The sequence below is a fragment of the Rhodobacter sp. Har01 genome (assembly GCF_020564565.1).
GTDB lineage: Bacteria > Pseudomonadota > Alphaproteobacteria > Rhodobacterales > Rhodobacteraceae > Pseudogemmobacter.
This window is the reverse complement of sequence record NZ_JAJCTD010000001.1, coordinates 1-55,642: the sequence shown is the minus strand read 5'-3', so window position 1 is coordinate 55,642 and position 55,642 is coordinate 1. Positions and strand designations below refer to the sequence as shown.

General features: G+C 69.3%; 53 protein-coding genes (1 of these 53 cut by a window edge). 23 read left to right on the top strand and 30 right to left on the bottom strand.

Features of this window, described 5'->3' with window-relative positions; all coding sequences use genetic code 11:
* The 14 genes from recN to LHP98_RS00200 all read right to left on the bottom strand — a co-directional run.
* Positions 1-578, bottom strand: the 5' portion of a protein-coding gene (gene recN / locus LHP98_RS00265) for a DNA repair protein RecN (RefSeq protein WP_227250499.1). The gene continues 1,066 nt to the left of window position 1, outside the view; 578 of the gene's 1,644 nt are visible here — the first part of the coding sequence; the start codon lies at positions 576-578; its stop codon lies beyond the left edge, outside the window.
* A 99-nt stretch (positions 579-677) separates the two neighbouring features.
* On the bottom strand, positions 678-1,517 hold the full coding sequence (locus LHP98_RS00260; RefSeq protein WP_227250498.1) for an outer membrane protein assembly factor BamD: 840 nt from the start codon (positions 1,515-1,517) through the stop codon (positions 678-680).
* Between the two features lie 148 nt (positions 1,518-1,665).
* Positions 1,666-2,610, bottom strand: coding sequence for a UDP-3-O-acyl-N-acetylglucosamine deacetylase (gene lpxC, locus LHP98_RS00255; RefSeq protein ID WP_227251511.1), 945 nt, complete (start codon positions 2,608-2,610; stop codon positions 1,666-1,668).
* A 196-nt stretch (positions 2,611-2,806) separates the two neighbouring features.
* Entirely contained in the window at positions 2,807-4,486 is a 1,680-nt protein-coding gene (gene ftsZ / locus LHP98_RS00250; RefSeq protein WP_227250497.1) for a cell division protein FtsZ, read from the bottom strand.
* A gap of 219 nt (positions 4,487-4,705) precedes the next feature.
* Positions 4,706-6,040, bottom strand: coding sequence for a cell division protein FtsA (ftsA, locus tag LHP98_RS00245; RefSeq protein WP_227250496.1), 1,335 nt, complete (start codon positions 6,038-6,040; stop codon positions 4,706-4,708).
* Positions 6,037-6,933, bottom strand: a complete 897-nt coding sequence (locus tag LHP98_RS00240; protein WP_227250495.1) for a cell division protein FtsQ/DivIB — start codon at positions 6,931-6,933, stop codon at positions 6,037-6,039. The genes ftsA and LHP98_RS00240 overlap by 4 nt, the downstream gene beginning before the upstream one ends.
* A complete protein-coding gene (locus LHP98_RS00235; protein WP_227250494.1) occupies positions 6,921-7,838 on the bottom strand; it encodes a D-alanine--D-alanine ligase in 918 nt (305 codons plus the stop codon). The genes LHP98_RS00240 and LHP98_RS00235 overlap by 13 nt, the downstream gene beginning before the upstream one ends.
* 30 nt (positions 7,839-7,868) lie before the next feature.
* Positions 7,869-8,792, bottom strand: a complete 924-nt coding sequence (murB, locus tag LHP98_RS00230) for a UDP-N-acetylmuramate dehydrogenase (RefSeq protein WP_227250493.1) — start codon at positions 8,790-8,792, stop codon at positions 7,869-7,871.
* A 94-nt stretch (positions 8,793-8,886) separates the two neighbouring features.
* Positions 8,887-9,993, bottom strand: a complete 1,107-nt coding sequence (locus tag LHP98_RS00225) for a hypothetical protein (protein ID WP_227250492.1) — start codon at positions 9,991-9,993, stop codon at positions 8,887-8,889.
* A 65-nt stretch (positions 9,994-10,058) separates the two neighbouring features.
* Positions 10,059-10,316, bottom strand: coding sequence for a DUF2484 family protein (locus tag LHP98_RS00220; RefSeq protein WP_227250491.1), 258 nt, complete (start codon positions 10,314-10,316; stop codon positions 10,059-10,061).
* Entirely contained in the window at positions 10,313-10,585 is a 273-nt protein-coding gene (locus tag LHP98_RS00215) for a DUF2484 family protein (protein ID WP_227250490.1), read from the bottom strand. The genes LHP98_RS00220 and LHP98_RS00215 overlap by 4 nt, the downstream gene beginning before the upstream one ends.
* 91 nt (positions 10,586-10,676) lie before the next feature.
* Positions 10,677-12,104 carry a UDP-N-acetylmuramate--L-alanine ligase gene (gene murC / locus LHP98_RS00210; protein ID WP_227250489.1) on the bottom strand — a complete coding sequence of 476 codons (1,428 nt, stop codon included), beginning with the start codon at positions 12,102-12,104 and terminating at the stop codon, positions 10,677-10,679.
* Positions 12,101-13,201, bottom strand: a complete 1,101-nt coding sequence (locus tag LHP98_RS00205) for a UDP-N-acetylglucosamine--N-acetylmuramyl-(pentapeptide) pyrophosphoryl-undecaprenol N-acetylglucosamine transferase (protein WP_227250488.1) — start codon at positions 13,199-13,201, stop codon at positions 12,101-12,103. The genes murC and LHP98_RS00205 overlap by 4 nt, the downstream gene beginning before the upstream one ends.
* Positions 13,201-14,364, bottom strand: coding sequence for a putative peptidoglycan glycosyltransferase FtsW (locus tag LHP98_RS00200; protein WP_227250487.1), 1,164 nt, complete (start codon positions 14,362-14,364; stop codon positions 13,201-13,203). Before LHP98_RS00200 ends, LHP98_RS00205 begins: the two co-directional genes overlap by 1 nt.
* A gap of 380 nt (positions 14,365-14,744) precedes the next feature.
* On the opposite strand from LHP98_RS00200, the gene LHP98_RS00195 reads away from it, so the two are divergent.
* Positions 14,745-15,680: an L-lactate dehydrogenase gene (locus LHP98_RS00195; protein WP_227250486.1), complete on the top strand. Its 936-nt coding sequence runs from the start codon at positions 14,745-14,747 to the stop codon at positions 15,678-15,680.
* A 173-nt stretch (positions 15,681-15,853) separates the two neighbouring features.
* Here the strand turns inward: LHP98_RS00195 and murD are convergent, their stop codons facing one another.
* Both murD and LHP98_RS00185 read right to left on the bottom strand, forming a co-directional pair.
* Complete coding sequence (murD, locus tag LHP98_RS00190; protein ID WP_227250485.1) at positions 15,854-17,254, bottom strand: UDP-N-acetylmuramoyl-L-alanine--D-glutamate ligase; 1,401 nt, start codon at positions 17,252-17,254, stop codon at positions 15,854-15,856.
* 371 nt (positions 17,255-17,625) lie between these two features.
* Positions 17,626-18,372: an RNA methyltransferase gene (locus LHP98_RS00185; protein ID WP_227250484.1), complete on the bottom strand. Its 747-nt coding sequence runs from the start codon at positions 18,370-18,372 to the stop codon at positions 17,626-17,628.
* Between the two features lie 68 nt (positions 18,373-18,440).
* Here LHP98_RS00185 and LHP98_RS00180 point away from each other — a divergent pair, with 68 nt between their 5' ends.
* Both LHP98_RS00180 and LHP98_RS00175 read left to right on the top strand, forming a co-directional pair.
* Entirely contained in the window at positions 18,441-18,788 is a 348-nt protein-coding gene (locus LHP98_RS00180) for a TfoX/Sxy family protein (RefSeq protein WP_227250483.1), read from the top strand.
* A gap of 47 nt (positions 18,789-18,835) precedes the next feature.
* Positions 18,836-19,456: a thiamine phosphate synthase gene (locus tag LHP98_RS00175; protein ID WP_227250482.1), complete on the top strand. Its 621-nt coding sequence runs from the start codon at positions 18,836-18,838 to the stop codon at positions 19,454-19,456.
* Positions 19,457-19,734: 278 nt separating this feature from the next.
* Here LHP98_RS00175 and LHP98_RS19585 read toward each other — a convergent pair whose 3' ends face one another.
* On the bottom strand, positions 19,735-21,615 hold the full coding sequence (locus LHP98_RS19585; RefSeq protein ID WP_227250481.1) for a divergent polysaccharide deacetylase family protein: 1,881 nt from the start codon (positions 21,613-21,615) through the stop codon (positions 19,735-19,737).
* A gap of 184 nt (positions 21,616-21,799) precedes the next feature.
* Between LHP98_RS19585 and LHP98_RS00165 the strand changes: the two genes are divergently transcribed.
* The 8 genes from LHP98_RS00165 to lexA all read left to right on the top strand — a co-directional run bounded on the left by LHP98_RS00165 (position 21,800) and on the right by lexA (position 28,223).
* Positions 21,800-22,387 carry an anthranilate synthase component II gene (locus LHP98_RS00165; protein WP_227250480.1) on the top strand — a complete coding sequence of 196 codons (588 nt, stop codon included), beginning with the start codon at positions 21,800-21,802 and terminating at the stop codon, positions 22,385-22,387.
* Positions 22,384-23,397: an anthranilate phosphoribosyltransferase gene (gene trpD, locus LHP98_RS00160; protein ID WP_227250479.1), complete on the top strand. Its 1,014-nt coding sequence runs from the start codon at positions 22,384-22,386 to the stop codon at positions 23,395-23,397. The genes LHP98_RS00165 and trpD overlap by 4 nt, the downstream gene beginning before the upstream one ends.
* Positions 23,398-23,447: 50 nt before the next feature.
* A complete protein-coding gene (locus LHP98_RS00155) occupies positions 23,448-24,068 on the top strand; it encodes a hypothetical protein (protein ID WP_227250478.1) in 621 nt (206 codons plus the stop codon).
* Positions 24,069-24,124: 56 nt separating this feature from the next.
* Positions 24,125-24,775, top strand: a complete 651-nt coding sequence (locus tag LHP98_RS00150) for a uracil-DNA glycosylase (protein WP_227250477.1) — start codon at positions 24,125-24,127, stop codon at positions 24,773-24,775.
* A 126-nt stretch (positions 24,776-24,901) separates the two neighbouring features.
* Positions 24,902-25,717: an indole-3-glycerol phosphate synthase TrpC gene (gene trpC / locus LHP98_RS00145; RefSeq protein WP_227250476.1), complete on the top strand. Its 816-nt coding sequence runs from the start codon at positions 24,902-24,904 to the stop codon at positions 25,715-25,717.
* Positions 25,714-26,193, top strand: coding sequence for a cyclic pyranopterin monophosphate synthase MoaC (moaC, locus tag LHP98_RS00140; RefSeq protein WP_227250475.1), 480 nt, complete (start codon positions 25,714-25,716; stop codon positions 26,191-26,193). Before trpC ends, moaC begins: the two co-directional genes overlap by 4 nt.
* The gene (gene glp, locus LHP98_RS00135; RefSeq protein ID WP_227250474.1) at positions 26,190-27,356 is read left to right on the top strand and encodes a gephyrin-like molybdotransferase Glp; all 1,167 of its coding nucleotides are present in this window, start codon (positions 26,190-26,192) and stop codon (positions 27,354-27,356) included. The genes moaC and glp overlap by 4 nt, the downstream gene beginning before the upstream one ends.
* A gap of 150 nt (positions 27,357-27,506) precedes the next feature.
* Positions 27,507-28,223 carry a transcriptional repressor LexA gene (gene lexA / locus LHP98_RS00130; RefSeq protein WP_227250473.1) on the top strand — a complete coding sequence of 239 codons (717 nt, stop codon included), beginning with the start codon at positions 27,507-27,509 and terminating at the stop codon, positions 28,221-28,223.
* Between the two features lie 7 nt (positions 28,224-28,230).
* Here lexA and LHP98_RS00125 read toward each other — a convergent pair whose 3' ends face one another.
* Positions 28,231-30,360 (bottom strand): ComEC/Rec2 family competence protein, encoded by a 2,130-nt coding sequence (locus LHP98_RS00125; protein ID WP_227250472.1) that lies wholly within the window; start codon positions 30,358-30,360, stop codon positions 28,231-28,233.
* 94 nt (positions 30,361-30,454) lie between these two features.
* Here LHP98_RS00125 and gltX point away from each other — a divergent pair, with 94 nt between their 5' ends.
* The 4 genes from gltX (at position 30,455) to LHP98_RS00105 (ending at position 34,809) form a co-directional block, all read left to right on the top strand.
* Positions 30,455-31,855, top strand: coding sequence for a glutamate--tRNA ligase (gltX, locus tag LHP98_RS00120; protein ID WP_227250471.1), 1,401 nt, complete (start codon positions 30,455-30,457; stop codon positions 31,853-31,855).
* 105 nt (positions 31,856-31,960) lie between these two features.
* The gene (gene gltA / locus LHP98_RS00115; protein WP_227250470.1) at positions 31,961-33,262 is read left to right on the top strand and encodes a citrate synthase; all 1,302 of its coding nucleotides are present in this window, start codon (positions 31,961-31,963) and stop codon (positions 33,260-33,262) included.
* A gap of 117 nt (positions 33,263-33,379) precedes the next feature.
* Positions 33,380-34,099, top strand: a complete 720-nt coding sequence (locus tag LHP98_RS00110; RefSeq protein ID WP_227250469.1) for a heparan-alpha-glucosaminide N-acetyltransferase — start codon at positions 33,380-33,382, stop codon at positions 34,097-34,099.
* 80 nt (positions 34,100-34,179) lie between these two features.
* Positions 34,180-34,809, top strand: coding sequence for an alternative oxidase (locus LHP98_RS00105; RefSeq protein WP_227250468.1), 630 nt, complete (start codon positions 34,180-34,182; stop codon positions 34,807-34,809).
* Between the two features lie 6 nt (positions 34,810-34,815).
* On the opposite strand, the gene aguB is transcribed toward LHP98_RS00105, so the two are convergent.
* The 3 genes from aguB to LHP98_RS00090 form a co-directional block, all read right to left on the bottom strand.
* A complete protein-coding gene (aguB, locus tag LHP98_RS00100) occupies positions 34,816-35,688 on the bottom strand; it encodes an N-carbamoylputrescine amidase (protein ID WP_227250467.1) in 873 nt (290 codons plus the stop codon).
* An 84-nt stretch (positions 35,689-35,772) separates the two neighbouring features.
* A complete protein-coding gene (locus tag LHP98_RS00095) occupies positions 35,773-36,804 on the bottom strand; it encodes a DUF2235 domain-containing protein (RefSeq protein WP_227250466.1) in 1,032 nt (343 codons plus the stop codon).
* A gap of 327 nt (positions 36,805-37,131) precedes the next feature.
* Complete coding sequence (locus LHP98_RS00090; RefSeq protein WP_227250465.1) at positions 37,132-38,277, bottom strand: type III PLP-dependent enzyme; 1,146 nt, start codon at positions 38,275-38,277, stop codon at positions 37,132-37,134.
* A 219-nt stretch (positions 38,278-38,496) separates the two neighbouring features.
* On the opposite strand from LHP98_RS00090, the gene LHP98_RS00085 reads away from it, so the two are divergent.
* Entirely contained in the window at positions 38,497-38,928 is a 432-nt protein-coding gene (locus LHP98_RS00085) for an Lrp/AsnC family transcriptional regulator (RefSeq protein WP_227250464.1), read from the top strand.
* Between the two features lie 35 nt (positions 38,929-38,963).
* Here the strand turns inward: LHP98_RS00085 and LHP98_RS00080 are convergent, their stop codons facing one another.
* Entirely contained in the window at positions 38,964-39,617 is a 654-nt protein-coding gene (locus LHP98_RS00080; RefSeq protein WP_227250463.1) for a winged helix-turn-helix transcriptional regulator, read from the bottom strand.
* Between the two features lie 74 nt (positions 39,618-39,691).
* Between LHP98_RS00080 and LHP98_RS00075 the strand changes: the two genes are divergently transcribed.
* From LHP98_RS00075 to LHP98_RS00055, 5 genes are all read left to right on the top strand, one after another.
* Positions 39,692-40,039, top strand: a complete 348-nt coding sequence (locus LHP98_RS00075) for a DUF1428 domain-containing protein (protein ID WP_227250462.1) — start codon at positions 39,692-39,694, stop codon at positions 40,037-40,039.
* Position 40,040: 1 nt separating this feature from the next.
* A complete protein-coding gene (locus LHP98_RS00070) occupies positions 40,041-40,793 on the top strand; it encodes a VOC family protein (RefSeq protein ID WP_227250461.1) in 753 nt (250 codons plus the stop codon).
* A 104-nt stretch (positions 40,794-40,897) separates the two neighbouring features.
* On the top strand, positions 40,898-44,062 hold the full coding sequence (locus LHP98_RS00065; protein ID WP_227250460.1) for a valine--tRNA ligase: 3,165 nt from the start codon (positions 40,898-40,900) through the stop codon (positions 44,060-44,062).
* Positions 44,063-44,184: 122 nt separating this feature from the next.
* Complete coding sequence (locus tag LHP98_RS00060; protein WP_227250459.1) at positions 44,185-44,514, top strand: DUF1992 domain-containing protein; 330 nt, start codon at positions 44,185-44,187, stop codon at positions 44,512-44,514.
* Positions 44,515-44,623: 109 nt separating this feature from the next.
* Positions 44,624-45,727, top strand: a complete 1,104-nt coding sequence (locus LHP98_RS00055) for a pyridoxal phosphate-dependent aminotransferase (RefSeq protein WP_227250458.1) — start codon at positions 44,624-44,626, stop codon at positions 45,725-45,727.
* On the opposite strand, the gene LHP98_RS00050 is transcribed toward LHP98_RS00055, so the two are convergent.
* From LHP98_RS00050 to LHP98_RS00040, 3 genes are all read right to left on the bottom strand, one after another.
* Positions 45,728-46,126: a DUF4177 domain-containing protein gene (locus LHP98_RS00050; protein WP_227250457.1), complete on the bottom strand. Its 399-nt coding sequence runs from the start codon at positions 46,124-46,126 to the stop codon at positions 45,728-45,730.
* 94 nt (positions 46,127-46,220) lie between these two features.
* Positions 46,221-47,732 (bottom strand): Asp-tRNA(Asn)/Glu-tRNA(Gln) amidotransferase subunit GatB, encoded by a 1,512-nt coding sequence (gene gatB / locus LHP98_RS00045; protein ID WP_227250456.1) that lies wholly within the window; start codon positions 47,730-47,732, stop codon positions 46,221-46,223.
* A gap of 158 nt (positions 47,733-47,890) precedes the next feature.
* A complete protein-coding gene (locus tag LHP98_RS00040) occupies positions 47,891-49,108 on the bottom strand; it encodes a hypothetical protein (protein ID WP_227250455.1) in 1,218 nt (405 codons plus the stop codon).
* Positions 49,109-49,308: 200 nt separating this feature from the next.
* On the opposite strand from LHP98_RS00040, the gene LHP98_RS00035 reads away from it, so the two are divergent.
* Positions 49,309-49,803: a transglycosylase SLT domain-containing protein gene (locus LHP98_RS00035; RefSeq protein WP_413687464.1), complete on the top strand. Its 495-nt coding sequence runs from the start codon at positions 49,309-49,311 to the stop codon at positions 49,801-49,803.
* On the opposite strand, the gene pepN is transcribed toward LHP98_RS00035, so the two are convergent.
* Positions 49,800-52,370 carry an aminopeptidase N gene (pepN, locus tag LHP98_RS00030; protein ID WP_227250453.1) on the bottom strand — a complete coding sequence of 857 codons (2,571 nt, stop codon included), beginning with the start codon at positions 52,368-52,370 and terminating at the stop codon, positions 49,800-49,802. The genes LHP98_RS00035 and pepN overlap by 4 nt on opposite strands.
* Positions 52,371-52,513: 143 nt before the next feature.
* Here pepN and purS point away from each other — a divergent pair, with 143 nt between their 5' ends.
* On the top strand, positions 52,514-52,753 hold the full coding sequence (gene purS / locus LHP98_RS00025) for a phosphoribosylformylglycinamidine synthase subunit PurS (RefSeq protein WP_227250452.1): 240 nt from the start codon (positions 52,514-52,516) through the stop codon (positions 52,751-52,753).
* A 161-nt stretch (positions 52,754-52,914) separates the two neighbouring features.
* Here purS and LHP98_RS00020 read toward each other — a convergent pair whose 3' ends face one another.
* The 4 genes from LHP98_RS00020 to LHP98_RS00005 form a co-directional block, all read right to left on the bottom strand.
* On the bottom strand, positions 52,915-53,808 hold the full coding sequence (locus tag LHP98_RS00020) for a transglutaminase family protein (RefSeq protein WP_227250451.1): 894 nt from the start codon (positions 53,806-53,808) through the stop codon (positions 52,915-52,917).
* A gap of 49 nt (positions 53,809-53,857) precedes the next feature.
* Positions 53,858-54,052, bottom strand: coding sequence for a hypothetical protein (locus LHP98_RS00015; RefSeq protein WP_227250450.1), 195 nt, complete (start codon positions 54,050-54,052; stop codon positions 53,858-53,860).
* Positions 54,053-54,194: 142 nt separating this feature from the next.
* Entirely contained in the window at positions 54,195-54,494 is a 300-nt protein-coding gene (locus tag LHP98_RS00010) for a hypothetical protein (protein WP_227250449.1), read from the bottom strand.
* Between the two features lie 970 nt (positions 54,495-55,464).
* Positions 55,465-55,642, bottom strand: a 178-nt coding sequence (locus LHP98_RS00005; protein ID WP_227251510.1) for a helix-turn-helix domain-containing protein, incomplete at its 5' end; no start/stop codon positions are given.

The window sequence follows — 55,642 nt, the reverse complement described above, 5'->3', positions numbered from 1 at the left end:
GCCACGGCGTGGCGCAGGTAGTCCTCTTCGGTGCGGGCGCGGGCGATCTGCGCCTCGGCCTGGAACAGCGCGTCGCGGGCCTGCCGCTGGGCGGCCCAGAGGGCGCGCAGGGGGGCAAGGTCCAGCCCGGCGAAGCTGTCCAGCAAGGCACGGTGGCCGCGCGGGTTGAGAAGGCCGCGGTCATCATGCTGGCCATGCAGTTCGACCAGGGTTTCCGACAGGTCGCGCAGGACCTCGCCACTGACCCGGCGATCGTTGGCGAAGGCCTGGCGGCGGCCATCGGCATGGGCGACGCGGCGCAGGATCAACTCGCCCGTGGCCTCGATGCCGGCTTCGGCCAGGATCGGTTCGGCCGGATGGCCCGGCGGCAGGTCGAAGGCGGCGGTGACCTCGGCCCGCTCGGCCCCGGCGCGGACCACATCGGCCCGGCCCTTCCAGCCCAGCACCATGCCCAGCGCATCCAGCAGGATCGACTTGCCGGCGCCGGTTTCGCCGGTCAGCACGTTGAGGCCCGGGCCAAGCTCGATGCCCAGCCGGTCGATGATCAGCACATCGCGGATGTCCAGGGCGCGGAGCATCGGTTCAAGCGATCGGGTGCGTGCCTGCACGCACCCAAGCAGCGAGGTGCGTGCAAGCACGCACCCAGGCAGTGAGGTGCGTGCAAGCACGCACGGGGGTCACAACCATTCGCCACGGATCATCTGGCGATAGATCTTGGTCAGCCAGTTGTCGCCCTTGGCTTCGGGCGCCAGGCCCCTGCCCTTGAGGAGGTTGAAGCTGTCCTGGTAGAACGGCGAGGACTGGTAGTTGTAGCCCAGGATCGCCGCGGCGGTCTGCGCCTCGTCCTCGAACCCAAGCGCGAGGTAGCATTCCACCAGCCGGTGCAGCGCCTCGGCCGTGTGGGCGGTGGTCTGGAAATCCTGCACCACGGTGCGGAACCGGTTCAGCGCCGCGGAATAGTGCCGGCGCTTGAGGTAGTAGCGCCCGATCTCCATTTCCTTCGCGGCGAGATGGTCGAAGGCAAGGTCGAACTTCAGGATCGCCGAGGCGGCATATTCGCTGTCGGGGTATTTCTCGATCAGTTCGCGCATCGACTGCAAGGCCTGGAAGGTCAGGCCCTGGTCGCGGCCGACATCGTCGATCTGGTCGTAATAGGACAGCGCCATCAGGTATTGCGCATAGGCCGCGTCTTCGTCATCGGGGTAGAAGTCGAGAAAGCGTTGCGCGGCACCGCGGGCCTCTTCGTATTTCTTCGACTTGTGCAGGACGAAGGCCTGCATGATGAGCGCGCGCTTGGAATATTCGGTATAGGGATAGAGCCGCTCGATTTCCTGGAAGTAGCGCAGCGATTCCTCGGGGCGTCTGCCGGTTTCCAGCGCCAGTTCGCCCTGGCCGTACAGTTCTTCGGCCGAGTAGCTGTCAAGCGAAACGTCCTCGGAGCGCGATCCGCAGGCCGACAGCGCCGCCGCAAGCGCCAGCGCCGCCGCAAGCTGCCACCCCGAAGTCTTGCCCGCCATCTGTTGCCTATCCAAACCTGTCGTCCTTGTCCGGCGCCCCGGGAAGGACCCCGCCCCGAGTGATTTGCCCCGGCTTTTGCGCTGTCCTAGCATAGAAAAATCCGGGGCGCAAAACGCCTTTCACGGCTTCGAGAGGGGGACGCCGGGTTCAGGCCGCCGCGGCGGCGGCGCGGCGGCGGGCCGAGGGCAGATCGCCGCGGTGGACGCCCACGCCGGGCAGCTTGGCGCCGACCCAGGCGGCGCAGCCTTCCATGCGGAAGGCGTCCGGATCGGCGAACAGCGCGCGCAGCAGGCGGTTGGTCAGCGCGTGGCCGGCCCGGTGGCCGGTGTAGCGCGCCAGAAGCGGCGCACCCGCCAGCGCCAGATCGCCCAGCGCGTCCAGCATCTTGTGGCGTACCGGCTCGTCGGAATGGCGCAGGCCGCCGGGCGACAGCACCCGGTCGCCGTCGAAGACCACGGCGTTGTCGAGCGTGCCGCCCAGGGCAAGGCCCTTTTCGCGCATCGCGTCCACGTCGGCCTGGCGGCAGAAGGTGCGGCTGTCGGAAAGTTCGCGCACGAAGGCGCCGTTGGCCATGCTCAGCTTGCGGGTCTGCACGCCGATGGCTGCGTCCTCGAAGTCGATGTGGAAATCGATCTCAAGCATGTCGGCAGGGTCGAGCCGGGCCACCGCCTCGCCGTCGCGCACCTCGATCGGTTTCAGCACGCGGATGGCGCGGACCTCGGCGTCCTGGGTCTGCAGGCCACGGGCCAGGAAGGCCGCGACGAAGGGTTCGGCCGAGCCGTCCAGGATGGGAACTTCGGGGCCGTCGATCTCGATCAGCACGTTGTGCAGGGCGCAGCCGGCCAGCGCGGCCATCAGGTGTTCGATGGTGGCGACCGAAACGCCGGCGGGGTTCTCGACCACGGTGCACAGCCGCGAGGGGGTGACGGCGGACCAGACCGCAGGCACCATCGCGTCGCGGGCGGGCACGTCGGTGCGGCGGAACCAGATGCCCTGGTTGGCGGCGGCCGGGCGGACGGTCATGCGGACCGGCGCGCCGGTATGCAGGCCCACACCGGTGAAGGTGACCGCGGATTTGAGCGTGTTCTGCACGAGCCTATCGACCTCATCTGTCGCGCGGACCATGCCGCCCGATCTTTCGTATTGTAGGTAATCAAGCCGACCCGCGATCTCAATTCACCTTTTGCAACCGTTTGTGACATCCGGCACATCGAGAGCAAGCCATTGTTTCGTAAAGAAAAAGGCCCGGTTTCCCGGGCCCCTCGAAGGCATGCGCCGAAGGCCTGTTTCAGTTCGCCTGGCGGCGCAGGAAGGCCGGAATTTCGATCCGGTCGTGATCCGAGCCATGCTCGGGCTCGTCGTCGTAGGCGGTCACCGGCGGCGTCTGGCGGGCCGGTGTGGCGCTGGCCGGGCGGTCGGTGGCGGTTTCCAGGTGGCCGGCCATGCGGTTGATCAGCGTGCCGATGCCGAACCGCGGCTTGGCGGCGGCCGGGGTCGGGGTCGGGGAAGGCGCGGGCTGCGGCGCGGCGGCCGGACGCTGCGCGGTCAGGCCCGGGTTGCGCGCAACGGCGCTGCGCAACCGTTCCAGCGCCTCGGGCGAGGGCTGACCGGGCGCGCGCGGGCGCGGCGCGACGAAGCTGCCGGCATCGGCGTCGATCGCCGAAGGCATCGGACGGCCGGCGACCGGCGCCGCCATGGCGGCGGCAGCCTGCGGACGATAGGCCGGCGGCGGCAGGTCGCTGTCAAGGATGTCTTCCGGCTCGGGGATCGCCTCGAATTCATGCGCGAACTCGGCCACGATCTCTTCGGCGGTCTCGAACAGGTCGGCCTCGACCGAGGCCGCAGCGGCGGCCGCAACCGCAACAGGCGCAGCCTGGGCCGGCGCATAGGCCGGCGCCGCAGCGGGCGCCGGACGGGCGGCGGACGGCGCCGGATGCAGGGTCAGCGGCGCCGACATCGGCCGGCGCGCCACCGGCGTTTCCGGCTTGGACTGGGCCGAGGCGTCGATGCCGGTCGCCACGACCGACACGCGCATGCGGCCTTCCATCGTCGGATCGAGGGTCGAGCCGACGATGATGTTGGCGTCGGCATCGACCTTTTCGCGGATGATGTTCGCCGCCTCGTCCAACTCGAACAGGGTCAGGTCGTAGCCGCCGGTGATGTTGATCAGCACGCCCTTGGCGCCATGCAGGCTGATCTCGTCCAGCAGCGGGTTGGCGATGGCCTTCTCGGCGGCCTGGACGGCGCGATCTTCGCCATCGGATTCGCCAGTGCCCATCATCGCCTTGCCCATCTCGTCCATCACCGCGCGGACGTCGGCGAAATCGAGGTTGATCAGGCCCGGCCGCACCATCAGGTCGGTCACACCCTTGACGCCCTGATACAGCACGTCATCGGCCAGCGCGAAGGCCTCGGTGAAGGTGGTGCGTTCGTTGGCCAGCCGGAACAGGTTCTGGTTGGGAATGATGATGAGGGTATCGACCACCTTCTGCAGCGCCTCGATCCCGTCTTCGGCCTGCTTCATCCGCTTGCCGCCTTCGAACTGGAACGGCTTGGTCACCACGCCGACGGTCAGCACGCCCAGTTCCCGCGCCGCCTGGGCGATGATCGGGGCAGCCCCAGTGCCGGTGCCGCCGCCCATGCCGGCGGTGATGAAGCACATGTGTGCGCCGGCCAGGTGGTCGACGATTTCCTCGATGGTTTCCTCGGCCGCGGCGGCGCCGACCGAGGGGCGGGCCCCTGCCCCGAGGCCCTCGGTCACCTTCACGCCCATCTGGATGCGGGAATGCGCCTTGGACTGCTGCAGCGCCTGGGCATCGGTGTTCGCGACCACGAACTCGACGCCTTCAAGCTGTTTGTCGATCATGTTGTTGACCGCGTTGCCGCCCGCACCGCCCACACCGAAGACGGTGATGCGCGGCTTCAGCTCTTCGCGCTGGTTTGAAGCCATCGTCAGATTGAGTGCCATGGTGTTCCGCCTGTCCGTTTCTTATGCGCCGCTAATTCGCCGCTGGTCCCGCTATTGTCTTGGGGGCCAGACCTGTCCCGCGCCCTGAATCCCCAGTTATCGTCGATTCTATCCACAAATGCCCCTGCAGGTCACGAGAAAAACGCAAAAACCCACAAAATATGGGCGATTGTGCCCGCGGATCGGCGGGATCTCGCGTGGCGCCACAGGATGTGGGGGTTACCAGTTGTCCTTGAACCATCGGATGGCCCTGCGCAGCGACCGGGCCGGATAGCGTTCGGCCGGAATCTCGAAATCCCACCATTCGTCTTGCGGGTGGGCGGCGAACAGGCACAGGCCCACGGCGCTGGCAAAGGCAGGGCCGGTGGCGGCCTGCGGCAGGCCCTGCACGCGCAGCGGCCGGCCCAGCCGAACGCGCTGGCCCAGGATGCGGGCGGCCAACCCGTCCAGGCCGGGAATCTGGCTGGCGCCGCCGGTCAGCACGATCTGCTGGCTGGGCAGGCTGTCGAAGCCCGCGGCATCCAGCCGGGCACGGGTTTCCTCAAGAATCTCCTCGACCCGCGGGCGCATGATGCCGATCAGCTCGGTCCGGCTGATGCGGCGGCGGTCCTTTTCCCAGTCGCCGCTGTCCCCGCCGATCTCGATCATCTCGCGGTCATCCATGCCGGTGGCGATCAGGCCGCCGTGGCGGGACTTGATCCGTTCGGCCGTGGTCAGCGGAATCTGCAGGCCCTTGGAGATGTCGGAGGTGACGTGGTCGCCGCCCATGCGCACCGAATCGGCAAAGATCATGTGCTTTTTCATGAAGATCGACACGCCGGTCGAGCCGCCGCCCATGTCGATGCAGGCGGCGCCGAGTTCCTGTTCGTCCTCGACCAGCGAGGAGATCGCCGAGACATAGGCCGACGAGGCGATGCCGGCGAGTTCCAGGTCGCAGCGGCGGATGGCGTAGAGCAGGTTCTGGATCACCGAGCCGTCAACCGAGACCAGGTGCATGTCGCAGGCCAGCCGATTGCCGATCTGGCCGCGCGGGTCGCCCAGGCCGGTGCGGTGGTCCAGCGCGAAGTTGACCGGCTGGGCGTGCAGCACCTCGCGGTCGTGGCCCAGGTCGGGCACGTCGCAGGCGGCCAGCACGCGGGCGACGTCCTGTTCCGTCACCACGCTGTCGGCAAGGTCAATGTCGCCGGCCAGGCCGTAGCTGCGGGGTTCGGCCCCCGAAAAGCTGGCGATGACGTGATCGACGCGGACATTGGCCATCTTCTGCGCCGCCTGCACGGCGGTTCGGATGGCGCGTTCGGTTTCGTTCATCTGGGTGATTTCGCCGAAGCGAACCCCGCGCGACCGGGTGGTGGCGGCGCCGATGATGCGGAACTGGCTTTGCCCCGCCATCGGGCCGACGCCGTCGGTCTCGCGCAGCCTGGCCTCGCCGTCAAAGCGCAGGATCAGGCAGGCGATCTTGGAGGTGCCCACGTCGAGGATGGCGATGACGCCCCGCTGCATCGCGGCCCGGCGCATGTTCCGCATGGCGCGTTGGGTCTGGTAGAGGTCGGTCACAGGTCGGTCTCCACGGTGTCGATGCCCTTGGCGCGGCGCAGTTCGGTCAGCGCGAAGGGGGTGAGGCGAAGGGTCGGACGGGCGTCGAGGCGCAGATCGACGGTCAGGAGGTCGCGCTGCAGGATGCTTTGGGCATGGTCCAGCGCCAGCAGGCGTTCCAGCGCCCGGATCGGGTTGGAGGCGGGCAGCAGGATGCGCTGGTCGCGGTCCAGCACGATGTCCCAGCGGCGTTCGCCGATGCGGACCAGGCCGCGGATGCGCGGCGCCAGCGGGCCGGCGGCGGCCAGGATGTCCAGCGCCTCGGCAGTGGCCGCGTCGGCGCCGGGGCCGGCGATCAGCGGCAGGTCGGGGCGGTCGGAGCGGGTGTGCAGACCGGCGACACGGTGACCGGTGTCATCGACCAGGGTCAGGCCGTCGTCGGTGCGCCAGACGGCGACGGGATCGCGTTCGGTCACCAGCACCTGCAGCACGCCGCCCGAGCGGACCCGCAGTTCGGCCGACTTCACCGCGTCCAGTTCCTCGACCCGGGCCCGGACGGCATCAAGGTCCAGATCGAACGAGGATTGCGGCAGGGTCACGCCGAGGCGGGCGCGGACGGCCTCGGCCAGGTCCTTCGAGCAGCCCTCGACCGAGGCGAGGGTCACCATGAATTCGGGGCGCTGTTCGAATTTCTGGCGCAGGTCGGTGAAGACCTGGACCAGCGCGCCACGGCGGGCGTCGTCGGCAAGATACAGCAGGGCCGCCGCGAACAGGGCAAAGGTCGGCAGGCCGACCCGCAGCGCCGCGCGCAGGTGCGGGGTCAGCATGAAGCGCTGCAGCCGGTAGGCCCAGCGGCTGGGCGCGGGGTCGCGGCGAGGAACGGCGGCGCGGCGCGGCGCAATCAGCGGTCGCATGAGGCGTCCCTTACCATCCAGTCGCAAAGCTGCGGGAACCGGATGCCGCAGAAGGCGGCCTGTTCGGGCGCCAGCGAGGTGGGCGTCATGCCGGGCTGGGTGTTGGTCTCCAGCAGGATCAGCCCGTCCAGGCCGCGGCTTTCGTCCCAGCGGATGTCGGTGCGGCTGAGGCCGCGGCAGCCCAGCGCCCGGTGCGCGCGCAGCGCATGGTCGAGGCAGGCCGCGGTGATCTCGGCGGGCATCGCCGCGGGAAGTACGTGGCGGCTGCCGCCCGGCTTGTATTTCGCGTCGTAGTCATACCAGCCCTCGGTAAGAATGTCGGTGACCGCCAGCGCGCGGTCGCCCATCACCGAGACGCTCAACTCGCGGCCCGGAGCGTAGGTCTCCACCATCACCCGCGCCGGCATGCTGTCGGCCAGCCGCGGCGCGTTCGAGCCGGGGTGAACGATATAGACGCCGACCGACGAGCCTTCGTTGTTCGGCTTGACCACATAGGGCGGCGGCAGGACATGGCCCTTTTCCACGTCCTCACGCGCCACGATCACGCTGTCGACGATCGGCAGGCCCGCCGCGCGATAGGCCTCCTTGGCACGGGCCTTGTCCATCGCCAGCGCCGAGGCCAGCACGCCCGAGTTGGTGTAGGGCAGCCGCAGCCATTCCAGGATGCCCTGCACGCAGCCATCCTCTCCCCACCGGCCATGCAGCGCGTTGAAGACGACATCGGGTTTGATTTCAGACAGTTGCACGACCAGATCGGGGCCGGCATCGACCTCGACCACCTGATACCCCGCCTCGCGCAGCGCCTTGGCACATTCACGCCCGGAAACGAGAGAGACCTCCCGTTCGGCAGACATGCCGCCCATCAGAACCGCCACGCGAGGGAATCTGCCCGATCCCGCCGCCATTCACTGCCTCACAGGGCGTTTCGCCCCTTGTTATTCCGCGCGTTCTCCGACGCGCATGATTTCCCACTCTAACGTGATGCCGCTGTCTTGGAAAACCTTTTTTCGCACTTCCTCGCCCAGATCTTCCAGATCGGCGGCGGTGGCGGTGCCGGTGTTGATCAGGAAATTGGCATGCTGCGGCGACATCTGCGCGCCGCCCAGGGTCGCGCCGCGCATCCCGGCCTGGTCGATCACCTTCCAGGCCTTGAGATCATGCGTGTCGTCGGCCCGCCCGGTCGAGGATTGCCCCGAGGGATTGCGGAAGGTGCTGCCGGCCGAGCGGTCCTTGGTCGGCTGGCTGGCGTCGCGCTTGGCGATCTGCGCCTGCATCCTTGCGGCCAGTTCTGCCGGTTCGCCCGGCGGCGCGCGGAAGCTGGCGGCGACGATCACCGCGCCTTGCGGCAGGTCGGACTGGCGGTAGCGCAAGGCCAGCGCCGCCGCCGACAGGGTTTCCACCCTGCCCTGCCGGGTGACGATGCGGACCTCTTGCAGCACGTCGGCCACATACTGCCCGTAGCAGCCTGCGTTCATCCGCACCGCCCCGCCGATGCTGCCGGGGATGGTGCGCAGGAATGTCAGGTCCAGCCCCGCCTCGGCCGCCTTGCGCGCGACGTGGCTGTCCAGCGCGGCGGCCCCGGCGGTGACCGTCGTGCCGTCGATTTCGATGCCGTTGAAGCCGCGCCCGAGCCGGACCACCACCGCCCGGATGCCGCCGTCGCGGACGATCAGGTTCGAGCCCACGCCCATCGGGAAAACCGCGATGGCCGGGTCGAGGTCGGCCAGGAACTCTGCCAGGTCGGCCTCGTCCGCCGGCTGGAACAGCCAGTCCGCCGGCCCGCCGACGCGCAGCCAGGTGAGATCGGCGAGCGACCGGTGCGGGGTCAGCGTGCCGCGGGGGGTGGGGAGGTCTGTCATGCAAGGGGTGGTAGCCGGGAAGACGCCGGAGGTGCAAGGGCTTCGCCCGGCGGAGCCGACACGGCAAGCCGCCTGCGGTTCAGGCAAGGGCCTGTCAGACGCCGAGCAGGCGCGCCGCGAAGGCGATCAGCGCCTTGCCCAGGTCCTTCAAAGGTTCAAGATGGGAGACGATGGACAGCCCGCCGATCCCGATTGCCACCTTCGCGCCGGTGCTGCCGATCTCTTCCGCCGCCTTCTGCAGCATCGTGTCCGCGAGACCACCGCAATAGCGAAGGGCGGTCAGGGTGGCGTCCACGATCAGCGCGCCGATCCGCCGCAAGGCACCGGGTTCCGGAGCCGGCTTCGCCAGTTCCGCCTCGGCTTCGTTCAAGGCAGCGACGAGGGTATTGACCTGCACCACGATAGGCGCGGGAGCGTCGATCAGGTCTGGCGGGTGGTTGTGCGCCCGATGCGCCGCGCTGGCCTGCCGGGCGAGCGCGGCCTGCAAGCCGGCAAGCTCCGCCTTCATGGTCGAGACTTGCTGCAAGAGATCGAGACGGTCTTCGATCAGCCGGATCGCCTCGGCCACGGCGGCGGGGCCTTGTTGCCAGACGGCATCGGGGATCAGGGCGACCTGTTTCTGGAGCTCCGCGTCGAGGGTATGGCCGGACAGCACCCCGTCCCACCAGCGGGCCCAGAACAACCAGACCTCGGGCTGCTCGGCCCAGAGGGCGCGGGCACGGGTGTCGCGCGTGGCGAACCAGTCGGGCACCGCGTCGGGCCAAAGCGGCAGTGCCGCCGAGTCTGTGCCAGTCTCCAATGCGGCGGCGTCTGCCCGGATGCTGGCCCAGAAGGCGGCGGCGGCGTCGGCGGCGGCGAAGGCGACGCGGGCGACGCGGGCGGCGATGGTGGCGGCGTCGGCGAAGGTGGCGGCGTCGGCGGCGAAGGTGGCGGCGGCGGCAGAGGCGGCGTCGGCGGCCTTGACCTCGGGGGTTGGATAGATGCGCGCAACCCCCAAGGTCAGAGTGACGCGGAGAATCGGCAGGGCTGTCAAATCAGCTATCCGTGCCCAGGCCCCGCCCATGGCACCCGACCACAGCGGGAAGACCCGCAGGGCGCCGCGCTGGGCGATGACTACTGTGTCGGACGGGCGCGTGGCTTCGGGGCGGGACTTCAGCCAGACGCGCAGGGAGTTTTCGTCGCGGATGTCGGACGGTTTCATGGCGCAACCATCGGGGGCGGGCCGTTGATTTGCAGGGGGAAGCCGGGGCGAAGGCCGGGGCCGCCCTACTCGGCCGGGCCCTCGCCCCGTCGCCTTGCCCAGCGCCAGAGGTAGACCAGCGGCCAGCGCAGGAGGCTGGCGCCGGCGGCGAGGAACAAAAGGGCCCAGAGCGGTCCGGCTTTCCAGGTCAGCCAGCCGAGCAGCGGGATGCCCAGCGCGATCAGCACATAGGCGGCGCGCCAGTGGTGGTCGCGCGAGGGCAGCATGGCGATGCCGTTGGCGGCGATCAGCCAGAGGCAGGCAAGGGCCAGCGGGGCCGTCACTTGGGGCGGTCCTCCGGGTTGGCCGGCGGGCCGGCGGGGCGGCCGCTCAGGCGGGCGAGAAGATGGCCGAAGGGGCGGCGGAACATCGAGACCAGGGCCAGCAGGGCGGGAAGCGTCCAGAGCCAGCCGTGCACGGCACCGATCCAGAGCAGCAGCGCCGGGGCGGACAGAAGCAGCGCCAGGCCGGGGACGAGTTGCCGCCGCATCGGCAGAAAGGCGGTGGCGGTGGCGCCCAGAACCCAAAGCACGGCGGCAAGCGCGGGGGTCATCCTGCGGGGTGCTCCGACCGGGCCGGGGCACGGAATTCGGCTTCGAATTCCGTGCACGATTTCCGGCTTCGGAAATCGCCTGGCCGGCGCATCAGGCGGCCTGCCCGATCAGCTTGGCGGGCAGCGCATTGGCCCAGGCGCTGATGGTGCCGGCACCGAGGCAGACGAAGATGTCGCCCGGCCTGGCCTGTTCGCGGAAAAGGCGCGCGAGGTCGGCCTCGTCGAGGCAGGCCCGCGCGTGGCGGTGGCCGTGGGCGATCAGGCCGGCGACCAGATCGTCGCGGCTGGCGCCGGGGATGGGGTCTTCGCCGGCGGCGTAAACCTCGGCGATGGCCACCACGTCGGCTTCGTTGAAGCAGGTGCAGAAGTCGTCGAACAGGCTGGAGAGGCGACTGTAGCGGTGCGGCTGGTGCACCGCGATCACCCGCGCAGCCGGCGTGCCCGAGACGGCTTGTCGGGCGGCCTTCAGCACGGCGGCGATCTCGACCGGGTGGTGGCCGTAGTCGTCGATGATGGTGACGCCGTTTACCTCGGCCACCTTGGTGAAGCGCCGGTTGACCCCGGCAAAGCCGGCCAGGGCCTCGCGGATCTCGTCCTTCTTCATGCCCAGGTGGCGCGCCACCGCCACCGCGGCCAGCGCGTTCGAGATGTTGTGGTTGCCTGGCATCGGCAGGCTGCAGCCCTCGATCCGCACGTCCGGCCCTTCGTTCTGCAACAGGATGTCGAACTTCGAGGTGCTGCCGTCATAGGTCAGGTTCACCGCCCGCACGTCGGCCTGGGCGTTGAAGCCGAAGGTCACCACCCGGCGGTCGGTGATGCGGCCGACGAGGGCCTGCACCTCGGGGTGGTCGGTGCAGCAGACGGCAAGGCCGTAGAACGGGATGTTCGAGACGAAGTCGAAGAAGCCCTTGCGGAGATTCTCGATGGTGCCCCAGTGCTCCATGTGCTCGGGGTCGATGTTGGTGACGATGGCGATGGTGGCGGGCAGGCGGTTGAAGCTGCCGTCGCTTTCGTCGGCCTCGACCACCATCCATTCGCCGGCGCCGGCGCGGGCGTTGCTGCCATAGGCATGGATCACGCCGCCGTTGATCACGGTCGGATCAAACCCGCCCTTGTCCAGCAGCGTCGCCACCATGGTCGTGGTGGTGGTCTTGCCATGGGTGCCGGCCACGGCGATGTTCGAGCGCAGCCGCATCAGTTCGGCCAGCATCTCGGCCCGGCGCACCACCGGCAGCTTCTTGCGGCGGGCTTCCTCAAGCTCGGGGTTGCCCTTCTTGATCGCGGACGAGATCACCACCACCGCCGCCTCGCCGATGTTCTCGGCCCTTTGCCCTTCGAAGAAGGTGGCGCCCAGGCGCACCAGCCGGTCGGTGATCTTCGAGGCTTTCGCGTCCGAGCCCTGCACCCGGTAGCCAAGGGTGATCAGCACCTCGGCGATGCCCGACATGCCGATGCCGCCGATGCCGACGAAGTGGATGGGGCCCAGTTCCAGGGGCAGCTTGGTGGCGGCGGCATTCATCGGGTTTCTCCGGCCAACTCTTCAACAAGGGCGACGAGGCGCTCGGTGGCGTCCGGGCGGCTTTGCGCAAGCGCGTTCTGTGCCATGGTCTCGGCCGCCTCGGGGTGTTCCAGGACGGTGGCGATTTGGCGTGCCAGCGTCGGGGCGTCAAGCGCGTTTTCGGGGATCAGGATCGCGGCGCCGGCCTGCACCAGGCCGCGGGCGTTGGCGGTCTGGTGGTCGCCGGTGGCGGCGGCATAGGGCACCAGGATGGACGGGCGGCCGATCACCGAAATGTCGGCCACCGACGAGGCGCCCGAGCGCGAGACCACCAGCTGCGCTTCGGACAGGCGGCGGGGAATGTCGCCGAAGAAGGGCGCGATCTCGGCCCGGATGCCGGCGGCATCATAGGCAGCGGCGGCACGTTCGGCGTCTTCGTCGCGGGCCTGGTGCGCCACGCGCAGGTTGTCGCGCAAGGCTTCGGGCAGCAGGGCAAAGGCGGCGGGCACAATCTCCGACAGGATGCGCGCGCCCTGGCTGCCGCCGATCACCACCACCGACATCGGATAGTCGCCCGGCGGGATGTAGGGGGCCGCGGCCCGTTCGCGCACGGCGGCGCGGACCGGGTTGCCGGTGGGGATGCCCTGGACCCCGTCCGGCAGGGCGGTCGGCCAGGTACCGCAGGCGATGCGGTCGACCCGCCGCGCGAAGACCTGGTTGACCCGGCCGAGAATGCCGTTCTGTTCATGGATCATCCGCGGCCGCCGCAGCAGGGTGGCCGCCGAGAGCGCCGGAATGGTCGGATAGCCGCCAAAGCCCACCACAACGGCGGGCCGGTCGCGCAGCATGGCCAGCGCTGCCCCGATGACACCGCCCGCGATGCGGAACGGCACCGCGAGTTTCGCCGCCACCCCGCCGCGGGCGAAGGTGGCCGAGGCCGCGGTCTCGATCTGCACCGCCGGCGGGAAGCCGCCGGCGTAGCGTGCGCCGCGGTCGTCCGTCGAGAGCTTCACCCGCCAGCCGCGGGCCAGCATCGCCTCGGCCAAGGCCTGGGCCGGGAACATGTGCCCACCGGTGCCGCCGGCGGCGATCAGCAGGAGCGGGCCGGGGCCGGGCATCACCGGCGCTTTCCGAACAGGTCCGCCATGCGGTCGCGTGGACGGGTGCGGGTCAGCGCCAGCAGCATGCCGACGGTCAGCCCCGCCGCGATCAGCGACGAGCCGCCGTAGGAGACGAAGGGCAGCGTCATGCCCTTGGCTGGCAGCAAGCGCACCGCGACGCCCATGTTGATCATCGCCTGCACGCCGAAGATGCAGGCCAGACCGGCCCCGGCCAGACGGGCGAAGGGGTCGCGTTCCTCGCGCAGGCGGATCAGCGAGCGCACGACGATGACGCCGAAGAGGCCAAGGATGAGCAGGACGAGGATCAGCCCGTATTCCTCGGCCGCCACCGCGATGATGAAGTCGGTATGGGCATCGGGCAGCGACCATTTCACCTGGCCCTCGCCGACGCCGACGCCGAAGAAGCCGCCTTCCTGGATGGCATTGGTGGCATAGCCAAGCTGGGTGCGGGGGTCGACGTCGGGGGACAGGAAGCCGTCGATCCGGCGGGCGAAGTGGTCCGAGGCGCCATAGGCCAGGACCCCCGCGGCCCCGACCAGGCCGGCGATGCCGGCAATGAGCAGGATCGAGGCGCCGCCGACGAAATAGATCACGCCCCAGGCGAAGACCACCAGGGCGGACTGGCCGAAGTCGGGCTGCAGCGCGAGGAAGCCGACGACCGCCGCCAGCAGGCCGAACGAGATCAGCCGCCCGGGCGGTCCGTTCAGGTCTTGCGCGGCGGCGATCAGCCAGGCGGTGACGATGACGAAGCCGGGTTTCAGGAATTCCGAGGGTTGCAGCGAGAAGCCGCCCAGCGACAGCCAGCGCACGGCGCCCTTGCCGTGGTCCTGGCCGATCAGTGGCAGCAGCGCGACCAGCACGAAGGCGCCGATGAAGCCGAGGATGCCGAGGCGGCGGACATGGGCGGGCGAGAGCATCGATACGGCCAGCATTGCGGCCAGGCCGAGGCCGCCGAAGATCGCCTGTTTCTGGACATAGAAGAACGGCTCCAGCCCGTTGCGGCTGGCCAGCGGAACCGAGGCGGCGAGGCCGAGGAGAAGGCCGATGCCGAACAGCACGAAGACCGACGTCATCGACCATTTGTCGATGGTGCGCCACCAGCGCGGCAACACCGGCTCGCGTACCGCGGCCGGAGAAGAGCCATAGACCATCTCAGTCATGGAAAGCACCGCCTCGAATGTCTGCCTCTGGCCCGGATGTGTCCCCCGGGTCCGTGGCGCGAAGTTTAGCGGCATTCGGTCGACGTGGAAAGCGCGAATCCGGGTGGTGATCCGGCGGAGCGGCGCATCGGCGCCGCAGGTCGCTTGTCTCGTCGTCGCCTTTCAGGCTCCAACTCGGACGGGGGGCGCTGCCCCCGTCTTCGCGTGCCGCGAAGACTCCCCCGGGGTATTTGGGCCAAGATGAAGCCCATGCCGTTTCATCTCGGCGCAAATACCCCCCGCGCGGAGCGCCTTGCCCTGGACGGTTGGTCTGTGCCCGGGCCTTTCGCACGGCCCCGGGACATGCGATGTTGCAGATGCAGCATAAAGGGAGACGTGGCATGGCGGCGACGGTCGGGATCGTTGGGGTGGGGCTGGTCGGCTCGGCCGCGGCCTATGCGATTGCGCTTTCGGGCATCGCCGGGCGCATCGTGCTGGTCGATCACCTGCCGGCGTTGGCCCAGGCCCAGGCCGAGGACATCGCCCATGCGGTGCCCTTTGCGGGGGCGACCCAGGTCGAAGCCGGGGACTACGACAAGCTGGCGGGCGCCGAGGTGGTCATCATCGCGGCGGGGGTGGGCCAGAAGCCGGGCGAGACGCGACTGGCGCTGCTGGCCCGCAATGCGGCCGTCTTCGCCGGCGTGGTGGGCGAGGTGCGCCGGGTGGCGCCGCAGGCGGTGTTGCTGGTCGCCACCAACCCGGTGGACGTGATGACCGAGATCACCACCCGGCTGTCCGGCCTGCCGCCGGGGCGGGTGATCGGCTCGGGCACGATCCTGGACACCGCCCGCTTCCGCAGCCTGCTGGGCCGCCATCTGGGGGTGTCGCCGCAATCGGTGCATGCCTATGTGCTGGGCGAGCACGGCGACAGCGAGGTGCTGGCCTGGTCGACCGCGCGGGCCGGGTCGCTGGGCATCCGCGACTTCGCCGCCCAGGTCGGCGCGGCGATCACCGATGCGGTGCGGGCCGAGATCGACGACGGCGTGCGCCGGGCGGCCTATCGCATCATCGCCGGCAAGGGGGCGACGAACTACGGGATCGGCGCGGGGCTGATGCGGATCACCCGCGCGGTGCTGCGCGACGAAGCCGCCGTCCTGTCGGTGTCGATCCGGACCGGGGTGGTGACCGGGGTGCGCGAGGTGGCGCTGTCGATCCCGCGGGTTGTCGGCCGGGCAGGCGTCACGGCCGACCTGATGCCGGAGCTGGATGCCAAGGAGACCGAGGCGCTGAACCGCTCGGCCCGGTTACTGAAGGACACCCAGGACGCCCTGCCGTAAGCCCGGGCGGTGGCCGTCGCCGGGGGCATCCTGCCCCCGAACCCCCGGGGGGGTACTTCCGGGAAAGGCAAGCCGGCAGGCAGGCCCGCCCCCTCGGGCCGGCGGGGTGGGTGGGCGGGAGCCGGGCCGAGGGGGCAGCCCGCGGCACGCGGGCTCTTGCGCTGGCGGCCGGGTCAGCCGATCAGGGCCTTGACGCGGGCGGCGAAGTCCTCGCCGCGTTTCTCGAAGTTCGGATACTGGTCGAAGCTGGCCGCGGCAGGGGCCAGGAGGACCACCTCGCCCGGCTGCGCTTCCTCGGCGGCCCGGACCACGGCGCGCTCCATCGTCTCGCAGATTTCGTGCGGAGTCTCGCCGACTTGCAGCGCGAAGTCTCGGGCGGAGTGGCCGATGAGATAGGCCTTCACCACCGAGACGAGGTGCGGCGCCAGCGCGGCGATGCCGCCGTCCTTGCCCAGGCCGCCGGCGATCCAGCGGATGCGCGGGAAGGCCTGCAGCGCCTTGGCGGCACTGTCGACATTGGTCGCCTTGCTGTCGTTTACGAAGCGCACGCCGCCCCGCTCGGCGACCAGCTGGCTGCGGTGGGGCAGGCCGGCAAAGGACCGCAAGGCCTGCTCGATCAGTTTCGGTGCCAGGCCCAGGGACCGGCAGGCGGCATAGGCCGCGCAGGCGTTCTGGTGGTTGTGGGCACCGGGCAGACCCTTCACCTCGCGCAGGTCGATGCTGGCCGCCTGGCGGCCCTTGCGCCATTCCGAGAGAAACCCCTTGCGGGCGAAGACGGCCCAGCCGAAGCCTTCCAGCTTTTGCCCCGAGGAGATGCGGATCACCCGATCATCGCCCGGCCCCTGCCCCATCTGGTTGGCCAGGAACCGGCCCTCGACCTCGTCCACGCCCACCACGCAGCGGTCCGGCCCGCCCTCGGCGAACAACCTGCGCTTGGCGGCGAAATAGCCGCCCATGCCGGCGTGGCGATCCAGGTGGTCGGGCGAGAGGTTGGTGAAGACGGCGACATCGGGGGTCAGCGCGCGGGCAAGCTCGGTCTGGTAGCTGCTGAGTTCCAAGACCACCACCTCGCCGTCCTGCGCGGGATCGATCGACAGCACCCCCTTGCCGATATTGCCGGCCATCTGGGTCGGGCGACCGGCAACCTGCAGGATGTGGTGGATCAAGGCCGTGGTGGTGGACTTGCCGTTCGAGCCGGTGACGGTGACGGCGCGCGGGGTCTGCTCGAAGCTGTCCCAGTCGGAGGTGGCCCAACTGCGGAAGAACAGGCCGATGTCGTTGTCGACCGGCACCCCCAGCTCCAGTGCGCGGGCGATCACGCGGTGCGGTGCGGGGTAGAGATGCGGGATGCCGGGGCTGGTGACCAGCGCGGCGACGCCCTCAAGCGCCGCGCTGCGACTGAGGTCGGTCAACGCGAAACCCTCGGCCTCGGCCGCGGCGCGGGCCTCTGGGCTGTCGTCCCACAACAGCGGCACCGCCCCCCCGGCAACCAGCGCGCGCGCCGTGGCCAGGCCCGAGCGGCCAAGACCCAGCACGGCCACCTTCTGTCCCTGATAGCCGACGACCGGGATCATGCCGCGCCCTTTTCTGTCCAGACTTCGGCACAGGGATAGGCGAGCGCGCGGAAAAGGGAAAGACCGGAGCGGCCGCAAGCGCGGCCGCACGCCTTTCCTCTCGCCTCTGCGCGCAAGCGCGCAACCGGCTCGGCCGCCCCGCCGCACCGCGACGCTTCTGCTGGGGCGGGGCTCCCGGCATCAGCCGGGTATGCCTCCGGCGGGGGTATTTAAGCCAAGATGAAGCGGCAAGGTCTTCATCTTGGTCCAAATACCCCGGGGGAGTCTTCGCGGCACGCGAAGACGGGGGCAGCGCCCCCCGCTTCGAGGAGGAGCCTGATAGGCGACGACGAGGCCGGTGACTTGCGCCCGCTTGCGGGCGCTCCGCTGGATCAGCGCTCGTCTTCGTCCTGCCGCTTCAGCTTCCAGGCGATCTGGCGCAGCATGCCGTGCAGGGTCTGCACCTCGGCCCGGGTCAGCCCCAGCCGTCCCCACATGTTGCGCAGGTTCAGCTTCATGCCCGGTGCCTTGTCGGGCGGGAAGAAGAAGCCGGCCGCCTCCAGCCGATCCTCGAAATGGTCGCCAAGCCGTTTGACCTCGGTCCGGTTCGCCATCTCGGTGCGCGCCAGGTCCATCACCGAGGCCGGAACCTCGACCCCCTGCCGACGCCACTCATAGGCCAGCAGCAGCACGCATTGCGCCAGGTTCAGGGAATAGAACTGCGGGTTCACCGGCACGGTGACCAGGGCGTTGGCATGGACGAGATCCTCGTTCTCCAGCCCGGCGCGCTCGGGGCCGAACAGAAAGCCGACCTTGCGGCCCTCGGCCACCAGGGCGCGGGTCATCGCCATGGCGCGTTCGGGGGTGACGATCTCTTTCACCATCTCGCGGCCGCGCGCGGTGGTGGCGAAGACGAAGTCGCAGTCGGCCACCGCGCCGGCGACGTCGGCAAAGAGGCCCGCGCGGTCCAGCACCTGGCCGGCGCCGCTGGCCATGGCGGCGGCCCTGGGGTTGGGCCAGCCGTCACGCGGATCGACCAGGCGCATCCGGTCGAGGCCGAAGTTCAGCATCGCCCGCGCCGCCCCGCCGATGTTCTCGCCCAGCTGCGGCCGGACCAGGATGAAGACCGGGTCGATCATGGCTTCCCCTTTGGTAAGCGCCGGGCCGGGTGATAGACTGCCCGGGCGCGGCGGACAAGGAGAGCGCCATGGCTTTCGATCCGGCGCTGGCAGACCTGCTGCGGCGCGACCTTGCCGGCAAGGCGGTGACCGAGCAGCCGATGTTCGGCGGGCTGGCTTTCCTGTCCGCGGGGCACATGCTGGCCGGCGTGCATCGCGGCGGCCTCTTGTACCGGGTGGCCAGGGCCGACCGGGCCGCGGCGCTGGCATTGCCCGGAGTCTTTGCGCCGATGATGGGCGTGCGGCCGATGGCGGGGATGGTGGCGCTGCCGCCCGGGGCGGCCGACGACGCCCGCCGTGCGGCGCTGCTGGCGCTGGCCCTGCACGCCGTGCAGGCGCTGCCGCCCAAGGTGGCCAAGCCGCGGAAAGGCTGCTAGGACGGGCGCAAAACCCGTTCCCAAACCCGCTCCCGGAGCCGCAGCCCATGGCCGAAGCCGACCGCCCGCAGATCACCCTGATCACGCCGCCCGCGCTGGACCTTGACACCTTTCCCGACCGGCTTGCCCGGGTGATGGACGCGGTCGAGATCGCCTGCCTGCGGCTGGCGCTGGCCACCCGGGATGCCGACACGCTGGGCCGCGCGGCCGATGCCTGCCGCGAGGTGGCGCATGCCCGCGACGTGGCGGTGGTGATCGAGACCCACCTCTTGCTGGCCGAGCGGCATGGGCTGGACGGGGTGCACCTGACCGACGGCGCGCGCTCGGTCCGGGCCGCGCGCAAGGATCTGGGCGCCGATGCGATCATCGGCGCCTTCTGCGGCACCACCCGGCACGAAGGGATTTCGGCCGGCGACGCGGGGGCGGACTACGTCGCCTTCGGGCCGGTCGGCGCCAGCGGACTGGGCCAGGGCGAACAGGCCGGGCACGATCTTTTCCAGTGGTGGTCCGAGATGATCGAGGTGCCGGTCATCGCCGAAGGCGGGCTGACGGCCGAACTGGTTGCGGCCTTCGGGCCGGTGACCGATTTCTTTGGAATCGGCGAAGAAATATGGTCCGCCGAAGATCCGGTGGCGGCGCTGAGGGCCTTGCTGGCCCCGCTGGGCTGACCGCCCAGATGGCCGCGGCGGCGCGGCTGGCAAGGCGCGACTTCGCGCGGCCATCTCTGCGCCCGCCGCGGTTGGCTTGACTGCCCCTGCAAACGCCTGGTCTGCCGGGACGCCAGCTCAGCGCCACGAAAGGACGGGCGGCAGATCGCCCGCGCAGCCGCAAGGATGGCCGACCGGACGCGAGCCAGATGCCAGCCAGTCACGCGACAGCCAGCCCTGGGACAGCCAGCCCCGGGGGCTACCGGTTCGCGGTCTGTCCGGACAGTCCGGTCAGTCGGTCAGTCGGTCGAGAGCACCGCCGTCACCGGGGCCAGGGCCACCGTCGCGGCGCGGCCTTCGACCGTCCATTCCAGAAGGGCCGCCACGGTTTCGGGACGGGTATGCCCGACCACCGCCACCCGGCCCTCTTGTGCGGCCTTGAACGCCGCCCGGTCGAGATAGCGGCGGATCACCGGCGTCGCCTCGGATTCGGCATCGAGGCTGCGGAACACCACGGCGGCCGGCACGTCCTCGCGCCGGGCCACCTGGTCGGCGGCGTTCAGCCCCTCGTCCCAGGTCACCAGCCCGCGCCCCTGCGCCCCCACCACCGGCACCACGGCACTGGCCAGCAGCCGGTCGCCCTGGAAACTGCGCTCGGGCAGGTCCATCACCGCCACGGCCTCGGGCAGGTTCTGGGCCATCACCTGGAACGCCTGCTCGACATCCGCCGCCGCCGCCCCCTTGGGCAGCGCGGTGGCCAGCATCACCACCTCTTGCCCCGCCGCGCGATAGACCGCGGCGCGCGCGGCCGCACCTTCGGCCATCGGGTCCAGCGCGAAGGTCACCGGGAAGGGCAGCGCCGCCAGCGCCGCCCGGTCCAGCCCCGGCTCGCCGCTGTCGATCAGGATCAGCGCCAGCGCCGGCTTGCCGGCCGGGTTTTCAAAGGGCCGCGCGAAGGCCACCACCGGCGCATCCTGATCCGGCTCTGCTGCCGCCTCGCTAGCGGGGGCCGGGGCATCGCCGATCCGCGGCAACCGGTCGGTGGCGACGCCGTCGCTGCCACCCAGCGAAGGCGCCGAGGGCAGCGTGCTTTGCCCGTCGTCGCCCACCGCGATGCGGCGCGACGCGTCGTCGTCGACCACGCCTTCGCCCGGCAGCGGCGTCACCTCGGGCAGCGCCGGCTGGGTCGCCTCTGCCGCCGGCGCCGCCACGGACCCGTCCGGCGGAACGGGACCGGCCTCGCCGCTGGCTTCCGGGGCGACCCCGGCCCCGGCCTCGGGCAGCGCCTGGGGCGGCTGACCCGCGGCCTCGGGGACCGCGTCGGCCAGCAGCGCCTCTTCCTCGGGCGTCAGCGGCGGCGGAGCCGGCAGGTCAGGGGCCGGCGGCGCCATCTCGGCCTGCGGTGCGGCCGGGGCGGCGGGCGCCGTGGCGGCCCGTGCGGCGTCTGCGGTGTCTGCGGTCTGCGGCACGGTGGCGGGCGTGTCGGTCAGCGGCAGCGGTGCGGTCGGCGCCTCGGGTGCCTCGGCCCCGGCAAGATCGGGCGCGGCTGCGGGGGTTTCCGGCGCGGAGGGCACCACCTCGGCGCCCGGAACAGCCAGCGTCTCGGGCGCCGCCGGCACCGCATCCAGAGCAGCCGTGGCCGCCGGCGCGGCGGCGGCACCTTCGGCAACCGGAACGTCGGGCGCCGCCGGTGGCGCGGTTTCAGCGGCGGGCGCCGTCTCGGTCACCGCCGCAGGAGCGGGTTCCGGGGTGAGTTCGGCGGCGGGTTCGGGGGTGGGTTGGGGTTCGGGCGCGGACATCGCCGGCTTGGACGGCGCGGCGGCCGGGTCCGCCTCGGGCGCAGTCTCGGGCGCAGTCTCGGGCGCGGTGTCGGCGGCGGAGGCCAGTTCGTCGCCCGCCGCGGCGGGCGCGTCTTCAATCGCTTCAAGGGTCGCACTTGCGGCCGGTTCCACGGCAGGTTCTGCGACCGGTTCGGGCCGGGCCTCGGCGCTGTCGCCGGAGGCCGGCGCCTCCGGTGTTGCCGCAGGGGCCTCGGGGGGCATCAGTGTGGCTACCTCGGGCACCGCCGCTGCCGGCTTGGGCAGCGGGCTTTGCAGCGGCGTGGTCAGCGACGCAAGCGCCAACAGACCGGTGCCCACAAGGCCACCAAGCCCCGCGCCCAGAAGGAACCTGCCGATCACGTCCGCCTCCGTCCTTGCCTCACGCTGCCCGACACAGTCCCGCGGACCCGGGTCCGGCGGGTTGATCCCGCCTGATCTGACACCCGGATCGCAGGGCCTTGCCCTTGACCTCGGTCGTTCGACCTGACCATGTATAGCGCGACCTTTCTTCGCCTTCACCCACTTTCCCACGGACCCAAGCGAGATGCTGCTTCTGATCGACAATTACGACAGCTTCACCTGGAATCTGGTGCATTATTTCGGGGAACTGGGGGCCGACGTGGTGGTTCGCCGCAATGACGCGCTGGAGGTGCAGGAGGCGCTGGCGATGGGTCCGCAGGCCATCGTTCTGTCGCCCGGGCCTTGCGATCCGGCACAGGCCGGCATCTGCATTCCGCTGACCAAGGCCGCCGCCGCCGCCAACCTGCCGCTCTTGGGCGTCTGCCTGGGCCATCAGACCATCGGCGAGGCGTTCGGCGGCAAGGTGGTGCGCTGCCACGAGATCGTGCATGGCAAGATGGGCAGCATCCATCACCAGGGAAAGGCCATGTTCCGTGGCCTGCCCTCACCGTTCCAGGCCACCCGCTACCATTCGCTGATCGTCGAGCGCGCCTCGCTGCCGGACTGCCTGGAGGTGACGGCCTGGCTGGAAGACGGCACCATCATGGGCTTGCGCCACCGCGAAAAGCCGATCGAGGGCGTGCAGTTCCACCCCGAATCCATCGCCAGCGAACACGGCCACCAGATGCTGCGGAATTTCCTGGAAGACGCCGGCGTGAAGGTGACGGCATGAGCGAGGTGCTGAAACCCCTGATCGGCATTGCCGCCACGCGCCCGCTGACCCCGGCCGAGGCCGAGGCCGCCTTCGAGACCCTGTTCGATGGCGCCGCCACCCCGGCGCAGATGGGCGGCTTTCTGATGGCGCTGCGCACCCGCGGCGAGACGGTGGACGAATACGCCGCCGCGGCATCGGTGATGCGGTCGAAATGCCACCGGGTGCAGGCACCCGAGGGCGCGATGGACATCGTCGGCACCGGTGGCGACGGCAAGGGCACGCTGAACATCTCGACCGCCACAGCCTTCGTGGTGGCAGGCTGCGGCGTCGTGGTCGCCAAGCATGGCAACCGCAACCTGTCGTCGAAATCCGGCGCGGCCGATGCGCTGACCGAGATGGGCGTCAACGTCATGGTCGGCCCCGAGGTGGTGGAGCGCTGCCTGGCCGAGGCCGGCATCGGCTTCATGATGGCGCCGATGCACCACCCGGCGATGCGCCACGTCGGCCCGGTGCGCGCCGAACTGGGCACCCGGACGATCTTCAACATCCTCGGGCCCCTGACCAACCCCGCCGGGGTGAAACGCCAGCTGACCGGCGCGTTTTCCGACGCGCTGATCCGGCCGATGGCGGAAACCCTGCTCAAGCTGGGCACGGTCAAGGCCTGGCTGGTGCATGGCGGCGACGGCACCGACGAAATCTCGATCGCCGCGCCGACCAGGGTGGCTGCCGTGGAACACGCGGCGATCCGCGAATTCACCCTGCACCCCGAGGATGCCGGCCTGCCCTACCACCCGTTCGAAAAGGTGCTGGGCGGCACGCCGGCGGAAAACGCCATCGCCTTCCGCGCCCTCCTCGACGGCGCCCCCGGCGCCTACCGCGACGCCGTGCTCTTGAACGCCGCCGCCGCCCTGGTGGTGGCCGAAAAGGCCGCCGACCTGAAGCAAGGCGTCGAGATGGCCCGCGCCAGCCTGGACAGCGGCGCCGCCAAGGCCCGCCTTGCGGCGGTGGCGCGCATCACCAGCGGCTGAGGTCGGGCATCTCCCCCCTGCCAGCCCCGCACTGCACGACGGAGGACCGCATGAGCCTTCTTGTGGATCACTGGCGCCGCCTGACCGGCCCGGTCCACCCCGACGACGCGCCGGTGTTCGCAAACACAGACCACAGCTTTCATCTCGACTTTCCGCCGCCGGCCTATGTCGGCGACGTGGACCGGGCACCGGTCATCCTGCTGATGGCCCATGGGGGTTACGACCCTGCCCTCATGGCGGTCGAATTCCCGGACCAAGCCTCAATCCAGCGCTACCTCGACCGGCTGCACGACCCTCGGCCCGTCCAGCCAGGGGACGTGTCGCCGTACTATGCCGCCGCGAACTACGCCCCCCTGATCGCCAGCGGTCGCCTCGCTCTGGTCAATGCGGTCGCCTATCGGTCGCGCAAGTTCAAGGATGCTCCGGAGAACCGGGCACTCGCTGAACACCTTCCCAGCACCTTTCTCCACCGCAGATGGCTTCGCCAGAACCTGATCCCATCCGCTCTAGTCGGAGACCGCATGGTCGTGGTGCACCAGTGGCGCCTGTGGGGCTTGAAAAAAGAAGAAATCATCCACCCCAACATCCTGTGGTCCGCAGCCCCGGTCGCGCCCAATCTTGCCCGTGCAGACCTGGCGCGCGCCGAGACCTTCGATCAGAGGACAGGATGACAGCCAGCCCCCACTCACCCTCTTCCAGCAAGCTGGCGCAGACCGCAACCGGACCCATGGCCCCGCCCCCCACTCCGCCCGCCTCTTGGGCCTCGCTCCCGTTCTTCACCGACAGCTGGCCCGCCCTCTGGACCCGCCTCGCCACCGCCCCCGCCTGGCAACCCGAACCGCAATCCATCTTCCGCGCCCTCGCCCTCACCCCGCGCGCTTCCGTGCGCGTGGTCATCCTCGGCCAGGACCCCTACCCCACCCCCGACCGCGCCACAGGCCTCGCCTTCGGCTTCCCGCCCGGCACGCCCCCGCGCGACAGCCTGCGCAACATCCTGGCGGAAGTCGCCACCGACACCGGCCAGCCCAAACCCGACGCCGACCTCGCGGCCTGGGCCGACCAGGGCGTGCTCCTCCTCAACACCGCCCTCACCGTCCCGGTCGGAAACGCCAACGGCCACAAGGGTTGGGGCTGGGAAAGCCTGGCGGCGCAAGTCCTCACGGCCACCGCCGCAGACGGTCCTCGCGCTTTCCTGCTGTGGGGCAAGCCCGCGCAAGACCTCTGCGCAAGCCTTCCCCGCGACGGCCACCTTTTCCTGCAAAGCCCCCACCCCTCGCCGCTCTCGGCCTACCGGGGGTTCCTCGGCTCGCGCCCCTTCACCGCCATCAACCGCTGGCTCGCCGCCCGGGGCGACACCCCCATCGACTGGTCTCTCTAGGCTTCCCTTCGTCCCCGTCCTTCGCTAAGCCTCGGAACAAACCCCTTCCGGCTTGCCCTTTGCGAAATACTCCACGGGGGTCCGGGGGTGTGAAACCCCCGGGGCGGCCGGGGCCAGGAGATCGGCATGAGCACCATTCTCGACCGCATCAAGGCCTACAAGCTGGAAGAGGTCGCCGCCCGCAAGGCCGCCCGCCCGCTGGCCGATGTCGAAGACGCCGCCCGTGCCGCGCCCCAGCCGCGCGGCTTTGCCCGCGCCCTGCGCGAAGCGGCCACGCAAGGCTACGGCCTGATCGCCGAGATCAAGAAGGCCTCGCCCTCGAAGGGCCTGATCCGCCCCGACTTCGACCCGCCGGCCCTCGCGAAAGCCTACGAGGACGGCGGCGCCACCTGCCTGTCGGTGCTGACCGACGGCCCCTCTTTCCAGGGCGCGGACGAGTTCCTGACCCAGGCGCATGACGCCACCACCCTGCCCTGCCTGCGCAAGGATTTCCTCTACGACCCCTGGCAGGTCGCCGAATCCCGCGCGCTGTCGGCCGACTGCATCCTGATCGTCATGGCCTCGGTGTCCGACGACCAGGCCGCCGACCTGGAAGCCGCCGCGATCCACTGGGGCATGGACGTGCTGATCGAGGTCCACGACCGCTCCGAGCTTGAGCGCGCCCAGGCGCTGAAATCGCCGCTGATCGGCATCAACAACCGTAACCTGCACACCTTCGAAGTCTCGCTCGACACCACCCGGCAACTGGCCCGGCTGGTGCCGGAGGATCGCCTGATCGTCGCCGAAAGCGGCCTCTACACCCCCGAAGACCTGGCCGACCTGGCCCGCTACGGCGCGCGCTGCTTCCTGATCGGCGAAAGCCTGATGCGCCAGGCCGATGTCGCCGCAGCCACCCGCGCGATCCTGGCCCGCCCGCTGACGGCACAAGGCGGCACGGCATGACCGGCCTCACCCACTTCGACGCGCAAGGTCAGGCGCATATGGTCGATGTCTCGGGCAAGCCGGTGACCGACCGCCTGGCCACCGCCGAGGGTTTTGTCGTGATGTCGCCCGAAACCCTGGCCCTGGTCAGCGAAGGCCGGGCGCAAAAGGGCGACGTGCTGTCGGTCGCCCGGCTGGCCGGCATCATGGCCGCCAAGCGCACCGCCGATCTGATCCCGCTCTGCCACCCGCTGCCGATCACCAGGGTCGCGGTCGAGCTGACCGCCGACCCCGCCCGGTCGGCGATCCGCGTCGAGGCCACGGTCAAGACCGGCGGCCAGACCGGCGTCGAGATGGAGGCGCTGACCGCGGTCTCGATCGCCTGCCTGACGGTCTACGATATGGTCAAGGCGGTCGAGAAATCCATGCGCATCGAGGGCATCCGGCTCTTGCTGAAAGACGGCGGCAAATCAGGACGTTACGAGGCGGGCCCATGATTTCGGTCGAAGAAGCCCAGGCCCGCGTCCTGGCGCTTTGCGCCGCCCTGCCGGCGGAAACCGTGCCGCTGCGCCAGGCCGCCGGTCGCTGGCTGGCCGCCCCGGTCGCCGCCCGCCGCGACCAGCCGCCGTTTGCGGCCTCGGCGATGGATGGCTATGCGGTCGCGGGCGACCCCAGGTCGGGCGACAGCCTGCAGGTCACCGGCGAGGCCGGCGCCGGCCACGCCTACCCGGGCCGAGTGGCCGCCGGCGACGCGATCCGCATCTTCACCGGCGCCCCGGTGCCGCAAGGGGCGACCCGCGTCATCCTGCAGGAAGACGTCGACCGCGACGGCGACCGCATCACCCTGCGGGCCAACGCCGACGCCGCCCGCCACATCCGCGCCCAAGGGTCCGACTTCCCGGCCGGCGCCACACTGTCCCCGCGCCGCCTGCGCCCCGCCGACCTGGCGCTGCTGGCCGCAATGAACATCGCCCAGGCCCCCGTCGCCCGCCGCCCGGTGGTGGCCTTCATGGCCACCGGCGACGAGTTGGTGATGCCGGGCGAAGATCCCGGCCCCGACCAGATCATCGCCTCCAACGCCTTCGCGCTGGACGCCATGGCCCGGGCCGAGGGCGCCGAAACCCGCCTTCTGCCCATCGCCCGCGACAGCGAGGACGCCCTGCGCGCCTGCTTCGGGCTGGCGCAAGGCGTCGACGTCATCGTCACCATCGGCGGCGCCTCGGTCGGCGACCATGACCTGGTCGGCAAGGTCGCCCGCGACCTGGGGATGCAACCGGCGTTCTGGAAGATCGCCATGCGCCCCGGCAAGCCGCTGATGGCCGGCCGCATGGGCCCGGCTGCGATGCTGGGCCTGCCCGGCAACCCGGTCTCGGCCATCATCTGCGGCCACCTCTTCCTGTTGCCACTGATCCGCGCCCTGCAAGGCGACCCCGACCCGCTGCCGCACCCCCACAGCGCCCGCCTGGCCGAGGCCCTGCCCGCCAACGGCCCGCGCACCCACTACATGCGCGCCCGCCTGCACGGCGACCGTATCGCCCCCTTCGAGGCCCAGGACAGCGCGCTGCTGACCATCCTCACCCAGGCCAATGCCCTGCTGATCCGCCCGGCCTCGGACGGCCCCCGCCTGGCCGGCGACCTTGTCCCCTTCCTGCCGATCTGAGCCTTCCTCTCTGCAAAAATATCCTCTGGGGGTGCGGGGGGCGAAGCGCCCCCGCTGTCCGGCCACCCCCAGACGATTCGCAAACGGCTTGACACAAACCGGGAACACGGGCAGAACATTGTGTTAACGATTTCCCCGGAGGGTGGCCGGATGCTCACGCGCAAGCAGCTTGAACTACTGAACTTCATCAAGACCCGGATGGACCAGGACGGCGTGCCGCCCTCGTTCGACGAGATGAAGGAGGCGCTCGACCTGCGCTCGAAATCCGGCATCCACCGGCTGATCACCGCACTGGAAGAACGCGGCTTCATCCGCCGCCTGGCCCACCGCGCCCGGGCGCTGGAAATCATCAAGCTGCCCGAAGCGATGGAGAAGCCGGGCTTCACCCCCTCGCGCTCAAGCCCCCCCCGGTTCGATCCCAAGGTCATCAAGGGCGACCGCACCGACCCGCCACGGGGCGCTATGCCGGTCGAGGCCGTGCATGCGATGGAGCTGCCGGTGATGGGCCGCATCGCCGCCGGTGTGCCGATCGAGGCGATCAGCGAGGTCAGCCACCACGTCGCCGTGCCGGGCAGCATGCTGTCAGGCCACGGCAGTCACTATGCCCTTGAGGTCAAGGGCGATTCGATGATCGAGGCCGGCATCAACGACGGCGACATCGTGGTGATCCGCGAACAGACCACGGCCGAGAACGGCGATATCGTGGTGGCTCTGGTCGAAGACAGCGAGGCCACGCTCAAGCGCTTTCGCCGCCGCGGCGGCATGATCGCGCTGGAAGCTGCCAACCCGGCCTATGAGACCCGCGTCTTCCCCGACCACCTGGTCAAGGTGCAGGGCCGCCTGGTCGGCCTGATCCGCAACTACTGACCCGCGCCTACTGATCGGCGCTGGCGATCTGCTTTGCCGGCGGCAGCAGCCCGGCCAGCAGGCTTTCGTCCAGCGGCTCGCCGCTCCAGACCCGGCCGCCGGCGCGGCTGGCGCGCAAGGTGACCGCGCCGTCGGCGCCCAGCGTCAGCGCCAGCGGCCCGGTCTGTTCCAGCACATTCTGATCAATCAGCCGGCAACCCTGCGGCACCGCCTCGGCCTTGGCCGACAGCACCACGAGGTCGGCCCCGGCACAGGCCTCGGCCAGCCGGGCCAGGCCCTTCTTGCCCGACAGCGCCACGCCGCGCAGTCCCGCGAAGGTGAAGCTGCGCGCCTCTTTCGGGCCGTCGAAGCCGGGGCGTGTCGCGGCCTGGTCCTGCGCGACCAGATCGCCGTCGTTCTCAAGCCAGTTCTGCGCCGCAAAGCCGCCGCCCTTGGGCGACGACAGCGCCCGGCCCTCGGGCCCCATCAGCCCCACCAGCCGGCCGTCGCCGGATATGAGCAGATCGGGCCGCCCGGCCATCGGCCACTGCGCCAGTGCGCCCAGCACCGCCACCAGCCCCAGCCAGCGCGCCCGCCCGGGCCACAGGATCACCCAAAGCGCCCCCAACGAGATCAGCGGCACCACCACCGCCCCCGGCGATGGAATCGCCGTCACCGCGCCCTCGAAAGATGCCACCTTGTGCGCCACCAGCAGGATCCATTCGCAGCCCAGACCCATCAGCCACAGCGGCAGCCCGGCGAGGCCAAGGGGCGCCAGCAGCGCGGCCAGCGCGCCCATCGGCATCACCACCGCGCCCATCACCGGCACGGTCAACAGGTTGGCAAAAAAGCCGTAATCGGTGAAGCGGTTGAAATGCGCCGCGGCAAAGGGCGCCGTGGCGATGCCGCCGATCGCCGAACTGGCGACCAGGGTGAACACCGGCACCGCCCAGCGCGGCCATTCCCCCAGCAGGACCTTGTGGTCCAGCACCGAAAACCCCCAGATCAAAGCCAGCGTCGCCGCAAAGGACATCTGGAAGCCGGGCGACAGCAGGCTTTCGGGCTGCATCAGCAGCAGCACCGCCGCCGCCACCGCGGCCGAGCGCAGGGTGATCGCCCGGCGATCCAGCATCACCGCGCCCAGCATCACCGCCACCATGACAAAGGCCCGCTCGGTGGCCACGTTCGAGCCGGACAGCAGCAGATAGAACCAGGCCACCCCGAAGGACAGCACCGCCGCCACCTTCTTGCCGTTGACCCGCACGGCCAGCGGCGGCACCAGCGCAATGGCGTTGCGGATCAGCAGGAAGACAAAGCCCACCAGGAAGGCCAGGTTCATCCCCGAGATCGCCAGGAGGTGCGCCAGCGAGCTGTCGCGCAACGCCACCACGGTGTCGTGGCTGATGCCCGAGCGGTCCCCGGTCATCGACCCCGAGGCGAAGGCCCCGGCATCGCCCGGAATCCGCGCCCGCATCGCGGCCGAGAGATAGGCGCGCAGCCGCCCCACCTTCTCTTCCCCTGGGCCGGGGTCTTCCAGCAGCAGCGCGGGTTTGCGGGTATAGCCCACCGCGCCCAGGCCTTCGAAATAGGCCATCCGGCGGAAGTCGAAGCCGCCCGGCTCGACCGCGCCGTCGGGGGCGGCCAGGCTGGCGGTGACGATGATGGTCTGCCCCGGTTGCGGCGTCAGGAAGGGCTGGTCGCCCTGCAGCGAGACCCGCACCTTGTCGGGCGTGCGGTCCGGCGGCAGATCCTCCAGCACCACCCGGTCCAGCGTCACCCGCAGCGCATCGGAGGCCGAGCGGTCGATCTCGACGATGCGGCCCTCGACCGGACCGTAGTAGCGGAAGGTCAGCATCGGCGCCTGCACCAGTTGCGCGCGCAGGCCGGCCGCCAGGAAGCCCAGTGCCAGGGCCAGGAGGGCCGCCCCCAACGGGCGCAACAGGTCTGGCGCGCGGACAAGGACCAGCGCCCCCGTCAGGGCCAGACCCGCAACGCCGGCGTAGAGCAGGCGCCCGGGTTCCCACGGCCAGACGAACCAGGCACCGACGCCGCAGCCGATCAGCACCGCGGCCAGCGGGAACAGGTGCCCCCGCGCCTCGACCAGCGCACGCAGCGGCCAAAGCAGCCACCGGTCGGCCCAGGACGCCGTGACCGCCACCTTGCCCTTGCCCTCCCATCCCGTCTAAATGCCGCCGTTGCCGGCCCGGCTTTCACTCTTCCTTGAACTTGGTTTCCGAAAGGTTAACGCGCCCATGGCATCCGACGTGGTCACCCGCTTTGCGCCCTCGCCCACCGGCTATCTGCATATCGGCGGCGCACGGACGGCGCTGTTCAACTGGCTCTACGCCCGCGGGCGCGGCGGCAAGTTCCTGCTGCGGATCGAGGATACCGACCGCGAGCGGTCAACCCCCGAGGCGACCGAGGCCATCCTCAAGGGCCTGACCTGGCTGGGTCTGGACTGGGACGGCGAGGTGGTCAGCCAGTTCGCCCGCAAGGCCCGCCACGCCGAGGTGGCGCATGAGATGCTGGCCCGCGGCACCGCCTATCGCTGCTTTTCCACGCCGCAGGAAATTGCCGCCTTCCGCGCCGAAGCAGAAGCCCGCGGCAGCTATGCGGTGTTCCAAAGCCCCTGGCGCGATGCCGACCCGGCGACCTGGCCCGACGCGCCCTTTGCCATCCGCATGAAGGCCCCGCGCATGGGCGAGACGGTGATCGACGACAAGGTGCAGGGCCGCGTGGTGATCCGCAACGAGACGCTGGACGACATGATCGTGCTGCGCAGCGACAACACGCCCACCTACATGCTGGCCGTGGTGGTGGACGATCACGACATGGGCGTGACCCATGTGATCCGCGGCGATGATCACCTGAACAACGCCGCCCGCCAGCAGATGGTCTATGACGCGATGGGCTGGGCGGTGCCGGTCTGGGCGCACATCCCGCTGATTCACGGCCCCGACGGCAAGAAGCTGTCGAAACGCCACGGCGCGACCGGGCTGGAGGAATACCAGGCGATGGGCTACCCGGCCGCCGGGATGCGCAACTATCTGACCCGGCTGGGCTGGGCGCATGGCGACATGGAGGTGTTCACCAGCGCCGAAGCGATGAAGGTTTTCACGCTGGAAGGCATTGGCCGCGCGCCTGCCCGGCTGGATTTCAAGAAATTGGAAAACACTTGCGGCCATCATGTCGCGATGACCGAAGATGCCGCGCTGCTGCATGAACTGACGGGCTACCTGGCCGCCGCTGGACGGCCCGCGCTGACAGCGGTGCAGCGCGACAGAATTCTTGCGGCCATGGCGGCGTTGAAAGAACGTGCGAAGACCTTTCCGGAACTGCTTGAAAAAGCGAAGTTTGCGCTGATCGACCGGCCTGTGGCGCCGGACGAGAAGGCGGCGGCGGCGCTGGATGCGGTATCCCGTGGTATACTGAAATCATTGACGCCGCGCCTGCAAAATGTTAGCTGGACGAAAGACTCGCTGGAGACCATCCTGAACGAGATCGCCGCGCAAAACGGCATCGGATTCGGCAAGCTCGCGGCCCCGCTTCGGGCCGCATTGGCGGGTTGCAGTGTGACGCCCTCGGTCTATGACATGATGCTTGCCATCGGTCGGGACGAGACGATTGCAAGGCTTGCGGATGCTGCGGCCTGAGGCCACAGACGCCGCCTGACCTTGATGCGCCCCCCGCGGGGGGCGGAGCATGGACACCGGCCCGCCGCCTGCCTTGCGGCATCGGGCCCGAGACGGGGGACGAACGTGACGACAACGACAACCAACAGAAAAGCGACGCTGACGCTGGACGGCAAGGACTACGATCTTCCGGTCCTGCATCCCACGCTTGGCCCCGACGTGGTGGACATCCGCAAGCTCTATGGCGAGGCGGACATCTTCACCTATGATCCGGGCTTCACCTCGACCGCGTCGTGCGAGAGCACCATCACCTACATCGACGGCGACCTGGGCGAACTTCTGTATCGCGGCTACCCGATCGAGCAGCTGGCCGACAAGTCGACCCACCTCGAGGTGTGCTACCTCTTGCTTTACGGAGACCTGCCGACCGCCGGCCAACTGGCCGACTTCAATGCCCGGGTGACGCGACACACCATGGTGCATGAACAGATGCACTATTTCTTCCGCGGCTTCCGCCGGGACAGCCACCCGATGGCCACCATGGTGGGCGTGGTGGGGGCGATGTCGGCGTTCTACCATGACTCGCTTGACATCAACGATCCCTGGCAGCGCGAGGTTGCCGCGATCCGGATGATCGCCAAGCTGCCGACCATCGCCGCGATGGCCTACAAGTATTCGCTGGGCCAACCTTTCGTCTATCCGAAGAACTCGCTCTCTTACGCCGGCAACTTCCTGCACATGTGCTTTGCCATCCCGGCCGAGGATTATGTGGTTTCGCCGGTGCTGGAAAAGGCGATGGACCGCATCATGATGCTGCATGCGGACCATGAGCAGAACGCCTCGACCTCGACCGTCCGGCTGGCCGGCTCGTCCGGCGCCAACCCGTTTGCCTGCATCGCCGCCGGCATCGCCTGCCTCTGGGGACCGGCCCATGGCGGGGCGAACCAGGCCTGCCTGGAGATGCTCAAGGAGATCGGCAGCGTCGACCGCATCCCGGAATACATCGCGAAGGCCAAGGACAAGAATTCGGGCTTCCGGCTGATGGGCTTTGGCCACCGGGTCTACAAGAACTTCGACCCGCGCGCCAAGGTGATGAAGGAATCGGCCGACGAGGTGCTGGGCCTGCTGGGCATCGAGGACAACCCGATCCTCCAGGTCGCCAAGGAGCTGGAGCGGATCGCCCTGTCGGACGATTACTTCGTGTCGAAGAAGCTTTACCCGAACGTCGACTTCTACTCGGGGATCATCCTCGAGGCGATGGGGTTCCCGACCTCGATGTTCACGCCGATCTTCGCGATTTCGCGGACCGTCGGCTGGATTTCGCAGTGGAAGGAAATGATCGGCGACAAGAACCAGAAGATCGGCAGACCGCGGCAGCTCTACATCGGGCCCAAGCGGCGGGATTATGTCGACGTGCGCCACCGCTAAGGCGCGAAGGGAACCGGCGCAAACGAGGGGGGCGGCTCAGCAGAGCCGCCCCTTTCACTTGGCGCTTGCGGCCGGCAGCGGGGCGGGCAGGATGGCCGGGGCATCCGGAGGGCGCGCGTGACGGGAGAACGGGTTCTGGCGGTCGACCTGGCGCGAACCGCGGCGCTGGCGGGAATGGTGGTGTTTCACATCACCTATGACCTTGAGGCGTTCCGCTGGATCGCCCCTGGCACCGCCGTTACCGGCTGGTTCTGGTATCACGCGCGGATCGTGGCCGGCGGGTTCATCTTCCTGGCCGGGCTGTCGCTTTGGATGGCGCATGGCCAGCGTCTGCGCTGGGGCGCTTTCGCGCGGCGGCTGCTGAAGATCGCGGCGGCGGCGGCGCTGGTGAGCGTCGCCACCCATTTCGCCTTCAAGGGGCAGTTGACGACCTATTACGGCATCCTGCATTCGATCGCCGTGTCTTCGGTTGCGGGCCTGGTGTTCCTGCGCCTGCCCGCCGTGGTGACCCTTGCCGTCGCGGTTGCGGTCTTTGCCCTGCCCTATCTGTGGACACTGCCGGCCCAGAGCGGCTGGCCGGTCTGGGCCGGCCTGTCCTCGACCCGGCCGCTGACCGCCGATTTCGAGCCGTTCTTCCCCTGGTTCGCCCCCTTCCTTGCCGGGCTGGCCAGCGGCCGGCTGCTCAGCCGCTTCGACCTCTGGCGGCACCTCACCTGGTCCGAGACGCCGCTGCTGCGCCGTCTGGCCTGGCCGGGGCGGCATTCGCTGGCGATCTACCTCATTCACCAGCCGGTGCTGATCGGACTGGTCCTGGGCGCCAGCTGGCTGCTGCGCTAGCCTGCCGCAGGGGGCACCCGATGTCAGGGCGCCGGAACAGCCCATATCTTGCATGTGACATTCAGGAATGGACCAGGACCATGACGAACCGACTTCAGGCGACGGACCTGTCGCTGCGCCACGCCCCCCGAACCTGGGGCGACCGCATCGCCCTGCGCACGGTCAAGCTGATGCGCCGGTTCGCCGATGCCTTCTTTTCCAAACGCTACGGTCACCGCGCGGTGGTGCTGGAGACCGTCGCCGCCGTGCCCGGCATGGTGGGCGGGCTGTTGCAGCATCTCAAGGCGCTGCGCCATATCCGCGACGATCAGGGCTGGATCCGCGAGCTTCTGGACGAAGCCGAGAACGAGCGGATGCACCTGATGACCTTTGTCCAGATCGCCCAGCCCACCCGGCTGGAACGGACGATCATCCTGCTGGGCCAGGCGGTGTTCTACAACGCCTACTTCTGGCTGTATCTGTTCGCCCCGCGGATCGCTCACCGGATCGTCGGCTATCTTGAGGAAGAGGCAGTGGTCAGCTATTCGCAGTTTCTGGACGAGATCGACGCCGGGCGGACAGAAAACCCGCCGGCGCCGCAGATCGCGATCGCTTACTGGCATCTCGCACCCGAAGCGCGGCTGCGCGACGTGGTCATCGCGGTGCGGGCCGACGAAGCCGGCCACCGCGACCGCAACCACCAGATGGCAGACAGCCTGGCGGCAGGCTGAGGGCGATCAGCCCCGGCCGTCGAGCGAGCCGAGCGCGTGGTAGGTGTCGGGCCGGCGGTCGCGGAACAGGCCCCAGGCCGCCCGCATCTGTGCCACGGCCTTGAGATCGACCTCGGCGGTGATCACCGCCGTGGTGCCCCGGTCGGCCTGTGCCAGAACCTCGCCTTGCGGCCCCGCGATGAAGCTTGAACCATAGAACGTCAGTTCGCGCCCGTCGGGCGACCGCTCCACTCCGATGCGGTTCGAGGCGACCACCGGCAGGATGTTCGCTGCTGCATGGCCGCGCATGGTCATCTGCCAATGCGACTGGCTGTCATAGTCGGGGCGACAGGGTTCTGATCCGATCGCCGTCGGATACAGCAGGACCTCGGCCCCCATCAGCGCCATCGCGCGGGCCGCCTCGGGGAACCATTGGTCCCAGCAAATGCCGACCCCGATCCGGCCAAACCGGGTGTCCCAGACCCGAAAGCCGGTATCGCCGGGCGAGAAGTAGAACTTTTCCTCATAGCCCGGCCCCTGCGGGATGTGGCTCTTGCGGTAATTGCCCAGAATCCGGCCATCCGCGTCGATCATCGCCACCGAATTGAAGAACGCCTGGCCCGCCCGCTCGAAATACGAACAGGGCAGCACGATGCCCAGCTCGCGGGCCAGGTCGGCAAACCGCGCGATCAGCGGGTGGCCCTGCATCGGCTGGGCCAGGTCGAAATGCGCGGGGTCCTGGGTGATGCAGAAATAGGGGGTGGCGAACAATTCCTGCACCAGCACCACTTGCGCGCCCTGGGAAGCGGCCTGCCGGACCAGAGCCTCGGCCCGGTCGGCATTGGTGGGCAGGTCCCAGCTGCAGGCGAACTGGGTGGCGGCGAGGGTGAGCAAGCGCATGAGGCGTTCCTTTTGCGGGCAGGCCGGGGGTTTTCCACCCCCGGACCCCCGGAGGATATTTCCACAGAGAGGAAGGCAGAAGACCTATTCCGCCGGCAGGGCGGCGGGCGGCCAGAGGTCCCGGGCGGAGCCGACGACGGTGTCGTGCAGGCGTTCCGAGCGGTCGCGGCCGATGTCGCGGCGGTGGCGCAACAGGAACAGCTTGCCCCAGCTTTTCCAAGTGCCGACCATCGGCGCCTCTGGGTCGCAGGGGAAGCGCGCGCGCCAGTCGGGTGGCAGGGTCAGGCCGCAGGCTTCGGCCCGATCCAGCATCCAGACCAGCGGGATGTTCGACAGTGGCCGGGCGGTCGGGAAGGTGCCGATCTGGCCGCCGATGTCGCCATGCGCGCCGCGGAACCAGACCTGCTCGACGTTGCCGTCCCAGCCGGGCGGGCAATCCCAGAGCACCGGCGCAAAGGCCGCGCGGGTTTCGTTCAGCGCCAGCGCATGAAAGCCGTGGCGGACCGAGGCGCCCAGATGGTGGCTGTGGAAGGCATGGGCCTTTTCGGTCAACTTCCACAAGAGCGGCAGCCGCAGGCCCAGCGCCTTGACCGTATCCCAGACCCCGACCATCTGGATCGGCGCCTGCGGGTGGCAGTAGAGGCGGGCGAAAGCGCGGGCGGCCTCGCCTTCCGGGTTCAGCCGGTAGTGGCGGTAGACCAGTTGCACGTTGCGTTCGGTGGCGGCGTCGGCGCGCAGCAGGCCAACCTGGTCGATCACCCCGGCCAGGCTGCGCACCGCGAAGGCGCCGCGGGAATAGCCCAACAGGAAGATGCGGTCGCCGGCCCGGTAGTGGCTGGCCAGGTAGCCATAGGCGCGCTTGATCTGGCGGTTCAGGCCGCGGCCCTGGGCCAGGTCGCTGAGCCGGCGCCAGCCCTGCCACTGCATGCCGGGTTCGTAATAGACCGTGCGGTCGGGGCGCAACGGGCCTTCGGCGATCAGCCGGAAGGCCAGGCCGGCGTTGGTTTCCATCCCCGGGTCCAGCGTCGACAGGGTGCCGTCCAGGATCACCACATGGTCGACCCGGCCGCGCCGCTGGCCGCGCGGCGGCGGGGCGGCGGGCTCGGTCTCGACCACCGGCCGGGTGTAGCCCAGCCAGCGGCGCAGGTTCTCAATCCGGGACGTGGCAGGCCTCCCTGTGTTGCGGCGGACCGCGGCGACCGGGCGCCCGGTTGGCCCCCCCGGTCGCCGGGTCGCAACCGGAATCGTAGGCCGCGCGCCCCTCCACGAGGTTAACGCCGGGTTCGCGCGGGACTTGGGCCGCGGAAGCGGTGCCCGCCGGCCACATCGGTCGCGAAGCGGACTGCGCCACGATCCATCCTTTTTCCGCCATGCTCCTGACGGCAAAGCTAAACCCCCGGCCGGGTTTGTCCAGCCGGGGGGTTGAAGGTCGCGCGAATGCGTTCACACGGTCAGCGACAGGACGGTCGCCATGTGCAAATCGCCAAAGCCGTTGAAGCGGCTGTTGGTGACCACCGAATACGACCCCATGCCGTGCCAGATCACATAGTCGCCCTCGGCCAGGTCGGCAGGCAGCGGGATGTCGCCCGGCAGCCGGTCGACCGAATCGCAGGTCGGACCGAAGACGATGCGCGGCTTCAGCTTGCCCTTGCGCGGGCGGCCTTCGGAATCGACCACCTGGATGCGGTCGATCACGCCGATCAGCGGCAGTTCGGTCAGGGTGCCGTAGACGCCGTCGTTCAGGAAGACGTGCTGATTGTCGCGCACCGCCTTGACGCGGGCCGCCAGGGTGAAGGCGTCGCCGCACAGCGCCCGGCCCGGCTCGCAGACCAGCAGCGGGCGGTTGTCGCCGAAGGCCTCGGTCGCGGCGCGGTCGATCAGGGCGAAGGTTTCCTCAAGCTGCGGCACCACGGCGGTCAGCCGGTGGCTGGGGAAGCCGCCGCCCACGTTCAGCCGGGCGATGGTCACGCCGGCGTCAGCGGCGATGCGGGCGGCCTCGCGGATGTAGGTGTCCCAGGCGTGCGGGTCGGTGCATTGCGTGCCCGGGTGGAAGGTCAGCGAGGGGATGAAGCCCGCCGCGGCGACGATCTTCAGAAGCTCGGCCGCCAATTCTTCGGTCGCGCCGAACTTGGCACCGAAGTTGTAGGCGGCCCCGGCGACCGGCAGCTTGAAGCGCACGCTGATCTCGGTGCCCTCGGCCGGGACCAGTTCGATCAGCTTGGCCAGTTCGGATTTCGAATCCACGCTGTAGGACTTGACTCCCTTGGCCACCGCGTGGGCGATTTCCGCCCGCGAGCGGACCGGGTTGTTGTAGTGGATCGCGGCATCCGGGGCGAGGCGGCGGATCAGGTCGATCTCGAAGGCCGAGGCGCAGTCATAGCCGCGCACGCCGGCGGCGGCGAGGTTCTCGACCATCTCTTCGCCCGGGTTGGACTTGACCGCATAGGTCACCATGCCGGGAAAGCCGTCGATGAAGCGGCGCGCTGCCGCCTGCACAACGGCGGGGGCGAAGAACAGCACGGGGGTCTCCGGCGCTTCGGTGCGGAGGTATTCGGTCGGGTTGGTCCAGATTGTCTTGGACAGTCCCATCGGCGTGATCCTTTCGGCCAATGAAGACGCGTCGCCCTTGATCCCCGTGCAGCTTGGGGGGCCGGGCCCAGCGTGGTTTCCTTCGGAACCAGGCCAGGTGCGTATGAGCCGCCCTTTTCCTGCAGTGAGGATGCGCGATATGGGTGACATCTTCACCGGGCGAAACTATAAATCCGCATCGAATCGTCGTCAGAATGACGAAACACCTGGGCATATTGCATGGATGAGCTGGATCGCAACATCGTCGGACTGCTGGGGGCCGATGCGCGCATGTCGGTGGCCATGCTTGCGCGTCGGCTGAAGGTGGCGCGCAGCACCATCCAGGCCCGGCTTGAGCGACTGGAGACCGGCGGCGTGATCGTCGGCTACACGCTGAAGCTGGGCGAAACCGCGCGCGAGGGGCGGCTGCGGGCCTCGGTGCTGCTGACAATCGAGCCGCGGGCGCAGGCGGCGGTCCTGACGCGGCTGAAGTCGATCCATGAGGTCGAGCGGGTGTTCACCACCTCGGGCCGGGTGGACCTGCTGCTGCAGATCGCCTGCCCCAACACCCAGGTGCTGGACCAGGTGCTGGACCAGATCGGCGCGATGACCGGGGTGCGGTCGTCGGAAAGCCTGATCCACCTGTCAACCAAGATCGACCGGGCAGTCTGACTGGGCAGTCTGAATGGGACGTGTGACTGGGCGGTCTAGCTGTCCCGGCGCAGCGCGAAGAGATCGACGAAGGCCTGGCCCTCGGCCGGATCGCCGGCAAAGGCAATCAGGCCCCGGGCGCTGTCGGCCAGCGGCTGCGGCGCATAGACCGCGCGGGCCATGGCGTTGGTGCCGCCCTCGAACTGCAGACCGGCGGCCGGGTCGGCCCCACGGGTGACGCGAAAGGCGCCGGGGGCGGTTTCCACGGTAAAGGCCTCGCGGCCCAACCGGAACACCGCACGGTGCGGCCCGGCCCGGTCGCGGTCACACATCGCCCGCATCGACAGCATCAGCGCCGCGGGGCTGATTAACAGCCGCGCGTCGTGGCCCGGCATCGTCGCGCCCCAGCGGCACAGTTCCCGAATCACCGGCCAAAGCGCCTCGCCCGCAGCGGTCAGGCGGTAGAGCGTCACCTGTTCCGGCGCGGGCAGGTCTTCGCGCCGCAGGATCCCGGCCATGGACAGGTCCTCCAGCCGCTGCGTCAGCACATTGGCGCTGAGCCCCGGCATCCCGGCGCGCAGGGCACCAAACCGGCGCGGGCCAAGCAGCAGTTCGCGCACAACCAACAGCGCCCAGCGATCCCCGATCAGGTCCAGCGCATGGGCAGCGATGCAGCCTTCGTCATAGGATCGCCTGTCCTCTTTGGTCATATTAGATAACTTTCAGTTGCTTTTTATGACTATAGCCGCCACCCTGTCCGATACAAGCGCCAAGGGAGGGTGGGATGGCTTATATCGACGGTTTCGTGATTCCGGTTCCGACGGCAAGCCGCGAGATCTATCGCGCCCATGAGGAAAAGTGGTGGCCCAGCTTTCGCGACATGGGCGCGCTGACGCTGGTCGTCGGCTGGGGCGACGAAGTTCCGCCCGGCAAACAGACCGATTTCCTGCGCGCGGTTGCAGCGCAGCCGGATGAGACGGTGGTCTTTGCCTGGATGACCTGGCCCGACAAGGCCACCCGCGATGCAGCCTACAAGACGATGATGGACACAGTCGAAGGCGTGGAGATGCCTTTCGACGGTCGCCGCATGATCTTTGGCGGCTTCACCCCGATCCTGACGGCGGAGGCCTGAGATGAGCGCGCATGGGTCCCCCTGCTGGTACGAACTGGTCACCCCTGACGCGGCACAGGCGCAGGCCTTCTATGGCCCGGTGCTGGGCTGGGAGTTTCAGGATGCCGGAATGCCCGGCTTTTCCTACATGCTGGCCATGAAGACCGGCGCCATGGTCGCCGGGCTGATGCAGCCCGATGCCCCGATGCCCTGTTTCTGGATGGTCTACTTCGCCGTTGACGACTGCGACGCCGCCACTGCCCGAGTCGCCGCGCTGGGCGGCACCGTCCACCGCGCGCCCGAGGACATTCCCGGCACCGGCCGCTTTGCCGTCGTGGCCGACCCGCAGGGCGCCGCCTTCGGGGTGCTGCAACCGCTGCCCGGCCAGGAGGGCAGCGCCTTCGACCAACGCAAGGAGGGCCACGGCAACTGGCACGAGTTGCAAACCAGCGACTCCGCCGGCGCGCTGGCCTTCTACCGCGATCTGCTGGGCTGGGGCACAGGCCAGGCGATGGACATGGGGCCGATGGGCACCTACCAGATCATCCGCCGGGGCGAGGCCGACATCGGCGGCATCATGCGCCTGCCGCAGCCGGGCATCCCGCCGAACTGGACGCCGTTCTTCGGCGTGAACGGCACCAATGCCGCCATCGACCGCGTCCGCGCCGCCGGCGGCACGATCCTGCACGGGCCGCAAGAGGTTCCCGGCCCCGCCTTCATCGCCTATTTCCAGGACCCGCAGGGCGCCGTCTTCGCGGTGGTCGGCCCAGCCTGATCCCAGCCTGATCGCAGCCTGATCCCGGCCTGATTCCGGCCCTGCCCCCTTGGCCTTTGCCGCTGCATTGGGTATCCCCTCGGCAGCCGCAAAGGACCATAGCCATGCCGATGGAAAAGACCTTCAACGCCGCCGAGGCCGAGGCCCGGATCTCGAAGCTGTGGCTGGACGCCAAGGCGTTCCGCGCCGGGGCCAATGCCCGGCCGGGGGCGCCCGCCTTTTCCATCATGATCCCGCCGCCGAACGTCACCGGCAGCCTGCACATGGGCCATGCCTTCAACAACACGTTGCAGGACATCCTGACCCGCTGGCACCGCATGCAGGGGCACGACACGCTGTGGCAGCCCGGCACCGACCACGCCGGAATCGCGACGCAGATGGTGACCGAACGCGAGATGGCCCTGAACCAGGAGCCGGACCGTCGCAGCATGGGACGCGAGGCGTTCCTTGCCCGGGTCTGGCAGCAAAAGCAGAAGTCGCGCGGCAATATCCGCGGCCAGCTGGAACGCCTTGGCGCCAGCTGCGACTGGGACCGCGAGGCCTTCACCATGTCGGGCGCCCCGGGTGCGCCGGCGGGGGAAGAGGGCAACTTCCACGACGCCGTGATCAAGGTTTTCGTCGACCTTTACACCAAGGGCCTGATCTACCGCGGCAAGCGGCTGGTGAACTGGGACCCCCACTTCGAGACGGCGATTTCCGATCTCGAGGTCGAGAACCTCGAGACCCCCGGCCACATGTGGCACTTCAAGTACCCGCTCGCCGGGGGCCAGACCTACGAATACGTCGAGAAAGACGAGACCGGCCGCGTGACCCTGCGCGAGACGCGGGATTACATCAGCATCGCCACCACCCGGCCCGAAACCATGCTGGGCGACGGCGCTGTGGCGGTTCACCCTTCGGATGAACGCTATGCGCCCATCGTCGGCAGACTTTGCGAAATCCCGGTAGGCCCGAAGGAACACCGCCGCCTGATCCCGATCATCACCGACGAATACCCCGACCCGACCTTCGGCTCGGGCGCCGTCAAGATCACCGGCGCGCATGACTTCAACGACTATGCCGTGGCGCAGCGCGGGGGCATTCCGCTGTACCGCCTGATGGACACCAAGGCGCGGATGCGCGACGACGGCGCGCCCTATGCCGAAGCCGCGCTGATCGCGCAGCAGATGTCGCGCGCCTGGCTCTTGGACCGCGGCTATGCCACCCCCGGCATCGCGGAACGGCCGATCGAACTGTCTGAAACCGAGATCGACGCGCTGAACCTGGTGCCCGACGACCTGCGCGGCCTTGACCGGTACGAGGCCCGCAAGCGCGTGGTCGAGCAGATCACCGCCGAGGGCCTGGCCGTGACGGTTCTGCAGAAGAGCATCGACAAGGAAACCGGCGCGGAACACCTGGAACGGGTGCCCTTCGTCGAAAGCAAGCCGATCATGCAACCGTTCGGCGACCGCTCGAAGGTGGTGATCGAGCCGATGCTGACCGACCAGTGGTTCGTCGACACCGCCAGGATCGTCGAACCGGCGCTGGAGGCGGTGCGGACGGGCCGCACCAGGATCATCCCGCCAAGCGGCGAGAAGACCTATTTCCACTGGCTGGAAAACATCGAGCCCTGGTGCATCTCCCGCCAGCTCTGGTGGGGGCACCAGATTCCGGTGTGGTATGGTCTTGACCTTTCCGCCCCGGACTTCAGCGACGATGAGGGTGACGAAGCGCTGGACCAGGTCGAGATGCTGCGCGTGCTGGGTGACGGCGGCTATGCCACGCGCGAGGCGACCTACCAGTGCGCCGCGACCTTCGACGGCGTCGCGGACCGCTTCCGCGATGCCTTGGCCGCCTTGCCCCACCCGTTGAACCATGCCCGCGTCGTGGCAGTCGCCGATCGCGCCGCGGCGGTGGAGTCGCTTGCGGCCTCATTGGCCACCTATGAGGTGGACCAGGACCCGACAAGGCTGACCTACCCGGTCTGGCGCGACCCCGACGTTCTTGACACCTGGTTCTCCTCCGGCCTCTGGCCCATCGGCACGCTCGGCTGGCCGGAGACCACCCCGGAACTGGACCGCTACTTCCCGACCTCGGTCCTGGTGACCGGGCAGGACATCCTGTTCTTCTGGGTCGCCCGGATGATGATGATGCAGCTGGCGGTGGTAAACGATATCCCGTTCCACACCGTCTATCTGCACGGGCTTGTCCGCGACGCCAAGGGCAAGAAGATGTCGAAATCCCTCGGCAACGTCATCGATCCCTTGGAGATCATCGACGAATACGGCGCCGATGCGCTGCGCTTTGCCAATGCGGCCATGGCCTCGCTTGGCGGGGTGCTGAAGCTGGACACAAGCCGCATCGCCGGTTACCGCAACTTCGGCACCAAGCTGTGGAACGCCTGCCGCTTTGCCGAGATGAACGGGGTCTGGGAAGGCCACGCGACCCAAGCCACGCCCCCCACGCCGTCGGCCACCGCCAATCGCTGGATCATCGGCGAAACCGCCAAGGCGCTGGCCGAGGTCAACGCAAGCTTGCAGGACTTCCGCTTCGACCAGGCGGCGGATGCGCTGTACAAGTTCGTCTGGGGCAAGGTTTGCGACTGGTATGTCGAGTTTGCCAAGCCCCTCTTCGACGGCCCCGACGCCGCCGAAACCCGCGCAACCATGGCCTGGGTGCTGGACCAGACGATGATCCTCTTGCACCCCTTCATGCCCTTCCTGACCGAAGACCTCTGGGCCACCACGGGCAAACGCGCCAGGCTGATGGTCCACACCGACTGGCCCGCCTACGGCGCCGAACTGGTGCAAAGGGATGCCGAGGCGGAAATGGGCTTCGTCACCGGGCTGATCGACGAAATCCGCTCGGCCCGGGCGCAGGTGCATGTCCCGGTGGGTCTGAAGATCGACCTCGTGGCGACCGAACTTTCGCCCGCCGCCCGTGCCGCCTGGGACAGGAACGAGACGATCATCCGCCGCCTCGCCCGGATTGACAGCTTCGCCGAAGGCACCGCCCCCAAGGGCTCGATCGCGGTTGCGCTGGAAGGCGCGTCCTTCGCTATCCCGCTGCAAGGCCTGATCGACATCGCGGAAGAAAAATCCCGCCTCTCCAAGGCCCTGGACAAGTTGGCCAAGGAAATCGGCGGCCTCAAGGGCCGGCTCGACAACCCCAACTTCGTGAAATCCGCCCCCGAGGACGTGGTGGAAGAAGCCAGGTCCAACCTTGAGGCCCGCGAGGACGAGGCCGGCAAGATCGAAGCCGCCCTCAAGCGCCTGGCCGACCTCGGCTGACTTCATCTTGGCGAAAATACCCTGCGGGGGGGTGAAGGACCGCAGGTCCGAGGGGGGGCGCAAAGCCCCCCTTTTCCTGGGCCGGCCATAGGCGCAGACTGCACCGGAAAAGGGGTATGCCCATGTCTTGGCTCTCGCGCCTTGCCGAACGCCGCATCCAGGCCGCCCGCCTGAAGGGCCAGCTTCAGGGCCTTGAGGGCGAGGGCAAACCCCTGCCCGACCGCCCGGGCGACGCCTTCGTCAGCCACGGCGATGCCCTTGGCTTTCGCATCATGGCCGAAGCCGGTGTCTTGCCCGAGGAAATCGTCCTGAAGAAACGGGCCGCGGCGCAACGGGCCTACTTGGCCACCCTGACCGACGAGGCCGAGCGCAAGGCCGCCATGGCCGAGCTCGCCCGGCTGGAGATGCTGCAGGGCATCGCCGAGGACGCCCGCCGCAAATTCCTGCGCTGACATCGGTTGGCGGAACGGGCGCCGGAATTCGAAGTCGAATTCCGTGCACGATTTCCGAAGTCGGAAATCGTCTTGCGGCGCACCACGCGCGCCGCCAAACTCCCGGCCCATGAGCCGCTTCCTGACCCTCCACGCCGCCGCCCTGCCCTCGACGGTGCCCTTCACCGGCCCCGAGACCCTGGAACGCCGGACCGGCACGCCCTTCCGCGCCCGGCTTGGCGCCAACGAAAGCCTGTTCGGCCCCTCGCCCAAGGCCCTGGCCGCGATGCAGGCCGCCGCGGCCGAGGTCTGGAAATACGCCGACCCGGAAAACCACGACCTCAAGCACGCCCTTGCCGCCCACCACGGCTGCGGCCCCGACAACATCGTCGTCGGCCCCGGCGTCGATACCCTTCTCGGCCTGTTGTGCCGCCTGACGCTGGCCCCCGGTACCCCGGTCGTCACCAGCCTGGGCGCCTATCCGACCTTCGCCTTCCACGTTGCGGGCTATGGCGGGGCGCTGGCCCGCGTGCCTTACCGGGACAACCACGAAGACCTGCACGCGCTGCTTGCCGCCGCCACGGGGCAGACCGCGCGGCTGCTCTACCTCGCCAATCCGGACAACCCGATGGGCAGCCACCACCCCGGCGCGGTGATCGAGGACCTTGCCGCCAACCTGCCCGCCGACACGCTGCTGGTGCTGGACGAGGCCTATGCCGACCTCGCCCCGCCCGAGGCGATTCCTTCGATCCCGGCCGACCACCCGCAGGTGATCCGCTTTCGAACCTTTTCCAAGGGCTATGGCATGGCCGGCGCGCGGGTCGGCTATGCCATAGCCGAACCCGCCCTGGCCCGCGCCTTCGACAAGGTGCGTGACCATTTCGGCATGTGCCGCATCAGCCAGATCGGCGCCTTGCAGGCGCTGCGGGACCAGGACTGGCTGGCCCATGTCCGGCTGGCCGTCGCCGCCGCCCGCGCCCGGATGGGTCGGATCGCAAGTGCGAACGGTCTGGCGCCGCTGCCCTCGGCCACCAACTTCGTTGCCCTCGACCTGGGCCGTGACGGCGATTTCGCCCGTCGCGTGCTGGCCGAATGCCAGGCCCGCGGCCTGTTCATCCGCATGCCCGGCGTGGCGCCGCTGGACCGCTGCCTGCGGGTCAGCCTGGGGCCGGACCCGGCGATGGACGTGGTGGAAGAGGTGCTGCCGCAGGCGCTGCGCGCCGCGGCGGACTGATCACTCGGCCGCCAGGTCCGACTTGGCCGGCCCCAGCGCCGGGGCCTTGCCCTCTCGCGCCTCGGGCGTGCCCAGCCGCACCGGCGCGCCGGTGTCGTCGGGGTCCGCCCGCAGGAAGGGAATGGCCACCAGCGGACTGCTCACGGGTTCGGCCGGGGCCGCGGCACCCAGCGACCGGCGGAATACCAGCATGTTCTGGAATGTGGTCTTCGACCCGGTCAGCCCGACCCGTTCATCACAGGGCAGCGCATCGGCGCGGACATAGTCCCAGCCGTCGCGCGCCAGATCGTTCATCAGCATGGTCAGGGTCAGGGCGAAACGCTCTTCCGTCGATTTCACGCCGCGGGCCTTTTCCCCTCGGCGCGGTGCGGGAACGACCTTGTATTCGTAAAGCTGCATCGGCTGTCTCCCACCGGACCAGGCTCAGGATAGGGGCAACACCCGCAAAGGGCAAATGAAGAGCCTGTCCAGTCGGCGGACGACGGCCGGGGCCTTACAACCCCAGCTTCTTCATCACCAGATCGTTCACCGCCGCCGGGTTGGCCTTGCCGCCGGTGGCCTTCATCACCTGGCCGACGAACCAGCCCGCAAGCTTGGCGTTGGCCTTGGCCTTTTCCACCTGGGCGGGGTTTTCGGCGATGATCGCATCCACCGCCGCCTCGATCGCGCCGGTGTCGGTGACCTGCTTCATGCCGCGGTCTTCCACGATCTGCGCCGGATCGCCGTCTTCGGTATAGACGATCTCGAACAAGTCCTTGGCGATCTTGCCGGAAATGGTGCCGGCGGAAATCAGGTCGATGATCCCGCCCAGTTGCGCCGCAGAGACCGGGCTTTCGGTGATGTCGTGGCCTTCCTTCTTCAGCCGCCCGAACAGCTCGTTGATGACCCAGTTGGCGGCCAGCTTGCCGTCGCGTCCCAGCGCCACGGCTTCGAAGAAACGGGCGCTGTCCAGTTCGGCGGTCAGCACCGAGGCGTCATAGTCGGTCAGGCCGAAATCGGCCATGAAGCGGGCCTTTTTGGCATCAGGCAGTTCGGGCATCGACGCGGCGATGGCATCGACCCAGGGCTGCTCGATTTCAAGCGGCAGCAGGTCGGGGTCGGGGAAGTAGCGGTAATCGTGCGCCTCTTCCTTGGACCGCATGCTGCGGGTCTCGCCCTTGTCGGGGTCATACAGCCGGGTTTCCTGCACGATCTTGCCGCCGTCCTCGACGATGGCGATCTGGCGGCGAGCCTCGTATTCGATGGCGGCCATGATGAACCGCATCGAGTTCATGTTCTTGATCTCGCAGCGGGTGCCGAGGTGGCTGAAGTCCTGGGTTTCCTGATACTTCTCGTACTGCCCCGGCCGGCAGACCGAGACGTTCACGTCGGCCCGCAGGTTGCCGTTCTGCATGTTGCCGTCGCAGGTGCCCAGGTAGCGCAGGATCTGGCGCAGCTTGGCGACATAGGCGGCAGCCTCTTCCGGGCCGCGCAGATCAGGCCGGCTGACGATTTCCATCAGCGCCACGCCGGTGCGGTTGTAGTCGACGAACGACAGGTTCGGATCGATGTCATGGATCGACTTGCCGGCGTCCTGCTCCAGGTGGATGCGCTCGATCCGCACCCGGCGGGCGATGCCCGGACCCATCTCGACGATCACCTCGCCCTCGCCGACGATGGGGTGATAAAGCTGGCTGATCTGATAGCCCTGCGGCAGGTCGGGGTAGAAGTAGTTCTTGCGGTCAAAGGCCGAGACCAGGTTGATCTGCGCCTTCAGCCCAAGGCCGGTGCGCACCGCCTGTTCCACGCAGAATTCGTTCAGCACCGGCAGCATTCCCGGCATCGCGCAATCGACGAAGGAGACGTTGGTGTTGGGTTCCGCCCCGAAGGTGGTGGACGCACCCGAGAACAGCTTGGCGTTCGAGGCAACCTGGGCATGGATCTCCATCCCGATCACCAGTTCCCAATCGGCCTTGGCACCCTGAATGACCTTGGGCTTGGGCGAGGTAGTGATCAGGTCGAGCATGGCATCCCCTCCGGCAATCCGGCGCATCTGCGCTTGCCTTTAGGATGCGCTCCGGCGCGGCGCAAGCCCCGCGCACGACCTGACGCCAGCCCCGGCGCCGGAATTCGACTTCGAATTCCGGGCACGATTTCCGGCTTCGGAAATCGACTGCCCGGGGTTCAGGGCATCCGTGCTTCCAGGCCGGCGACGCCGGGATAGATATGAGCGCCGCGCAGCAGATCGTCGTGGAACAACTGGCCCATGGCCCAGTGAATGCAGTCCAGACCATTTTCCCAGGCCGGCAGGTGGAACTCGCGCAGGTTGTCGCGGACGTGGTCGTCCAGCGTCTCCATCACCACCTTGGCCCGCATCGAGGCCAGCGTCGTATCGTATCCCTGCGAATGCGCCAGTTCGGTCAGCGCGCCGGCCACGATGTTGGCGCGATACTGGCAGCCGGTGGCGCGGTGATGGTCGATCAGACCGCGCACGAACAGGCCCAGGTCCATGCCGGGGGGGTAGTCGCCCTGCGCCTGGGCCGCGCTGAGATAGAACACCGCATAGGCCGCGGCGCCCGACACGTCCGAGGTGCGCTTGACCGCGGCACGGGCCTCGGCCTCGAAGCCCTCGGGCCGGCCATACCAGGGCGGCAGCAGGTGCACGGCATGGGCGGCATGCGGCTCGGGGCAGGTCGGGTCCAGGTCGGACCAGTCCTGATACCAGTCGCGGACCAGCGCCTCGCCCTCGTCGATGCCCTGCACCAGCCGATAGCGGGTGCCGGCCAGCAGGGGCGAGTTCTCCTCGATCGGATCGAACTGGTCGAGCACGCGCTCTGCCTCGGCGGTATGGCTTAGAAAGCCTTGCCGGCCCGCACCGCCCGGCCCGGCTTCGCAGGCGGTGCCCCGCCGGGCCCAGCCAAGATCAAGATGGGCCTGCGCCAGAATCTGCGCGGCGGCATAGTCGTCATGGTGGACGGCCTGCATCGCGTCCAGCCGATCCAGCGCCTCGTCCGCGGCGGCCCAGTCCCGGCTGGCGATGGCCGCCGTCAGGGCGGCGCGCGCGCCGTCCGACGCCAGCACGGCCAGCCGCCGGCCGGCCGGTGCGCCCGCCCGCGCCTGATCGGCACGACGGACTTCGGCCAGCAATTCGGCCCAGCGGTCCGCCTGCGCCAGCGCCGCATGGGTCTGGACGATTTCGGCACAGTACCGGCTTTCGGGCGATACCTCGACGATCGGCACATGCAGGCGTTCGGCGAGGGGGCGATCGGCTTCGGCGGCGCGCAGGCGGCGGGCCTCGGCCCGGTCTGACCGGCGCAAGACGCGGCCCAGGCGTGCGGCAATTTCCCGCGCAGTCTGACCCAAACGGCTGTTCACCTGCTCGTCGGATTGTATATCGGCCATGTCTGAACTGCCGTTTTGGAGTCTCGTTGCTACAATTCACTGCAAATAAGGGCAGAAAAATGGTTGCCGGCGGGATCCCGAAACAATCTTTCGCACGAACCTCAGGTTGTGTCCGGGCCGCCACAGTCGCGCTGGCCCTGGCTGGCTGCGTGCCGCTGGGACCCGCAATCGACGCCGACCTTTCCGGTGCGACGCCGCCGATGCGCTGGGATCACCGGCCCGAGGCAGCGGACTGGACACGGGCGGCCCTGCTGGCGGTGGCGGCGCAGGACCAGGCCCTGGCCAGCCGCGTGCCGGCCGACATTGCGGCCTGGTGCCCGGGCTATGCCAAGGCCGGCCTGGCCGAACGCCGCGCCTTCTGGGTGGGGTTGATGAGCGCGGTCGCCAAGCACGAAAGCGGCTGGAACCCGGCGGCGGCAGGCGGCGGCGGGCGCTGGATCGGGCTGATGCAGATCTCGCCCAAGACGGCACGCGGGCATGGCTGCGCCGCGCCATCGGCGGCGGCGCTGAAGGATGGCGCGGCAAACCTGACCTGTGCGGTGTCGATCTTTGCCGAAGACGTGGCGCGCGACGGAGTGGTCGCCGGCAAGGGCAACCGCGGCCTTGGGCGCGACTGGATGCCGTTCCGCAAGGCCGACAAGCGCGCCGACATGGCGGGCTGGACCAGCGCCCAGCCCTGGTGCCAGGCGGGCTAGGCCCCCAGCATCCGCCCTGCCATTTCCGACAGGTCCCGGCTGAGGCCGGGCGTGTCCGCGATGCGGTCCAGCGCCGCCCGGGCCTGTGCCTGCCGCGCCGGATCGTAGCGCCGCCAGGTCTCGAAGGCGGTGGACATGCGCGCGGCGGTCTGCGGGTTCAGCGGGTCAAGCTTGAGCAGCCAGTCCGCCACCACCCGGTAGCCCGCCCCGCTGGCGTGGTGGAAGCCGGCATGATTGCCCGCCAGCGCGCCAATCACGCTGCGGAAGCGGTTGGGGTTCTTCCAGTCGAAATCCGGCCGCGCGGTCAGCCGTTCGGTCAGCGCCGCTGCGTGTTCGGGCGGGGCCAGCGCGATCTGCAGGGCATACCACTTGTCCATCACCAGCGGCGCCGCGGCCCAGCGGGCCTGGAACTGCGCCAGTTCCCCGGCCCCCTCGCCGATATCCAGCAGAGCCGCCAGCGCGGCCACCGTTTCGGTCATGGTGCTGGCCGCGGCATAGGCCGCCTTCGCCACCGCGCCACCGTCAAGCCGCGCGATCAGCCCCAGCGCCGCCCCCTTGAGCGCCCGCCGCCCCGCCGCCCCGGCATCGGCCGAGAACGCGCCGTCGTCGGTCAGAGCCGCAAGCAGGCCCGGCAACTGCGGCGCAAGCCGTTCCGCCAGCGCCTGCCCGGCGCGGCGGCGGGCGGTGCGGATCGCCTCGGGGTCGGGCACCGTGCCGCGGTCGTGCAGCGTCTGCGCCAGGTCATCCTCGCCCGGCAGCCGCAGGGCCAGCGCCCGGAACGCCGGATCAAGGCTGTCGTCCAGCGCCACCTGCGCCAGGGCCTCGGTCCAGGCCTTCGACACGCCGGTGCCCTTGGCCACCATGCTGACCAGCATGTCCTTGGCCAGCGCGCGCCCGGCCTCCCATTTGTTGAAGGGGTCGGTGTCATGCGCCAGCAGGAAGGCGCGCTCGATCGCGTCGGTCTGGTGGTCCAGCACCACCGGCGCCGAAAACCCGCGCAGGATCGACGGGATGGGGCGGCTGGCCAGGCCGTCGAAGCGGAAGCTCTGGGTGCCCTTCGTCATCTCCAGCACCGTGGTCGGCACCACCTCGTCGCCGTTGGGGTTCAACAGGCCCACCGCGATGGGAATGACACGCGGGTCCTTCTTCGGCTGGCCGGGCGTGGGCGGGTTCACCTGGGTGAAGGTCAGGGTGTAGGTGCCGCCCTCGGTCCCCGGGTTCCAGGCCTCGTGAACCTTCAGCCGCGGTGTGCCGGCCTGGGTATACCAGCGCTTGAACTGCGCCAGATCGCGCCCCGTCGCCTCCTCGAAGACCTTGAGCCAGTCTTCGATTGTGGCCGCCTCGCCGTCGTGGCGGTCGAAATACAGGTCCAGCGCCCGGGCATAGCCGTCATCGCCAACCAGGCGCTTCAGCATCCCGATCACCTCGGCGCCCTTTTCATAGACGGTGGCGGTGTAGAAGTTGTTGATTTCGATGAAGCTGTCCGGCCGCACCGGGTGCGCCAGCGGCCCCTGATCCTCACGGAACTGCCGGCCGCGCAGCATCAGCACGTCCTCAATGCGCTTGACGGCATGGGACCGCATGTCGCCGCTGAACTGCTGGTCGCGAAAGACGGTCAGACCCTCTTTCAGGCACAGCTGGAACCAGTCGCGGCAGGTGATGCGGTTGCCGGTCCAGTTGTGGAAATACTCATGCGCGATGACCGCCTCGATGCGGGCATAGTCGTCGTCGGTGGCGGTCTCGGGGCTGGCGAGGACAAGCTTGGAGTTGAAGATGTTCAGCCCCTTGTTTTCCATCGCGCCCATGTTGAAGTCATCGACCGCGACGATGTTGAACACGTCCAGATCGTATTCGCGGCCATAGGCGTCTTCGTCCCATTTCATCGACCGGATCAGGCTGTCCATGGCATAGCCGCAGCGGTCCTGGTCGCCGGGGCGGACCCACACGCCCAGGTCCACCGCGCGGCCCGAGCGGGTGGTGAAGCGGTCGCGGTGCGCCACCAGATCGCCCGCCACCAGCGCGAACAGGTAGGCGGGCTTGGGCCAGGGGTCGTGCCATTCGGCCCAGGCCGCGCCTTGCGCCACCGGGTTGCCGTTCGACAACAGCACCGGCAGGTCGGCTTCGATGCGCACCCGGAACGGCGCCATCACGTCGGGCCGGTCGGGGTAGAAGGTGATCTTGCGAAAGCCCTCGGCCTCGCACTGGGTGCAATACATGCCTTTCGACATGTACAGCCCCTCCAGCGCGGTGTTCGCCTCGGGGTCGATCTCGACCAGGGTTTCCAGCACGAAGGGCGCTTCGGGCAACAGATCGGCCGGCACCGTCAGACCGGTGGCGTCGGGCGTCAGGTCCAGCAAGGCGCCATCGAGGCGGACCGAGACCAGCCGCAGCCCCTCGCCATCCAGCCGCAGCACATGCCGGCCTGGCGCAGCGGGGTTCGGGCGCAGGTGCAGCCGCGCCTCGACGCGGGTCGCCTTCGGCGCCAGGCGGAAGGTCAGGTCGACCTGATCGACCAGATGACTGTAGGGGCGGTAGTCGGACAGATAGACAGTGCGTGGATCGGTCATCGCGGGCTCCGGGTTCGGGCGGCAGGATCGGGCGATGCGGCTTCGGGCGCAAGGGCGGTGTTTGCCGGCCGGCCGCACCGCCGGCCCTTGCCCCGCGCCCCCGGCGGCGGTAAGGGGACGCCATCCCTGCCCGGAGGTTGCCGATGAAAGCCCGCGTCACCGTCATGTTGAAGACCGGCGTGCTGGACCCGCAGGGCGAGGCGATCCGCCATGCCCTTGGCTCGCTTGGCTTTGCCGGCGTGAATGGCGTGCGGCAAGGCAAGGTGATCGAGCTTGACCTGGCCGAGACCGATGCGGTGGCCGCCGAGACGGCGGTCAAGGCAATGTGCGAAAAGCTGCTCGCCAACACGGTGATCGAAAGCTACCGGGTCGAGTTGCACTGAGCCGTCGCCAGCCCGCCTGCCGCTTTGCCCTGCGACCCTGTGGATGCCGTCCGGCGCGCGCCTTCGCCTTGGCCCGGGCAGGATGGGTGTGCCGCTCCGGCGCATCGGCCGTGCCATTGACCGCCCGGCTGGCCGTTGCGTTTCCCGGACACCGGTGAGGGTCAGGCCTCGGTCGGCCGGGCCATCGGCCCGGCGGGCTGGACGCTGACTTTCACCGTCATCTCGACGGGGCCGGATTCCTGCCCCTGAAAGCTGCCCGAAACCGGCACGACCTGGGCGATGTGCCGGGCCACTGCGACAGGGATCAGGTTTGCCGATCCCACGGACCGGTTCGTCGGGTCGATGGCGATCCAGCCGGCTCCGGGCAGGAAGACTTCGACCCAGGCGTGGGTGGACCCCGGGCCGGCCGAGCCGGTGCGCTCTCCGTCCGGGTCGAACAGGTAGCCCGAGACGATCCGCGCCCCGAAGCCAAGCGTCCTGACGGCCTCGGCGAACAGCACCGCGAAATCCCGGCAGGTTCCCCAGCCCCGATCCAGCGTCTCAAGCGGGCCCTGGGTGCCTTCGACCTCGCGGCTTTGATAGGCGATCCGGGACGAAACGCCGATGCTGACATCCTTCAACAGCGACAAGGTGTCGGTCGGGTGCTGCATCACGAAGCTTTCTGCCCAGGCCGACAGCCGCCCGGCCGAATCGGCGTATTGCGGCCATGCCAGCGGGCCAAGGTCCAGACCGTCGTCGGCGGAATAGCGGAAGGGATAGTCGATGGCCGAAGCGGCAATCGCAAAGACCGGCCAGGCTGGCGCGCTGAGGTCAAGGATGGTCCGGCTTTCGATGGCCAGGGTGTCGGTCAGGTCGGTGAAGGTCGCGGTGGCGACCGTGTTGCCGGCCACGTCATGCGCCCAGGTCAGGCTGGCCTCGGGTGTCAGGATCAGGTCGTGGGACATCAGCTTCAACTCCGGGGTTTCGCGCGGCCGAAGCATCATCCGGTGCGGCCCCAGAAGGACCGGCGTCCGGTAGTTATAGAGGGTCTCGTGAACGATGCTGAGCAGGGGCACTGTGTCGGGCCGATCGGTTGGGGGCCGTCATGCGTCGGGCCGGGGCGGCCTATCCGCGCCGCGCGCGTCCGTCGCTGACCGAGACGAAGGTTCGCCACGAGACCGAGGACTTGCAGCGCGGGCAGATGCGTTCACCGAAGCCCTCGCTTCGGAAGGTGACCTTGCAGCGCATGCAAACGCGGTCGGCCGGAACATCCTTGCGGGCGGGGGCAATGTGTTCCAGCTCAGGGTGCGGCGGGGTCATGGCGGCGCTCCTTGCGCTTGATCGGCCGCGCGGCGCCGGAAAAGCTGCCGCGCGACCAGGGTTCGGGGGCATGCGTCTGGTGGCGGTCGGGGGCGCCGTCGGGGCGCCCTGGGGGCCGCGAGCGGCGCTGCCACCACCGGCTTCATCGCAGATCGCCCGCAGGTGCCGCGCCGTCTGGTGCCGCCTCGGACAGCGCGCGGTCCCGGTCGATGGCGCGTTGCAGGTCCTGCTCGGTGACCGGGTGCATTTCGGTTCGACCGGACCCGCCGGCGTTGACCACAAGGAAAGTGGCGGTGCGCCGGAAGGCGTCGAAGCTCAGGCCTTGCAGACGCTCTTCTTCGATGACGACCTCATAATCGCCGGCGGGCAGGGCTTCGCCCGCATGCGACAAGGCGAACGGGTGCCGGAAAGCGACGGTCGTGCGGGAGGATCTGGATTCCATCGTCGCGTTTCCTCTGGCCAAGCCGGCACGGCGGCGCCTTCGCCGTCAGGCGATGCGACGATCCTACAGGGCAAAGGCCTGCGGCGGGCTGATCGGGGTTAGTGCGGCGGTCGGCCTTGCCGGGCCGGGTCATGCGGGAAGCAGGCGCCCTGCCCCCGGTGCGGGGACAGGGCGTCAAGGTGCAGTCTGGCGCTGACCCGCGGCGGCAAGCCGCCGCAGAAATCCCCGAGCCACGGCAAAGCCCGGGACAAGCGCCAATGGTGCCAGAACGTCGCCCCGCAGGGGCGCGGGCGGGGCTGGCCAGAAAACCCGGCCGTCCAGCAAGAGGCCATCGTGCAGCAGGCCAATTCGGCCCCGCAACGAGGCCTGATCCTGCCGGCCCGGGCCACGGCGGTCTATGGCCGTGACCGCGACCTGGGCGCCCAGGTCGCCCGGTCCTGACGGGAAGACGCAAAACCGGCGCTGAGCGGGCGGCCGAAAAGATGGCCCGGCTGACCGCGCTGGTGGACCAGGCCGAAATCCCGTTGCCCCGCTGCACCTTGCGCGTGGCAACGGGACGGCCGTTCACGCGCCCGCCACGACGGGCGAGCCTTCGTCGATCGTGTCCTGCTGTGCCGGGTCGGTGACTGCTGCCGTCGTTCGCACCTGCTCATCCACCGCGGCGATGCTCCCTTCTCGGCTCGATCTGGCGGTCGGCGGGGTTGCGCCAAGGTGACCTCGGGTCTGCGGAAACCCGCCGACTCCGTCCGCGACAGCCCCCCTGCACAACCCCGACCCACCAAGCCGACCCGTCTCGAAACGGACGGACCGGGTGCGCGTTACCCAACGGGAAAAGCCCGGGATCCGACTCAGCGCCGGGAGGTCGCCCCATTACCGCATCTGCCGTCGCTGAACGCGGCCACCCAAGCGCTGGCGTAGGCCCGAGCTTGCCTTTCCGGGGCATGCGGTCCCGGAAGGGCGGACCCCTGGCTCAGGCCAGGAGCGGCCCTTCGTGGTCAAGATAGGCGCGGTCGAAGGCGGCGAACTCGACCAGGGCTTCGTAGTCGTCGAACACCACCCGGCCCTTCTGGAACGTCACCAGCCCGTCTTCGCGCAGCTCGCGCAGCACCCGGTTGACGTGCACCGCACTCAGCCCCAGCGCATCGGCC

What these genes read in the sequence shown, in the direction of transcription:
- LHP98_RS00260 (WP_227250498.1), bottom strand. Translation starts at nt 1,517, where the DNA reads ATGGCGGGCAAGACTTCGGGGTGGCAGCTTGCGGCGGCGCTGGCGCTT.
- ftsZ (WP_227250497.1), bottom strand. Translation starts at nt 4,486, where the DNA reads ATGGCACTCAATCTGACGATGGCTTCAAACCAGCGCGAAGAGCTGAAG.
- LHP98_RS00240 (WP_227250495.1), bottom strand. Translation starts at nt 6,933, where the DNA reads ATGCGACCGCTGATTGCGCCGCGCCGCGCCGCCGTTCCTCGCCGCGAC.
- LHP98_RS00235 (WP_227250494.1), bottom strand. Translation starts at nt 7,838, where the DNA reads ATGGCGGCGGGATCGGGCAGATTCCCTCGCGTGGCGGTTCTGATGGGC.
- murB (WP_227250493.1), bottom strand. Translation starts at nt 8,792, where the DNA reads ATGACAGACCTCCCCACCCCCCGCGGCACGCTGACCCCGCACCGGTCG.
- LHP98_RS00225 (WP_227250492.1), bottom strand. Translation starts at nt 9,993, where the DNA reads ATGAAACCGTCCGACATCCGCGACGAAAACTCCCTGCGCGTCTGGCTG.
- LHP98_RS00215 (WP_227250490.1), bottom strand. Translation starts at nt 10,585, where the DNA reads ATGACCCCCGCGCTTGCCGCCGTGCTTTGGGTTCTGGGCGCCACCGCC.
- murC (WP_227250489.1), bottom strand. Translation starts at nt 12,104, where the DNA reads ATGAATGCCGCCGCCACCAAGCTGCCCCTGGAACTGGGCCCCATCCAC.
- LHP98_RS00205 (WP_227250488.1), bottom strand. Translation starts at nt 13,201, where the DNA reads ATGCCCGGCCCCGGCCCGCTCCTGCTGATCGCCGCCGGCGGCACCGGT.
- LHP98_RS00200 (WP_227250487.1), bottom strand. Translation starts at nt 14,364, where the DNA reads ATGACTGAGATGGTCTATGGCTCTTCTCCGGCCGCGGTACGCGAGCCG.
- LHP98_RS00195 (WP_227250486.1), top strand. Translation starts at nt 14,745, where the DNA reads ATGGCGGCGACGGTCGGGATCGTTGGGGTGGGGCTGGTCGGCTCGGCC.
- murD (WP_227250485.1), bottom strand. Translation starts at nt 17,254, where the DNA reads ATGATCCCGGTCGTCGGCTATCAGGGACAGAAGGTGGCCGTGCTGGGT.
- LHP98_RS00185 (WP_227250484.1), bottom strand. Translation starts at nt 18,372, where the DNA reads ATGATCGACCCGGTCTTCATCCTGGTCCGGCCGCAGCTGGGCGAGAAC.
- LHP98_RS00180 (WP_227250483.1), top strand. Translation starts at nt 18,441, where the DNA reads ATGGCTTTCGATCCGGCGCTGGCAGACCTGCTGCGGCGCGACCTTGCC.
- LHP98_RS00175 (WP_227250482.1), top strand. Translation starts at nt 18,836, where the DNA reads ATGGCCGAAGCCGACCGCCCGCAGATCACCCTGATCACGCCGCCCGCG.
- LHP98_RS00165 (WP_227250480.1), top strand. Translation starts at nt 21,800, where the DNA reads ATGCTGCTTCTGATCGACAATTACGACAGCTTCACCTGGAATCTGGTG.
- trpD (WP_227250479.1), top strand. Translation starts at nt 22,384, where the DNA reads ATGAGCGAGGTGCTGAAACCCCTGATCGGCATTGCCGCCACGCGCCCG.
- LHP98_RS00155 (WP_227250478.1), top strand. Translation starts at nt 23,448, where the DNA reads ATGAGCCTTCTTGTGGATCACTGGCGCCGCCTGACCGGCCCGGTCCAC.
- LHP98_RS00150 (WP_227250477.1), top strand. Translation starts at nt 24,125, where the DNA reads ATGGCCCCGCCCCCCACTCCGCCCGCCTCTTGGGCCTCGCTCCCGTTC.
- trpC (WP_227250476.1), top strand. Translation starts at nt 24,902, where the DNA reads ATGAGCACCATTCTCGACCGCATCAAGGCCTACAAGCTGGAAGAGGTC.
- moaC (WP_227250475.1), top strand. Translation starts at nt 25,714, where the DNA reads ATGACCGGCCTCACCCACTTCGACGCGCAAGGTCAGGCGCATATGGTC.
- glp (WP_227250474.1), top strand. Translation starts at nt 26,190, where the DNA reads ATGATTTCGGTCGAAGAAGCCCAGGCCCGCGTCCTGGCGCTTTGCGCC.
- lexA (WP_227250473.1), top strand. Translation starts at nt 27,507, where the DNA reads ATGCTCACGCGCAAGCAGCTTGAACTACTGAACTTCATCAAGACCCGG.
- gltX (WP_227250471.1), top strand. Translation starts at nt 30,455, where the DNA reads ATGGCATCCGACGTGGTCACCCGCTTTGCGCCCTCGCCCACCGGCTAT.
- LHP98_RS00105 (WP_227250468.1), top strand. Translation starts at nt 34,180, where the DNA reads ATGACGAACCGACTTCAGGCGACGGACCTGTCGCTGCGCCACGCCCCC.
- aguB (WP_227250467.1), bottom strand. Translation starts at nt 35,688, where the DNA reads ATGCGCTTGCTCACCCTCGCCGCCACCCAGTTCGCCTGCAGCTGGGAC.
- LHP98_RS00090 (WP_227250465.1), bottom strand. Translation starts at nt 38,277, where the DNA reads ATGGGACTGTCCAAGACAATCTGGACCAACCCGACCGAATACCTCCGC.
- LHP98_RS00085 (WP_227250464.1), top strand. Translation starts at nt 38,497, where the DNA reads ATGGATGAGCTGGATCGCAACATCGTCGGACTGCTGGGGGCCGATGCG.
- LHP98_RS00080 (WP_227250463.1), bottom strand. Translation starts at nt 39,617, where the DNA reads ATGACCAAAGAGGACAGGCGATCCTATGACGAAGGCTGCATCGCTGCC.
- LHP98_RS00075 (WP_227250462.1), top strand. Translation starts at nt 39,692, where the DNA reads ATGGCTTATATCGACGGTTTCGTGATTCCGGTTCCGACGGCAAGCCGC.
- LHP98_RS00070 (WP_227250461.1), top strand. Translation starts at nt 40,041, where the DNA reads ATGAGCGCGCATGGGTCCCCCTGCTGGTACGAACTGGTCACCCCTGAC.
- LHP98_RS00065 (WP_227250460.1), top strand. Translation starts at nt 40,898, where the DNA reads ATGCCGATGGAAAAGACCTTCAACGCCGCCGAGGCCGAGGCCCGGATC.
- LHP98_RS00060 (WP_227250459.1), top strand. Translation starts at nt 44,185, where the DNA reads ATGTCTTGGCTCTCGCGCCTTGCCGAACGCCGCATCCAGGCCGCCCGC.
- LHP98_RS00055 (WP_227250458.1), top strand. Translation starts at nt 44,624, where the DNA reads ATGAGCCGCTTCCTGACCCTCCACGCCGCCGCCCTGCCCTCGACGGTG.
- LHP98_RS00050 (WP_227250457.1), bottom strand. Translation starts at nt 46,126, where the DNA reads ATGCAGCTTTACGAATACAAGGTCGTTCCCGCACCGCGCCGAGGGGAA.
- gatB (WP_227250456.1), bottom strand. Translation starts at nt 47,732, where the DNA reads ATGCTCGACCTGATCACTACCTCGCCCAAGCCCAAGGTCATTCAGGGT.
- LHP98_RS00040 (WP_227250455.1), bottom strand. Translation starts at nt 49,108, where the DNA reads ATGGCCGATATACAATCCGACGAGCAGGTGAACAGCCGTTTGGGTCAG.
- LHP98_RS00035 (WP_413687464.1), top strand. Translation starts at nt 49,309, where the DNA reads ATGCGCTGGGATCACCGGCCCGAGGCAGCGGACTGGACACGGGCGGCC.
- pepN (WP_227250453.1), bottom strand. Translation starts at nt 52,370, where the DNA reads ATGACCGATCCACGCACTGTCTATCTGTCCGACTACCGCCCCTACAGT.
- purS (WP_227250452.1), top strand. Translation starts at nt 52,514, where the DNA reads ATGAAAGCCCGCGTCACCGTCATGTTGAAGACCGGCGTGCTGGACCCG.
- LHP98_RS00015 (WP_227250450.1), bottom strand. Translation starts at nt 54,052, where the DNA reads ATGACCCCGCCGCACCCTGAGCTGGAACACATTGCCCCCGCCCGCAAG.
- LHP98_RS00010 (WP_227250449.1), bottom strand. Translation starts at nt 54,494, where the DNA reads ATGGAATCCAGATCCTCCCGCACGACCGTCGCTTTCCGGCACCCGTTC.